Raw genomic sequence first — 48,836 nt, forward strand, 5'->3', positions numbered from 1 at the left:
ATGCTTCGGTGTCGGCGGAGTTCACGGGTGCGCCCGGGTTCACGAATGCGTCCGGTGCGCCGGTGACGGTGGCGGTGTCGGATCCGGTGGATGGATCGTCGTCGGTAGTGATCACGTCGTCGTCGGCGGCGACGGCGGGCGTGCCGTTGACGTTGACCGCGCAGGTCTCGCCGGCGGATGCGGTTGGCACCGTCCAGTTCTTCGACGGTGACGCGGAGATCGGGGATCCGGTCGAGGTGGTCGACGGCATCGCGGAGTTGGTGTACACCTTCGATTCCGTTGGACAGCACGAGATCCGCGCCGAATACTCCGGTGGTCCCGGGGTGGAGGGTTCGACTTCGCAGGTGCAGGTGCTCGAGGTCACCGAGTCCGGTGGCACGGACGGCGGTTCGCTGGGCAGCCTGGATATCGAGGATATCGCAGGCATCGCGGGCATCCTGGGCATCCTGGGCAGCTTGGGCGACTAGTGATCCGGTCCTGACGGCTGACGCGTGAAACGGGCTGTGGGCCCCTGTCCAGGCAGGGGCCCACAGCCTTCATGACCACATGAGCATCCGGGCTCGTAGGCCTCCCTGATCTCGGTTGTCCACGAAAGAAAGCGACTATCCGTGTTATCCGAGGAATTGACACACGTTTCAGTTTTGACAGTTATCGTGCTCGGGCACGGGTGTTGAGCCCGCAGAGCAGTTTTCGATTGTTCATTTAGGAGTCCGGTGAATTCCTCTCTAGCGACGCGCTGCGCCGCAGCGCTCACAGGTGCCACCCTGACGATGGGCGTGATGCTGGTTGCCGCCCCAGCAGGTGCGGCAACTTCCACTCTCGAGTTCAAGAACACGTGCAGGGCTACTCCCTCCAGCGCCGTCGCCGGTCCGGTTGACCAGACGCGAGACACCGAGATCACCGTCGACGCCCCGACGACCGTGGAGCCGGGTGAGACGTTCGCCTTCCGGTTGCAGAGCGCCGGCCAGTCGTATCCCGACAAGGAATCCATCGCGACGACGAAGAGTCTGTCCCGGCTCAAGAATGACTTCGAGATCCCGGCGAACGCCACATTCGTCAGTGCGGAGATCGTGGCGAACTCGGGGATCAATCTGGATCTCGTACCGCCGAGTGTGATCCGGGTCAACGACAGCGGAACCGAGGACCCGAACGGCAACATCCTGCGGATCTCCGGCAACAACGAGGTGATCGGCAACGGTGCCTCCAACAGCACCAGCAAAGAGGGTGGCATCCGTGCTCCGAAATTGAAGCTGAACCTCGACGGCACCCCGAACTCGAAGGGTGACTCCTGGTTCCGGATGCCGGCGATCGAGGTGACGATGGTGGCCGGTCAGTCCGGTGTCATCGAGCCGAAGCTCCGTACGAGCGGCGACGCGGGCAAGTTCAACGACAACAAGAACTTCAGCACGCAGTTGGCTCTCGCGTCGGCCTTCGGTGACCAGTGGGCACCGACCCGCTGCAGCCCCCGTGATTCGAAGTCGAGCGGCCTCAACGCCGGAGCCGGGCCGCTGACGACCATCCGCATCGTCGCGCCCGACGTGATCACCTCCACTACGCTGACCGTTCCCGACACCGCCACGACCGGTACCCCAGTGGAGCTCACCGCCGCGGTGGAACCGGCCGAAGCGTCCGGCACCGTGCAGTTCAAGGACAACGGCACCGACATCGGCGCACCGGTTCCGGTGATCAGCGGGGCGGCGAGTCTGGCGTATACGTTCGGTGCGCTCGGCGACCGCAGCATCACCGCCGAGTTCTCGGGCGCAACAGGTTTCGCGTCGTCCGCGTCGGAGCCACGGACTGTGACGGTGACGCCGCCAGTCATGGGCACCACGACCTCGGTCACGGTGCCGCCGACCGCGACCACCGGTCTCGCGGTGGACCTCATCGCGGCCGTGAACCCGCCCGGTGTCGACGGCACGGTGCAGTTCAGGGACGGTGACACCGACATCGGGGATCCCGTTCCGGTCGCCGGCGGCATCGCGACGCTATCGCACTCTTTCACGACGACGGGCGACCACAGCATCACCGCGGCCTTCTTGGGCAGCGCGGCCCACGCGCCGTCGACCTCGGGTGCGCGCGTGGTGGCGGTCTCGGAGCCGCTGCCGGACGCGGTCGCAACCACCACTGAACTCACCGTCCCCGCCACCGCGGAGGTCGGGACGGTCGTGCCGTTCTCGGCGACCGTTTCCCCGACCCCGGTCGATGGCACCGTGCAGTTCCGTGACGGCGCAACGAACCTCGGATCGCCGGTCCTGGTCGTGGACGGTGTCGCGAGTCTCTCGCACACCTTCACTCGAGGCGGATCGCACTCCATCACCGCGGTCTACAGCGGGGGCGTGGGTTCGCTGGGTTCGACAGCGGCTCCGGTGACCGTGGACGTCACGGCGACCAACATCGGCACCGCCACGTTGCTCAACGCGCCCGGTGAGGCGAAGACCGACAAGCCAGTGGACCTTTGGGCGAGCACGTTCGACCTGTGGGACGGAGCCCCGGTGCCGGACGGGGGCACGGTGCAGTTCCGCGACGGCGAGGCACTCATCGGAAGTCCGGTTCCCGTGGTCGACGGTTTCGCCAAGCTGACGCACACGTTCGACTCGACTGGCGTACACGCGATTTCGGCAGAGTTCAGCGGGGTGGGTGCCTTCCAAGGCTCGACCACCGACCCTCAGGACATCAACGTGACAGTTGCGTCGGTCGCGGATCTTGCGACGGCAACCGAACTGGGGTTGCCGGCCGTCAACACTGCCGGTGATCCCGTGATCCTGGACGCGCGCGTCGTCGCCCCGCAGACTCCGAACGGCACCGTTCAGTTCTTCGCCGGTGACACACCGCTGGGCGAGGCAGTGCAACTCGTCGACGGATACGCAAGCCTCGCGCATACGTTCGCCGAGGCCGGATCCCACGCGATCACCGCAAAGTACAGTGGCGCAGCTGGATTCACAGAGTCGACGTCCATCCCCGGAACCCTCGTGATCAACCCGGTCGCGACCCCGGCCGGCAGCGTCGCATTCGGTTCGTGAGCGGAGATGGCGATGCGACAGCGAAACTCGAAGGCAGCGACAGTGCGAGAAGGACGGGCGATCGGGATGACTGGTAGGACGAGTCGGCGGCTGACCGCCGGTGCGGCCGTGGCCGCGCTGTCGGCAACCCTCCTCGGAGGATTCAGTCCGGGTCTGGCCAATGCGGCGTCGGAATCGGTGACGTGGTCGGACGGCAACAGCAAGTTCACCCGTACGGTGAGTGACACGACGGCGTCGGTGGGTCAGATCATCGAGGTGAAGACGAAGTTCGAACGCTCCGGCGTACTCGAAATCATCTACGAGGTCACGGATCATCACCCGTCGTGCTGGGAGTTCGTCAGCAGCAACAAGTCCAACCCACAGGTCGAGTCGGACTACACCCGGGTGTCGGGGTCGTGGAACGTGTGGCCGAACATCAACCCGAACTCACAGACCTTCACGTTCGAGTATCGGGTGACCGAGGATTGCGCTCGTGACACCCCGTTGTCGACGGGGATGAGTTACGACGGCAGTCTGGGCGCCGGCAGCTACACGGACAAGGGTCCGACGGTCACGGTGGCGAAGGACACCACCACGACGTCTTTGGCCGCGGTGCCCAGCCCGCTGGTGGTGGGCCAGTTGGTGACGTTGACCGCCACGGTGACCGGTGGCGCGCAGGGCGATCCGGTGGACTTCTACAACGGGGACACCAAGATCGGTTCGGGCGAACTAGATGCGTCGGGTGTCGCCACATACGACTGGGCTCCGGCGACGGGCACCTGGTCGGTGCAGGCGATGTTCCCCTCCACCGCGAAGGCGAAGTCGTCGGAGTCGGCTGCGCAGAACGTGCAGGTGAACGACCCGGTGTCGACGGATGTCGTCGTGTCGGTTCCCGGGACGGCCGTGGCCGGTGAAACGGTGGATCTGACGGCGCAGGTATCGCCGACGGACGCACAGGGCACCGTGCAGTTCGCAGACAACGGGGCCCCGATCGGGGACCAGATCGAGGTGGTCGACGGTGCGGCAACCCTGCCGTACACGTTCAGCGCCGGCCAGCACAGCATCACCGCGGAATTCTTCGGCGCGTTCGGATTCACGAACTCGACCGCGGCGCCGCAGACGGTGACGGTGACCGATGCGGCGACGACCGCGGCCGTCACCGTGCCGGAGGCCGCGCAGACCGGTGATCCGGTGACGCTCTCGGCGTCGATCAGCCCGACGCCGACGGGTGGAACGGTGCAGTTCAAGGACGGCCTCGCCGACATCGGCACGCCGGTCGAACTCACGGACGGAACAGCGATCCTCGAGCACACGTTCACGTCCGTCGGAAGCCACGCCATCTCCGCCTACTACTCGGGAACGGCCGGCTTCGCACCCGCGACTGCACCCGCCCAGTCGGTGTCCGTCACCGACCCGGTGGTGGCCCCCCGCGATACTGTGACCTTGCTCAGTGTTCCCGGAGAGGCCAAGACCGATGAGGTCGTCGACCTGTGGGTGACCGTCCGCGACGCAGCCGGGGATCCTGTCGACGGAGGAACCGTCCAGTTCCGTGCCGGAGGCCAGGACCTGGGTGACCCGGTGGCGGTGAGCGACGGTGTCGCACGGTTGCCGCACACATTCTCTGCAGTTGGCACACATGCCATCTCGGCGGTGTTCTCCGGTACGGCCGCGCTCGATGGTTCCACCACGGTTACTCGGAACGTGAACGTGACGGTGCCTACGCAGGTCGACGTCGACACCGCGACGGCGCTGACCGTGCCTGCGTCGGCGGCCCCCGGTGACACCGTGACGTTGTGGGCGTCGGTGGTGTCGTCCGTGCCGGTTGAAGGAACGATCCAGTTCTTCGACGGTGAGACCCCGATCGGAGAGACAGTCGATCTGGTCGATGGCACCGCGACGCTGGACTATGCGTTCACGATTACGGGTGCTCACTCGATCACCGCGGTCTATTCCGGCGCCGAGGGACTGAAGGGTTCGACCTCGGAGCCTCGGACGCTCGACGTCGCCTCGGTGGATCCGGCGCCCGGCGACACCAGCAGCCTGGGCGGACTTCCCTTCGGGTCCTGAGAGATCGGGGCGGCTGCACAGCAGCCTCCCCGTCCTTTCCTAGCGAAGAGTTCGAGGCCCCCGGCGCATGCCGGGGGCCTCGAGTCGTACGTTCGACCGTTCGACGGGTCGGGAAGTGTCTCGGCCACGAGCGGCCGACTAGGCTTCAATCTGTGGAACCCTTCTACCGAACGATCATCGGCCTAGCTCGCGTCGTGTTCGCAGGCCAAGGCCTGAAGTTCACTGTGACCGGCGAGGAGCACATTCCCAAAACGGGAGGTGCGGTGATCGCCATCAACCACACCGGGTACATGGACTTCACCTATGCGGGTCTGCCGGCACGCGCCGTCAAGCGCTACATCCGGTTCATGGCGAAGAACGAGGTATTCGTTCACAAGGTCTCCGGCCCGATGATGCGCGCAATGAAGCACATCCCCGTCGACCGATCGGCCGGTGGCGAGTCCTATCGGGCCGCGGTGGAGGCGCTGCGGGACGGTGAACTGGTGGGCGTGTTCCCGGAGGCGACGATCAGCCGGAGTTTCGAACTCAAGGGCTTCAAATCCGGTGCCGCCCGGATGGCGATCGAGTCGGGGACCCCGGTGCTCCCGATCGTCATCTGGGGATCGCAGCGGGTATGGACCAAGGGTTACCCGAAGCGTCTGGGCCGGACCAACACTCCGATCTCCATCGCCGTCGGGGAGCCGATCGCGCCCTTCGAGCCGGGGTCGGAGATGACGGCGCTTCTGCACACGCGGATGGAAGAACTGCTGCGCGGCGTGCAGGCGAGCTATGAGCACCCCGCGGGCGAATACTGGGTGCCGGCCCGACTCGGTGGTGGAGCACCGACCCTCGAGGAAGCCAACGCAATGGATGCGGCGGACGCCGAAGCGAAGGCTGCACGACGCAGCAAGGAGACCGAGGGGAAGTAGTCGTGGAGCCGGTCTATGCGGCAGTGGAGTGGGCCGCGCAAGGCATGAGCACCTTTCAGGGCCTTCGGTTCACGCGCGTCGGCGTCGAGAACCTGCCGCGTGACGGCGGGGCGGTGCTGGCCGTCAATCACACCGGTTACCTCGACTTCGTGCCGATCGGGCTCACCGCACGCAGTCGGGGTCGCCGAATCCGCTTCATGGCCAAGTCGGAACTCGCCGACAATCCGGTCTTGAGGTTTCTGATGCGTAATACCCGCACGATCGCGGTGGATCGCGCCGCCGGCACCGCGTCGTATCGTTCGGCGGTCGAGGCGCTGAAGGCCGGTGAACTGGTCGGTGTCTATCCGGAGGGCACGATCAGCCGGAGCTTCGAACTCAAGAAGTTCAAGTCCGGTGCAGCACGGATGGCGCTCGAGGCCGGAGTGCCGATCGTGCCATCCATCGTGTGGGGCGCACAGCGGATCGCAACCAAGGGGCAACCCCTGCACCTGGGTCGGCACCGCATCCCCGTCACGGTCGCGGTGGGGGAGCCGATCGCTCCCGAGGGCGGACCGGAGTCGCTCACGGCGACTCTGCATGAGCGTATGGCGGCCCTGCTCGCCGAAGCCCAGCGCGACTACCCTCATCCGGTCGGCGAGCCGTGGGTGCCCCGGCGTCTCGGGGGAACGGCGCCGACGCTCGCCGAGGCCACCAAGCTCGACGAGGACGAAGCCCGCAAGCGTCGCCCCCGTGCGTCGTGAGTTGCCTCGCATCCAGCCGTTCTCGCTCCTCGAATGTCATCGGACAGGGCAGAATGACCCGGTGGACCACGAATTCCCCAGCCTTGTCGCCAGCGATGTCGACGGCACCCTGATCGACAACGACGAACGTATAACCGCTCGGACCCGCAAGGCGGCAAGCGCCGTCGTCGAGTCCGGCACGCCGTTCGTCCTTGCTACCGGGCGCCCTCCGCGTTGGCTCGACCCGGTGGTCGACGGACTCGGATTCGCACCGCTCGCGGTGTGTGCAAACGGCGCGGTCCTCTACGACGCGGAAGCCGACCGGGTCCTCGAGGCCGCGATGCTGTCGGTGGAGACCCTCGCCTGGATCGCCGACTTGATCGAGTACGAGCTGCCCGGGGCGGGGCTGGCGGCCGAGCGCGTCGGCTCGACCGCGCACGACACCGCGACCCCGCAGTTCGTGAGCGCGCCGGGATACGAGCATGCCTGGCTCAACCCCGACCACGTCGAAATGGCGCCGGAGGACATCCTGTCCGCCCCGGCGATCAAGATGCTCATCCGCATCCCCGGCGCGAGCAGTGCCGCCATGGTCGCGACGCTGCGGCCGCTGGTGGGGGAACGGGCGGACCTGACCTACTCGACGAACAACGGCCTGATCGAGGTGTCCGCGCCCGGCGTGACCAAGGCGTCGGGGCTGAGGCTGATCGCCCGGCGGCTCGGCGTGAGCGAGTCGGGAGTTCTCGCCTTCGGGGACATGCCCAATGACATCGCCATGCTTGCGATGGCCGGGCACGGCGTTGCGATGGAGAACGCGCATCCGGACACGAAGGCCGCGGCCGACGAGGTCACGGCTACCAACAGCGACGACGGAGTCGCCCGCGTCCTCGAACGGTTCTGGGTGAACTGACCGACCGAGAACGCCTCTGGTTCTCCGCAATTCGTGGGACGGGAATCCTGGCCGGCGTGATTCCCGGGAGAGACGGAGGCGTTCGGTCGTATGCGGATCAGTTGGTTTGCACCGGGGTCTCCTCGGGAGGAGCCGTCGGTGCCGGAGTTGTCGGTGTTGAAGCGGCGGCAGCGCCCGGGGCCGGTTTGGTCACGATCGTCGTGATCTCCCGGTTCGCTTCGTCGTAGATCATCGAGCCGTTCTCGAAGTCGCTGCGGAAGCCCCCGTTCACCCTGTACTCGTCACTGATCGGCAGGCCGATGTCGCCCAGGATCCCGCCGGCGGCCTGCCAGGCATTGAAGATCTCGCCGAGCATCGTCACCACGTCGCCGTACGGCGACGTGACGAGCGCGCCGTTCTCGAAGAATGCGTACAGCTGTCCCGCCGCGGTGGTCAGCAAGCCGGAGAGGGCGTCGCCGAGCATGCCGCGATTCCCGCCGAGGGCGAGCCACTGGCGAGCGATCGGGTTGGAATCGGCGATCGACAGAATGTTGTTCACAGCCGCCGGGATCTGCGCCTCGAGGTCGAGGGAACCGACGTTCACCCCGATATCGGGATTGGTCCCTCCGCCCGGACTGGGGGTGGGCAGAGGCACGCTGCTACCACTGCTTCCGTTCCAGTTCGCCGCGGCGATGTCACGGACCTGGTCCATCTGGGTGTAGGCGGAGTCACCCGGGCACACGGTGTAGCCGACGTCACGGTGCGCGAAGATGATCGGCAGGTTCACCGCTTGTCCCTTCGCGAACTTCGTGTACGAGGTGCCCTCGGAGTACATCGTCGTCCAGCCCTTGGGATTCAGGTTCGCGAGCTTCAGTCGCCACCCGAGGAACTTCCCGAGGGACTCGATCGTCGCGGCCGGTGCCGGCACGTTCGAGAAGTTGCCCATCATCGCGATACCGACGGTGTTTTCGTTGAAGCCACCGGCGTGTGCGCCCCGAACCGGACGGTCGAGACCGCCGTAGCGACCCTCGAAGATCTGGCCGAACCGATCGACGAGCACGTTGTAGCCGATGTCGCACCAGCCGAGGGTCTGCGCGTGATACGCATAGATGCCGCGCACGATGCCGGCAGACTCCCGCCTGGTGTAGTTGTTGCTCTCGGCGGTGTGGTGCACGGTCGCGCCACCGAGGGAATCGTCATAGATCGGGTTCGAGCAGCGGATGCGCTCGTCGGCTCCCCATCCGCTGCGCGAGATGATGTTGATGCCGTTCACGGACGCCGGGGTGGCGATGTCGGCGAGGTTCGAATCCTGCGGGCCGGTGCCTGGGTTGATGAGCACTGCAGAGATGTCGTCGGCGGTGATGGTCGCTGCGTGCAGCGGGTTGGACGTCGCTGCGGGCAGGGGGTTGGACACGGCGGCCGGCGCGTAGCCCAACGGCTGTGCCTCCGGTGCTGGTGTGTCGGCAGGTGCGGGGGTCTGCGCCGCTGGGGTTCCTTGCTCGCCCGCCGCAGTCTGGCCGGTGGCACCGGAATCCTTGGGTGCCACGAGTATCTGCATGGCGTTGGTCTCGCCGACGTAGACAGGATCGCTGCCCTGCTTGCCGGACACCGTCGCCATGTCGGCGGTTTGGCTATCGATTCCCTCGGGAGCGAACCACTCGCCCCACGACCCGTCTGCCAGCTTCACGCGTAGCTTCGTGACCACCGACTCGAGGTCCGTGGCGGTCAGCGCAACCATGGAGAACGGCTTGTCACGCGTGATCTCCTTGACCGTGGCGCCGAATTGATCGGCCAGGTATGGGACCGCGGTTTCGGGCGTAGGCACGGTTTCGGGCGGCGGCGCCGGGGCCGCGATGTCTCCGGGGACGGCCGGCGGGGTCAGCGGCGACAGCGGGATCGAACCGCCTCCGGGCAGCGGGATCTCGGTCGGCAGCTGCAGATCGCGCAGGTCGATGTCCGGAATGTCGAGCCCGGTGATTTCCTCGAGCGGGACGACGACGTCGGGCACGGACGTGAGCACGATCTCGGCAATGTCTGTCGGGATCGAGGGCGAGGTCCCACCGATGAAGCGGACTGTCAAAGAGTCATTTCCGATGGCCTGGATGGCGAACGGCGCTGCAGCAGCCACCGCGGCGACTGTGGCCAAAACGATCGAGTTCTTGGGTCGACGGTGCGGCAAGGCGGGTTCTCCTCGAGTTCATGCACGGGCTGTGTTCGTGCGCTGCGAGCGACCTTCCGGCTGAACCGATCCCGGTTGGGTCGGGGTTCGGACTAAATCCTCGGTGCCGCCCCGGGAGGGAGTCCATAGATCATCCGAGGATGTCTGCAACTTGTGATGCCTATGTTACCAACGTGACTACAGGTGTTTGTGGTTTACATGTTGCTAACATCAGTCACAGTTGTCACACTAGTCTCACCAACAATAACTCTCAACCTGAGATTGAGGCTCGCGAAGCGTTCAGGCCTCGACCTGAAGCTCGAACGATGTCCGGCCTTCAGTGATGAGGAGTGCCGTAATGACGAAACTGCGCCTCCGCACGACCGTGAATCGTGGTGTCCGGACCTACCGGAAACGATTCAGCGCCGGCACGTCGAAGTCCTTCACCAAGGCCGTCGCGCTGGGTCTTACCCCGGCCCTCGCAGTGGGTGTGGCCATCGGTCTGCGTGCCGCGGACAGCGGCGCGGACCCGGGCATCGTGCCCGCGGTAGCCGCCGGCACCCCGATCACGATCAACGGCCACGGCTACGGGCACGGCCGCGGCATGGGACAGTACGGCGCCTACGGCTACGCGAAGAACTACGGCTGGTCTGCGGAAAAGATCGTCGGGCACTACTACGGCAACACCACTCTCGGGCCTATAGACGACCCCTGGGTCGAGGTGCGACTCGTAGGCCGCGACGACAGGCGACTCGACGTCTACTCGCAGGCCGGCTTGAATGTCGCCGGTCAGTTCTTCGGGCCGAACTCGGCCGCGCACCTGACTCCCACACCCGGTGGGGCCGAAGTGGTAGTCACCGATGGGTGCAACGGGCGCGAGCTCTTGCGAACCTGGACCAATGTCCCGTGGGTCGATCCGGTGAACCTCGACGGGAACCGTCCGGCGGGCGAGCACCTGCGACTGTGCGACGGCGGCGCCCCGTATCGCGGCGCGATGGGGGCTCTGCTGGACGGCAACGGAGCCTGGCGGACAGTCAACAGGGTGCTGATGGAGGACTACCTTTACGGTGTCGTACCGACCGAATCGATCCCGTCGTGGGCCGACACCGGCGGGCGGGAAGCACTGCGCGCCCAGGCGATAGCCGCACGTTCCTACGCCGCGGCCGAGCACCGATACTCCTACGCGCAGACCTGCGATACCCAGTCCTGTCAGGTCTACGGTGGCTCGTCCCGCGAGGATCACCGGACCACCGACGCGGTCAACCGGACCGCCGGCACGGTGATCAAGCGGGGCAACCAGATCATGGCCGCCGAGTTCTCGTCCTCGACCGGGGGCTACACCGCCGGCGGGACATTCCCGGCGGTCATCGACCTCGGTGACTCCGTTTCCCCGAACCAGAACTGGACCAAAACCGTCACGGCCGGCGCCATCGCGAACGCGTTCGGCGTCGGCGAGTTGATTTCCTTCGACGTGATCGGGCGCAACGGTCTGGGCGCCGACGGTGGCCGCGTGACCAAGGTCAGGGTCGTGGGATCGGAGCGCACCGTGGAGGCGTCCGGTCAGGACGCACGGTGGAAGCTCGGCCTCAAGTCGGACTGGTTCACCGTCGGTGGTGAGGGAGCGCCGGGATCGATCCCCGGCCTGCCGCTGCCTCAGGACTGGCTCGACTTGATCCCGCTGCCCCCACTGCCGGAAATCCCGCCGGGCTCGATCGAGTCGATCTTGCCGCCGCTACCGCCGCTGCCGTCGTTGGCCGACCTGCAGCCCCTGCTGGCGTCGAGCGGGCCGCTACCCGTCGCAGAGCCCACTGCCGATGCGAGTGCCGTCCCATCTTCCGCCGATCAGGAGTCGCTGATCGAAGCGAAGTACCGTGAGCTCGGCGGACCGGCCGGAAGCCTCGGTGAGCCGATCGGCCCGGAGTTGTTGTTGGCCGACGACTCGGGCACGTTCCGGACCTACCAGGGCGGCACGATCGTGTGGACACCGACATTGGGCGTCCAAGTCGTCGACTCGAGCGTGGTGCTCCAGCAGATGTCGCAGGAGTGAGGTCGGCCCCGCCACGTTGACCGGCCGAGATTCGAATCGGGCGGGCCCTGCTCGGGGTCCGCCCGATTCTGCTCCTCCGGGCATCGCCGCCACCCAGTTTTCGGCTTGACCTTGACGTTGCGTCAACCTGCAGGCTGGGGGTACCGACGAAGGATCGAGGAGGCGTGAACCGTGACCCGAACCGGGGAATGGTCGATTCAGCAGCTGGCGCGAATCGCCGGGACGACGAGCCGGACGTTGCGGCACTACGACAGCATCGGCCTGCTCGAGCCCAGCAGGATCGGGGCCAACGGCTACCGGTACTACGACCAGGAGGCGCTGGTGCGTCTCCAGCGGATCCTGTTGCTGCGCGAACTCGGGCTGGGACTGACCGCGATCGCGGCCGTCCTCGACGACGAGACCGACGCTGCGGTCGCGTTGGGGGCCCATCTGGAGTTGCTCGAGCAGGAACAGGCCCGCCTACTCCGAATGATCGCGTCGGTGCGCACAACCCTGGAGAAGACGAGGAAAGGTGAGCCACTGATGGCCGAGGAGATGTTCGACGGATTCGACCACACCCGCTACAAGGACGAAGTGATCGAGCGCTGGGGAGAAGCGGCCTACCGGGACAGCGACACCTGGTGGCGATCGCTCTCCGACCACGACAAGTCCGGCTACGGGCAACGGCAACTCGACATCGCGGCCGACTACGGGCGTGCGCACGCCGCGGGACTGGCGCCGGACAGCGCCGAGGTGCGCAAGATCACTGGTCGGCACTACGAATGGGTCACCGAGGGCTGGCAGGGCCGCAGGCCTACCGCCGACGCGTTCGCCGGGCTGGGCGAGATGTATGTGGCAGATCCCAGGTTTGCGGAGAAGTACGACCGCCACGGCTCTGGAACTGCCGCATTCGTTCGAGATGCCATGCTGGCCTTCGCGGCGGAACTGCAGTAGGGGCGGGGCGCGGGTGTCCGGTGGTTCGCGCCACCGGGCACGCGCCCAGCCGTCTCCTTCGCCTACCCTGTCTTCCGTGACCTCCCCGAGCCCTTCCTCTGCTATGCCCGAGCCGTCCCCAGATCGATTCGATCTCATCGTCGTCGGATCGGGATTCTTCGGTCTGACGATCGCCGAGAGGGCGGCGACACAGCTCGGCAAGCGGGTGCTCGTGGTCGAACGTCGTCACCACCTCGGCGGCAACGCGTACTCCGAGGCCGAGGCCGAGACCGGCATCGAGATCCACAAGTACGGTGCGCACCTCTTCCACACCTCGAACAAGCGGGTGTGGGAGTACGTCAACCAGTTCACCGACTTCACCGGCTACCAGCACCGCGTGTTCGCGATGCACAAGGGGCAGGCTTACCAGTTCCCGATGGGCCTCGGCCTGGTCTCGCAGTTCTTCGGCCGCTATTTCACGCCCGACGAGGCGCGTGCCCTGATCGCGGAGCAGGCCACCGAGATCGACACCAAGGACGCGAGCAATCTCGAGGAGAAGGCGATCTCCCTGATCGGTCGCCCCCTGTACGAGGCGTTCGTCCGCGACTACACCGCCAAGCAGTGGCAGACGGATCCCAAGGAACTGCCCGCCGGAAACATCACCCGCCTGCCGGTGCGGTACACGTTCGACAACCGCTACTTCAACGACACCTACGAGGGCCTGCCCGTCGACGGCTACACCGCGTGGCTCGAGAACATGGCGAAGGATTCGAACATAGAGGTCCGCCTGGACACGGACTGGTTCGACGTGCGTGAGGACCTGCGCCGGCAGTCCCCGTCGGCTCCGGTTGTCTACACCGGGCCGCTCGACCGCTACTTCGGCTACGCGGAGGGTGAACTCGGCTGGCGCACCCTCGACTTCGAGACCGAGGTGCTCGCGACAGGTGACTTCCAGGGCACGCCTGTCATGAACTACAACGACGCCGATGTCCCCTACACCCGCATCCACGAGTTCCGCCACTTCCACCCGGAGCGGGACTACCCCAAGGACAAGACCGTCATCATGCGCGAGTACTCACGCTTCGCCCAGAGTGGTGACGAGCCGTACTACCCGATCAACACCCCCGAGGACCGCGCCAAGCTCGAGGCGTACCGCGCCCTCGCCAAGCGTGAAACGGAGTGCTCAGCAGTGCTCTTCGGTGGCCGCCTGGGCACCTACCAGTACCTCGACATGCACATGGCGATCGCGAGTGCGTTGTCGATGTTCGACAACACGCTCCGGCCCCACCTCGAATCGGGTGAGCCCTTGGCTGGAGACCTCGCGTGAGCGCGCTGCTGCAGCGGGTCCTGCTGCCCCGCGCCGGTGAGCCCCTCGACGTGCGGAGCCTCTACACGGACGAGTCCGAGACCAACGCGCGTCGCGCGCACGCCACCTCGCGCACGTCGGTGTCGATCGGCGCCGAGTCCGAGGTGTCGTTCTGCAGCTACTTCAACGCGTTTCCGGCGAGCTACTGGCGTCGGTGGAGCATCCTCGAGTCCGTCCTGCTGCGACTCGATCTGACCGGACACGGCCGCGTCGACGTCTACCGTTCCAAGGCTGATGGCTCGCGAATTCACGTCGAGGGCAAGGAATTCCGCGAGGGCGCTCTCGAGTTCGAGGTCGATCTCGGCCCGTTCGAGGACGGCGGCTGGATCTGGTTCGACATCACCACCGACACCGACGTCGAGCTGCTGAGTGCCGGATGGTACGCGCCGATCGACGCCCCCGGTGAAGCGAACGTCGCGGTCGGCATCCCGACGTTCAACCGTCCCACCGACTGCGTCAAAGCGCTGAAGGCGCTTGCGTCGGATCCGCTGGTGATGGACGTCGTCAAACACGTCATCATCCCCGACCAGGGCACCCGCAAGGTACGTGACGAGCCCGGTTTCGACGAGGCTGCGGCCGCGCTCGGCGGCAAGCTCACGATGCACGACCAGGGCAACCTCGGTGGCTCGGGCGGCTACAGCCGGATCATGTACGAGGCGCTGAAGAACACCGACTGTGAGCAGATCCTGTTCATGGACGACGACATCGAGATCGAGCCCGACTCGATTCTCCGCGCGCTCGCGATGTCACGGTTCGCCAAGAGCCCCATGCTCGTCGGTGGGCAAATGCTCAATCTGCAGGACCGCAGCCACCTCCACGTGATGGGTGAAGTGATCAAGCGTGAGAACTTCATGTGGACCGCGGCACCCAACGTCGAGTACGACCACGACTTCTCCAAGAAGCCGCTGCGCAAGTCCAAGCTGCTGCACCGACGCATCGACGTCGACTACAACGGCTGGTGGATGTGCATGATCCCGCGACAGGTCGCCGAGGAGATCGGTCAGCCGCTGCCGCTGTTCATCAAATGGGACGATGCCGAATACGGACTGCGGGCAAAGGAAGCCGGCTATCCGACGGTGACCATGCCAGGCGCCGCGATCTGGCACATGGCGTGGAGCGACAAGGACGACGCCATCGACTGGCAGGCGTACTTCCACCTACGCAACCGGCTGGTCGTGGCCGCACTGCACATGCCCGGAAGCGCAACCGGTCTGATCGCGAACACCGTGAAGGCCACCGCCAAGCACCTGCTGTGCCTCGAGTACTCGACCGTCGCGATCCAGAACCTGGCGATCCAGGACTTCCTGGCCGGACCCGAGCACGTCGCCGACCTGCTGCCGACTGCCCTCGGCACCGTCCACGCGTTGCGCAAGGAGTACCCCGACGCCATCGTGCTGCCGTCGTCGACGAGCCTGCCGCTGCCGTCTCGCGAGGATGTCGGCAACGTGGGCCTGCCGACCAACAAGGTGGCCATCGCCACCCGCCTGGTCAAGGGTTTGGTCCACAGCGTCAAGAAGGCCAAGCCCCAGCACCTCGAGACGCCGCAGCTGAACGTGCCGACGCTCGACGCGCGCTGGTTCCTGCTGTCGCAAGTCGACGGGGTGACCGTGACCACCGCGGACGGGCGCGGCGTCGTCTACCGTAAGCGGGACCCGAGGATCGCCGCCCGGCTGTTGAGCGAATCGCTGCGCCTGCGCCGCGAACTCGCGGAGCGCTTCCCGGAACTCAAACACGCGTACCGTGCCGCCGCACCGGAGCTGACCAGCAAGGAGAGGTGGGAACGTGTCTTCGGCATCTGAGGTCCGGATCCTGCAGACCGTCCAGGGAACCGTCGGATCCAGGCCGGCCGTCGTTCGCGCGGCCCGCGGCTTGTCGCACTTCGGTGAGCACGCGCTCGGCTGGGTCGCGGTCGCCGGAGTCGGCGCGGTACTCGACAAGCCTCGCCGCCGTCGCTGGGCCAGTGTCGCCGGCGGTGCCGTCGGCGCCCACGCTGCGTCGATCATCATCAAGCGTGTCGTGAGACGACCCCGACCCAACGACCCGTCGGTACAGGTGAACGTGTCGACGCCGAGCCGCCTGAGCTTCCCCTCGTCGCATGCCACCTCCACGACGGCGGCGGCTGTGCTCCTCGGTCGGCTCACCGGACTACCCTTGCCTGCGGTACTGGTCCCGCCGATGCTGCTCTCGCGGCTCGTTCTCGGAGTGCACTACCCCTCCGACGTGCTCGCGGGGTCGGCGCTCGGCGCCGTGTCCGCGGCTGCCGTGCTGCGGGCCGAGCAGAAGTTTGGAGTGAAATGAGCGAGGAGCCGGCGGTCGTCACCGGACCCCCGAAAACCCTGGCCGGCGGCATCGTCAAGGCCGTCCGCCCACGGCAGTGGGTCAAGAACGTGCTCGTGCTGGCGGCACCGCTCGCGGCCGGGTCCGTCACCGAAGGCGATGTGCTGCTGCCGGTCGCGCTCGCGTTCGTAGTGTTCTGCATGGCGGCGTCGGGCATCTACCTCGTCAACGACGCGATGGATGTCGAGGCCGACCGGGCACACCCGACCAAGCGGTTCCGGCCGATCGCGGCCGGGGTGCTGCCGGTCAACATCGCTTACGGCTTGGCGACCGTCTTGCTGGTTGCTTCGATCCTGCTGTCGTTCGTTGCGAACTGGCAGCTCGCCGTCGTCATGGCGGTGTACGTCGCGATCCAGCTGGCCTACTGCTTCGGTCTCAAGCACCAGGCCGTTCTCGACATTTGCATCGTCTCTTCGGGTTTCCTGATCCGGGCGATCGCCGGTGGCGTCGCCGCCGAGATCCCCCTGTCGCAGTGGTTCCTGCTGATCATGGCGTTCGGGTCGCTGTTCATGGCGGCCGGGAAGCGGTACGCCGAGCTGCAGCTGGCCGAGCGCACCGGGGCGAAGATCCGCAAGTCACTGCAGTACTACACAGGTACGTACCTGCGGTTCGTGTGGACACTGTCGGCTACGGCCGTCGTCATCTGCTACGGACTGTGGGCGTTCGAGCAGGATCGCGCCAATGACACCACCATGTTCGCGATCTCAATGGTGCCCTTCACGATCGCGATCCTGCGCTACGCGGTCGACGTCGACGGGGGCGAGGCGGGGGAGCCGGAAGAGATTGCCCTGGGCGACCGGGTGCTCCAGTTCCTCGCTATTGCCTGGATCGGAGTAGTAGGTGTCGCTGTCTACCTGGTCTGAGCCGACACGCACAATCGACGAACGCATCGTGGAGCCGCGCCCGCGCGGCGCCCGGATCTCCGGTGCGGTGTTCGTCGGCGGCGTCGTGCTCACGGCCCTGCTGTTCGCGTGGGGTGCGTGGCAGCGACGGTGGATCGCCGACGACGGACTCATCGTGCTCCGCACGGTACGGAACCTGCTTGCCGGCAACGGTCCGGTGTTCAACGCGGGCGAACGGGTGGAGACGAACACCAGCACGCTGTGGACGTACCTCGTCTACGTGTTCAGTTGGCTCACGCAGGCCCGGCTCGAGTACGTCGTGCTGGGGCTGGCGCTCGTGCTGTCCGTTTCCGCCGTCGTCCTGGCCATGATCGGTACCGCCCGTCTCTATCGGGCCCGGTTCGGAAGCGGTGCCGTACTGCTGCTTCCGGCCGGTGCGATCGTCTACATCGCGGTACCGCCCGCCCGGGACTTCGCGACCTCTGGACTGGAGACGTGCCTGGTCATCTTCTGGATCGCGCTGTTGTGGCTGCTGCTGGTCCGGTGGGCGCAGAACCCTGCGCCGTCGTGGCGCTCTGTCCTGCTGCTCGCGTTCGTGGCCGGTCTCGGGCCGCTCGTCCGGCCCGAGTTGGCGATCGTCGGTGGGCTCGCACTACTGCTGATCTTCTTCGCTCCCATCGGATGGAAGTTGCGGGTGGGGATCGTCGCGGCGGCGGGTGTCGTTCCGGTCGCCTACCAGATCTGGCGCATGGGCTACTACGGTCTGCCCTACCCGAACACCGCGGTCTCGAAGGACGCCGGCGGCGCCAAGTGGTCTCAGGGGCTGGCCTACCTCTGGAACCTGGTGGGCCCCTACCTGCTGTGGCTGCCGCTGCTCACGGTGGCTGTCGTCGTCGCGATGGCATGGTGGCGCCGGCCCGCACGACCCACCCCCACCTCGACAAGTGATGTGGATCACAGTCGCGTAGGTGCTTGGGGGCGCTTCTCCCGTCGATTGCATACCCCGGCGGGGATCGTCGTCTTCATCCTCGTGTGCGGGTTGATTCTCGCAATCTATTCGATACGTGTCGGCGGCGACTTCATGCACGGCCGCGTTCTCCTCCCGTCCCTCTTCTGCCTCCTTGTGCCGATTTCGGTCGTGCCGGTGCGTATTCTCCGGCGCTCGGAATGGGGGCGGAACAATGCAACGCTCGTATTCGGAGTCTCCACGGTGGCGTGGACGGCGACGATGGGGTGGGCGGTCATCGCGGCGAATACCGTCGGGATGCCCGACGGGGCGGCCGTCGGAAAGTCCGGGATCGTGGACGAGCGCGCTTTCTACTCGCTCAACACCGGGCATCAGCACCCGATTCGCGCCGAGGACTACCTCGACTACCCGCGGATGCGCGCGATGGTCGAGACCATCGCGGACACCCCGGACGGTGGTTTGCTGCTCCCGACGCCGGCATTCACCAACTGGGACATCGTGCCCCCGCCGTTGCCGATCCCCGAGGGAGGCGTCGGGCACACCGTCTACTTCCTGAATCTCGGCATGACGAGCATGAACGTAGGCCTCGACGTGAAGGTCCTGGACCAGATGGGGCTCGCCTACCCGATCGCGGCCCACACCGAGCGGCTGGACGGCGGCCGTATCGGCCACGACAAGGTGCTCTACCCGGACTGGGTGGTTGCGGACACCGGAATGGTGCCGGTCCATCCTTGGCTGCCGTGGTACCTCGACGAGAAATGGGTGAGGCAGGCCCAGGTGGCGCTCACGTGCCCCGAGACCGTCGAACTGAAGGAGTCGTACAGCGCTCCCCTGACGTGGCCGCTGTTCGAGCGGAATCTGCTGAACGCATTCGAATACGCCGGTTACCGATTCGACCGCGTGCCCAAGTACGAGATCCAGCGCTGCGATCTCGAGATGCCCGAGCCACGGGCCGGCCGGTAGGGCTCGTCCCTGCATCGCGAACGAATGCGAGCAACCATCCGTGAAACCCGTCCCGGGAAGGCTGAGCCTTCCGCCTATCTCCAGCGCGTCGCATGCCCATTACCGTTCATGGATCGTTCATCTCGGATCTGTAACGACGACGAGGTGTGTATCGATGTTGGGGTAGGCGGAAGGGCACCCGGAAGCGGAATCGGACTGTTTGTCACAGTCCGGTCCGTCGCATACAGTCCACGACGCGCAGTGTGACTGGAGCAGTCTGTTCGCCGCCCTGGACGGGGCGGTGAACAGGGTGATCTGCCCGCCGACGGAGTCCACCGGGCCGCACGACGGACGCCGGAGATGAAGAAAGAGAGCAGTGTTCATGCGTTTAGCTCGATCAAGGCTGCCGCAGCGCCTCAAGCAACGCTTACTCGGCATTTCCGCCGCTGCGCTGGCCGTTCCGCTGGCTGCCGGGGTCGCCGGCGTGACCACCGCGTCGGCCGCGCCCCTCGCAACGCAGGCGCCGACAGGCGGCTACGAGGAGGTCTCTGTCGACTCGAGCATGGGTCCGATCAAGGTCCAGATCCAGTGGGCCGCCCAGGGCGGCAACGCTGCTCTCTACCTGCTCGACGGACTGCGCGCCCGTGACGACCGCAACGCCTGGAGCTTCGAGACCAACGCTCTCGAGCAGTTCCGCGACGACAACGTCACCCTCGTGATGCCGGTGGGCGGTGAGTCGAGCTTCTACAGCGACTGGTACAGGCCCAGCAACACGAACGGCCAGCGGATCACCTACAAGTGGGAGACGTTCCTCACTCGGGACCTCCCCGCCTACCTGGAGACCCGTGGCGTCTCGCGGACAAACAATGCTGTGCTCGGCCCGTCGATGGGTGGCTCGGCGGCTCTCACTCTCGCCGCCTACCACCGCGACCAGTTCAAGTTCGCCGGTTCACTGTCCGGGTACCTGGACATCAATTCGCCCGGCATGCGTCAGGCGATCCGCGTCGCGATGCTCGATGCCGGTGGCTACAACGTCGACGCGATGTGGGGTCCGGCGGGGAGCGCGGCGTGGCAGCGCAACGACCCGATGGCCTTCGCTCCCAGGCTCGCGGGCTTGTCGATGTACATCTCGGCGGGTAGCGGCCAGCCGGGCGACTACGACAACCCCGAGCGGGCGATCGAGTACTTCAACACCCAGAATGCGTCGGGCCTCGAGACGATCGCGTACTCCAACACCCGCGCATTCCAGGAGCGTTTGCAGGGACTCGGCATTCCGGCGACTTACAGCTTCCCCACCACCGGGACCCACTCGTGGCCCTACTGGTCGGTAGAGCTGGGGAAGGCCCGAGGGCAGATTCTGGATGTCCTCGATGCGTGGTGACCTGACCACGCCCGGGACGGATCCCTCCGTCCCGAACTGATTTCACGAATTCACCATCCAACCAGCGTGGCAACCCCACCTGGGCGCCCGTTCCGTGTAACAAGGAACGGATGCCCTGGTGCAGCAGGGTATGTACGCCATCACGAAGGAGAGTTGTCCGGATGCGATTAGGTCTCGAGCGGCCCGGGCGCCGCGGCGGCGCCAGCGGTGGGCGGCGCAAACGTGCGCTGAGTGTCGCCGCGGCCGCACTCGTGCTCCCGATAGCTGCAGGTCTCACATCGGCCGGCGCCGCCGGGGCGCAGTCGCTCGGTACGCCAGGGTCGACAGACACGGTTGAGTCGCAGTCGGGGCCCGGCATGATCGAGCGGGTTGACTGGCTCACCGATCGCCGAGTGGCGCTCTGGATCAACTCTCCGTCCATGGGCGTCCCGATCCAGGTCCAGATGCTGTTGGCCCGTGACTGGAATGCCCAGCCAGACGCCACGTTCCCGGTCGTCTACATGCTCGACGGCATGCGTGCACGAGACGACGAGAACGGTTGGACCCTCGAGACCGACGCCGAGTCTTTCTTTGCCGACAAGAACGTCAATGTCGTACTGCCGATCGGTGGTCAGTCCAGCTTCTACTCGGACTGGATCGACCAGAACAACGGCCAGAACTACATGTGGGAGACCTTCCTCACCAAGGAACTCCCGCCGATTCTCGAGAACGACTTCCGCAGCACGCAGACCCGCGGCGTCGTGGGCCTGTCGATGGGTGGCACCTCGGCGATGATGCTCGCCGCGCGCAACCCGGGCTTCTTCCAGTTCGCCGGCTCGCTGTCGGGCATCCTCACGACCACGACGCTCGGCATGCCGCAGGCCATCGCGCTCGCTATGGCAGATGCGGGTGGATTCGACGCCGACGCGATGTGGGGTAGCCCCCGCAACGACGCGTGGGAGGCACACGATCCCTACTTGCTCGCCGACGAACTCGAGGGTGTCAGCCTCTACATCTCCAGTGGTAGTGGCACGACCGGTCAGTACGATCAGCCGTCCGGTATCCCCGGCATCAGCACCAACTACGCCGGGATGGGCCTCGAGATCCTGTCGCGCCTGACGTCGCAGACGTTCATCACCAAGTTGCGCAAGCTGGACATCCCGGCAACGGTGAACTTCCGCCCGTCGGGCACGCACTCGTGGCCGTACTGGGAGTTCGAGCTGCACCAGCTGTGGCCGCAGCTCGCGGGCGCGATCGGCGTCGAGGCCGACAAGCCGGGCTGCGGCCCGGGCGGCGCCATCGCACCGGTCGCAGACGGCAACAGCTGGATCGGCGACTGTGTCACCGGCGAGTACCAGGTGGCCGGCGGTGTCGCGCAGGACTACCGCTTCGGTCGCATCTTCTACGGGGGCGACTCCGGTGCGCACGCGGTGGCTGGTGGCATCGGCGGCGAGTACCAGAACGCGGGCGGCCCGAGTGTTCTCGGCCTCCCCACCACGGGCGAGATCGCACTCGCCGACGGCCGCGGTCGCTTGAACCACTTCCAGAAGGGTTCGATCTACTGGACCCCGCAGACCGGCGCCAACGCGGTCAGCGGCCCGATCCGCGACGAGTGGGCCGCGCAGGGCTGGGAGAACGGCCCGCTGGGCTACCCGGCAGCCGAGCAGGTCAAGACTGCGAAGATGGACGGGCTGGTCCAGGGCTTCGACATCGGTGCTATGTACTGGACCCGGGACACGGGGGCCAACGCGGTACTGGGTCTGATCATGGGGAAGTACGCCGAGATGGGCTTCGAGAACGGCTGGCTCGGCTTCCCGCAGACCAGTGAGGTCCCGATCAAGGACAACGGCCGCTTCAACCGGTTCCAGAACGGCAACATCTACTGGAGTCCCGCGTCCGGCGCCTGGGCCGTCCAGAACGGGCCCATCTTCGACGCCTGGGCGTCGGAGGGCTACGAGAACGGTCGCCTCGGCTACCCGATCTCCGACCAGTTCGACATCCCGGGTGGGGTTCAGCAGAACTTCCAGTTCGGTGTGATCACTATCAGGGACGGCGTGCCGTCGATCGATTGACGGTGAGTTGACGTTGTGCGGGCGGTGAGCGGATTCACGATCCGGTCGCCGCCCGCCCGTCATCTGTAGCCTGTTTCAAGAGTCCGAAATCAGTACTTGTTCCGATACGACACGACACAGCAATCCCGAGGACCGATATGTCGCACTTCCCCCGCCCCAAATCCGCGCGTTCCGCGCTGGCCCGCAACTTGGCCGTCGGCGCGCTGAGCCTCGTGGCCGGTGGCCTGCTCGTCGCCTGTGGCAACGACTCGTCAGCTACGGGGTCCCCGACGACCACGGCAGCGGCGCAGAGCCCCTCGACGGCGCCGGAGACGGACGGTATGACGGACGAGGCTCAGGAGCCCATGGACGAGCAGTCCATGAACGACGCGTTGGACGAGCAGCCGCAGGCTTTGCCGAGCGACTTCCCCGGTCCCACCGAGATCGCGGTCTCTTCGAGTGGTCAGGCGTTTCTGGACGCTCTGAAGCGAGAGGGCATCACGCCCGCGGGGGACGGCGTGATCGCTCTGTCCACGGCCGACTACATCTGCGCGGCCCAGCAGCAGGGCGGCTCGGACGCCGCTGTCACGACGTTCGTCACCGCTGCAGTCGGCAGCGAGGCGAGCGCGGCGGGACAGGAACTGACGCCGGAGCAGGCCGGCAAGAACGCTGAGATCTACATCCGCTTGGCGAAGGCCGAGTACTGCAACCAGTAAAGCGACCTATGTCTGTCAGCGGCCGCGGAACGCGGAAGTCCGGGAGCCGGGGGCGTAGGCGCTCAGGAATCGTCGTCGTGGCGATCCTGATACTCGTCCTGCTGCTCCTGGCGATCTGGTACCTATTGGCGGGGCGGGTTCCGCCACCGACGCCCCCGACACCGCCGGGACCACTGCCGCCGAGCGCGCAGCCGGCGCACTGCCCGGACGTGCAGGTGATCTCGGTGCCCGGCACCTGGGAATCGAGCGCCACCGACGACCCGCACGACCCTTCGTCGAACCCGGCGTCGCTCATGCTCAATGTCTCGCGGCCGCTGCAGGAGATGTTCTCGCCTCAACGCGCTGACGTCTACACGGTTCCGTATGTGGCGCAGTTCTCGAACCCGGTCGCGTTTCCGCCGGACGGCCAGGAGTCGTACAACAACTCCCGCGCGGCCGGGACGGCGGCGACGATGGACGTCATCGAGCGCCGGCACGCCGAGTGCCCGCTGACGACCTATCTGCTCACGGGGTTCTCGCAGGGCGCGGTGATCGCAGGCGATGTCGCGGCCCGAATCGGCGCCGGAGACGGCCCGGTGTCGTCGGAACTAGTACTCGGCGTGGGCCTGATCGCCGACGGACGTCGCGACCCGGCCGCTGCACCGACCATTGGGCCCCCAGTCGTCGGTGTCGGAGCCGAACTCTCGCTGGACGGGCTCAAGCTCCCGGGCATCACGATGACCGGTGCCCGGCCAGGAGGCTTCGGTTCTCTGACGGACAGGGTCGTGCAGATCTGCGCGCCCAGTGACGGCATCTGTGACGCACCCGTTGAGGCCCTCAAGCCCGGGAACTGGCTCAGCAGTGCTGCCCGGCTCGGCGAGTACTACAACAACCCGGCCCATGCGCAGTACAACTCGTTCGTCGTCGACGGCAATGGGACGACCGCGACACAGTGGGTCACGAACTGGGCGGCTGGGAAGATCGACGAGGCCCCGACGCCTGCGCACGAATAGTGCGACTTCCCTTCTCCACTCAGCTGGGAGTCTGCTCGGAGTCTGCCCGGAGTGTGCTCGGAGTCTGCTGAAAGCCGCTACCAGAGCGATACGAGGGCGGTAATGTCCGACCTCGTTGCTCGACGACGGGCGCAAGAGCAGGCCCCTATGCTTGGTGGGTTGGCGCCCGAAAGGCGTCATCCACGTCGGCATGCGTGAAATGAGGAAGAAGGCTAGATGAGTTCCACTGGCGGCCAAGTACGCCGGGTGGCGCCCCCGACCATCGCCGACGGCCGCACGGTGTTGTCCGGCGCCACCATCCGTCAGGCGTCACTATGGAGAGAACGAGTAAGCGCGCCGAACGGATCTGCGATGCCGTCGGCGATCAATTCGAGGACATCGAGCTCAATTGGACCATCACGATGATCATGGCTACCGACGACCACGAGCAGGCGGCAGGGATGGCGCTAGCGGCACTCGAGCAGCGTTTCCGGTCGTACAGCGCGGTGGACGTCAAGTTGCCGGTCGAGCAGAACCTCGACTCGTCTTATCGGGCGATCGGTACATATGACCAAATCGCGGACGAGATCCGTAACGAGCGGGAGAAGACGTCGATGTCATATGTGGGCGTGTTCCCGACCCAGTTACAGGCGTCCGCGTCGACGCATTCGCGCCAGCAGTTCCGCTGCTCCGGGGCGAATGGGCCGATGCGCATCTGTAACATGTTGCTGGTTTCGAGCCGATGGACTGACTCGTAGGTGCGTTGTCTGCGTCCGGGCGGCTGAGTGTCGCTGCAACGGGGCACACGCAGGGACGAACAGCAAAGAACAAGCAGGCAGTACCGAATAGCAGGCAGTACCGACGGAGAAGTGACAATGCAAATTAATCCTCGTGGCGAAGGAAGTCTGGAGCGCAATCATGTTGGCTGATGGTTGTGTGATCGCTTCTACAGGAGAAGGAATGATCGCGATGTTCGACGACTATCTCGACGAACAGGGCCAGATCCGGCTCATCCCGGGTCATACGCTGGTCGACTATGTCGACGAACACACGCGTAACAATGCAGGCGATCTGGTGTACCGCTACATCGATTACTCGCGAGAGCGAGACGGTGAGGTGCACGAGCTCACGTGGGGTCAGTTCGGGCTGCGCCTTCGCGCGGTAGCGGCGCGGCTGCAGCAGGTCACTCAGTACGGCGATCGGGTCGCAATCCTCGCGCCGCAGGGTCTCGACTACGTCACCTCCTTCTTCGCCGCCATCCACGCCGGCCGCATCGCGGTGCCGCTGTTCGATCCGGACGAGCCTGGACATACGGACCGTCTGCGCGCTGTCCTCGGTGACTGTGAGCCGGCCGCGATCCTCACCGCCACATCGTCCGCGGCCGGTGTGCGTCAGTTCTTCCGTTCGCTGCCCGCCTCCAAGCGGCCCCGAATCATCGCTGTCGACGCAATCCCGGACAGCGTCGGCGACACGTGGATGCGCCCGGAGGTCGGCCTCGACGACATCGCATACCTGCAGTACACCTCCGGTTCCACGCGTACACCGGCTGGTGTCGAGATCACCCATCGCGGTGTCGCCACGAATGTTCTCCAGATGGTCGACTCGCTCGGGCTCACCGTCGATTCGCGCGGCGTCACCTGGCTGCCGCTTTACCACGACATGGGCCTGTTGACGGTGATCCTGCCCGCGCTGGGCGGCCAGTACATCACGATCATGAGCCCCCGCGCGTTCGTGCAGCGGCCGCACCGATGGATCCGTGAGCTTGCCGCAATCTCGGACGGCGCCGGCACCTACGCTGCGGCACCCAACTTCGCGTTCGAACACGCTGCGGTTCGTGGTCTGCCGAAGAATGGCGAGCACCTCGACCTGAGCAATGTCATCGGTCTGATCAACGGCAGCGAGCCGGTAACGGTCTCGTCCATGCGCAAGTTCAACGACGCGTTCGCGCCCTACGGTCTGCCCAAGACGGCGATCAAGCCGTCGTACGGCATGGCGGAGGCGACCCTGTTCGTCTCCACCACGCATCCTGACGAAGAGGCCAAGGTCGTCTACGTCGATCGCGACCAACTCAATGCCGGCCGCATGGTGCGGGTCGATCAGGACGCGCCGGGCGCCGTCGCGCAGGTCGCCTGTGGTTCCGTCGCTCGCAGCCAGTGGGCTGCGATCGTCGATCCGGACTCTGCATCCGAGCGACCCGATGGCTACGTCGGCGAGATCTGGCTGCACGGCGACAACGTCGGACAGGGCTACTGGGGTCGTGAGCAGGAAACGGCCGAGACGTTCCACAACAAGCTGCTCGAGCGGCTCCCGGGGACCACGCATGCCGATGGCGCACCTCACGACGCCAACTGGCTGCGCACCGGTGACTACGGCGTCTACTTCGAGGGCGACCTGTACATCACTGGCCGCGTCAAGGACCTGGTGATCGTCGACGGCCGCAACCACTACCCGCAGGATCTCGAGTACTCCGCGCAAGAGGCCAGCTCCGCGCTGCGCCCCGGCTTCGTCGCCGCGTTCGCGGTGCCTGCGAACCAGCTGCCCGCCCAGGTGTTCGAGAATTCGCACTCGGGGCTGCAGTTCGATCCGGACGACGCGTCCGAGCAGCTCGTCATCGTCGCGGAGCGAGCGCCGGGTGCCGGCAAGGCCGATCCGCAACCGATTGCGGACACCGTCCGCGCGGCCATCTCGTCGCGCCACGGCGTCACCGCCCGCGACGTGCTGTTGGTTCCGGCCGGGTCGATTCCTCGCACGTCCAGTGGCAAGCTGGCTCGTCGAGCATGCAAATCGGCCTACGTCGAGGGGACGCTGCGTGGTGGTCACGCCCAGACCGCTTTCCCGGATAGCGTTTCCGACTGAGTCCATTTCCTAAACGGAGATCTTGGTGAGTTGATGGCTGAACACGAGATGACGGTCGCGCAGCTGCGCGAATGGCTGCGCAACTGGATCGCAGAGGCCACCGGGCAACCGGCCTCAGCGATATCCGACGATCGACCTATGGAGGAGTTCGGAATCTCCTCACGCGACGCTGTCGCACTGTCAGGTGAGATCGAGGATCTCGTGGGTGTCACACTCTCCGCCACGGTCGCGTACCAGCACCCGACCATCGCCTCGCTGGCCACCCGCATCATCGAGGGGGAACCGGACGCACCCGAGGACGTCGATGATGGCGCGTACTACCGAGGCGTCCCGGCCGGGCAGTCGCACGACATCGCGATCGTAGGTCTGTCGACCCGTTTTCCGGGTGCCGGCCACACTCCTCGGGAAATGTGGAACCTGCTGATCGAGGAGCGCGACGGGGTCTCCGACCTACCCGAGGGTCGTTGGACCGAGTTCGCCGCTGATCCGTACGTGGCCAACGCGATCGAGAAGGCCGCGACCAAGGGTGGCTACCTGGACGACGTGCAGGGTTTCGACGCGGAGTTCTTCGCGATGTCGCCGCTCGAGGTCCAGAACGTTGACCCTCAACAGCGGCTCGCGCTCGAACTGAGCTGGGAGGCGCTCGAGCACGCCCACATACCGGCGAACGAGCTCAAGGGCCGTGACGTCGGCGTGTTCCTCGGCTCGTCGGCCAACGACTACCAGTTGCTCGCGGTGAGCGATCCGGCGACGGCGCATCCATACGCGCTGACCGGTACGTCGACCTCGATCGTCGCGAACCGCGTATCGTACTTCTTCGACTTCCGAGGTCCGTCGGTGGCGCTCGACACCGCTTGCTCGTCGTCGCTGGTCGCGGTGCATCAGGCGGTGAGCAGTCTCCGCTCGGGTGAGTCCGAACTGGCCCTCGCCGGCGGCGTCAACATGTTGATCGCCCCGCCCGCCACTCTCGGCTTCGATCAGGGCGGTGTCCTCACGGAGGACGGCAAGATCAAGGCGTTCTCGTCCGACGCGGACGGCATCGTCCGCGCCGAGGGCGGCGGCGTGGTCGTGCTCAAGCGGCTCGAGGACGCCGAGCGGGACGGTGACACGATCCTCGCTGTCATCGCCGGTTCCGCCGTCAATCAGGACGGCCGGTCCAACGGATTGCTGGCACCGAACCCGGACGCACAGGCCGACTGCCTTCGACACGCTTACCGGGACGCGCGCATCGTGCCGTCCGGTGTCGACTACATCGAGGCCCACGGCACCGGCACGATCCTCGGCGATCCGATCGAGGCGGACGCGCTCGGTCGTGTCGTCGGACGCGGCCGCGACGCCGAAATGCCGGCCCTGCTGGGCTCGGCCAAGACCAACTTCGGCCACCTCGAGGCGGCGGCGGGTGCCGCTGGCCTGATCAAGGTCGTGCTCGCGATGCAGGAGGACGTCATCCCGGCGTCGCTCAACTACGCGGGCCCCAATCCCTACATCCAGTTCGACAAGGCGCATCTGCAGGTCATCCCCGAGGCGACGCCGTGGCCGCGCTACACAGGCAAAGCCGTCGCGGGCGTGTCGGGCTTCGGCTTCGGCGGCACCAACGCGCACGTCGTGGTCCGCGAGTACCGCAAGGACCCGGATCCAGCGCCCGCCGCCGACAGCCCGGAGGTCGCGGGGATCGACCTCGACTACGAGAGCACCACGATCGAGTCCGAGGCCGCGCGGATGCTCGCGAACGCCGCCGAGTCGGTCGGGCTCGCCGAGGCGCAGGCGGAGGCGGCCCCGACCGCCGTCTTGCTGCCGGTATCGGCGGCGATGCCGTCGCGCCGCCGCCGAGCCGCAGAGGATCTGGCGAATTGGTTCGAGAGCGAGGAGGGCAGCCGCACGCCGCTCGCCGACGTCGCTCGTACCCTCGCCAAGCGCAGCCACGGCCGGTCTCGGGCAGTCGTCGTCGCCAAGACCCACGCTGAGGCCGTCACCGGACTCCGCGCAGTCGCCGCCGGCAAGCCCGCGCCGGGAGTGCTGACCGCAGACGCGCCCGCCACGAAGGGGCCGGTTTGGGTGTTCTCCGGCTTCGGCTCGCAGCACCGCAAGATGGCAAAGCAGCTGTACCTGGAGAACGCGGTGTTCGCGGCCGCCGTCGACGAGGTCGACGCGCTGATCGAGGACGAGTCCGGCTACTCCATGAAGGAGAAGTTCCTCGACGACTCGGTCGAATACGACGTCGAGACCGCTCAGGTCGGCATCTTCGTCATCCAGGTCGGGTTGGCAAAGACGCTGCGTCACTACGGCGCGGACGCGTCTGCGCTGGTCGGGCACTCGATGGGCGAGGCCGCTGCCGCATATGTCTCGGGTGGTCTGTCGCTCGAGGATGCCGTCCGCGTCATCACCGCGCGTTCGCGGATCATGGGCGAGGCCGAGGGCCTGCTCTCGGGCGACGACATCCGCCTGATGGCGCTGGTCGAGTACAGCGCCACCGAGATCGAGCAGGTGCTGCCGGACTTCCCGAACCTCGAGGTCTGCGTCTACGCGGCGCCTACCCACACAGTGATCGGCGGCCCCGAGGCCGAGGTGAACGCGATCGTCACGCGTGCCGAAGCCGAGGAGAAGATGGCTCGGGTGCTGCAGACGAAGGGCGCGAGCCACACGTCTCAGGTCGACCCGCTGCTCGGGGAACTCGCGGCCGAGCTGGCCGGTATCGAGCCGCACAAACTGAAGGTCGGTGTCTACTCGTCGGTCGACCAGGACGCGTTCTACCCGGCGGGGCACGACTCGATCCATCCGGTCGAGTACTGGACCAAGGGGCTGCGTCACAGCGTTTACTTCACGAACGCGGTCAAGAATGCCGTCGACGCCGGGCATACGACCTTCGTCGAACTCGCGCCGAACCCGGTCACGCTGATGTCCGTCGCCGCCACCGCGTGGGCAGCCGGCGTCGCTGACACGCAGCTGATCCAGACGCTCAAGCGCAAGGAGGACGAGCCGCTCGGGGTGCTCACCGCGCTCGCGCAGCTGTATGTCCACGGCCACGCGGTCGACCTGCCGTCGCTGCTGCCGGCCGGCGCCTTCGCGGAGCTGCCGCGGACCGCGTTCCTGCGCAAGCGGCACTGGATCGACGTGCGCGTGTCGTCCTCGGGCAACACCCGCGTCCCCGGTGCGCACGTCGCACTTCCGGACGGCCGGCACGCCTGGGAGGTGCAGGCGTCCGCCGTGTCCGACCTGGGCGCTCTGGTGACTGAGGCGGCGTCGCAGTTGTTCGCCGATGTCGCGCTGACCGGTGCCGTCGCGCACGGTGAGGTGCCGTCGACGGGAACCCTGACCACGACGCTGGTACCGCACCTCGGGGGTGCCTCCGTGCAGGTCCACGCCAAGGGCCGGGCGAGCGGAGCGACGGGGAATTCGCACGGAGATGCGTTCACGTTGCTCTACGACGCGGTCGTGTCGTCCGGTGAGGCACTACCCGAGCCTGTGGTCGCCGCTGTCCCCGCGAAGCCGACCGTGTCGGACGAGGTCGCGGACGAGCCCGCCGAGGTCCACGGCGACCGGTGGGACCCGGAGGGTTCGCAGAGCCTCGAGGATCGACTGACTCTGATCGTGGCGGAGTCCATGGGCTACGCGCCCGAGGATCTGCCGGGAGAGATTCCACTGATCGAGCTGGGTCTGGACTCGCTGATGGCGGTACGGATCAAGAACCGCGTCGAGTACGAGTTCGACATCCCGCAACTGCAGTTGGCGGCGGTGAAGGACGCGAGCCTGCACGATGTCGCGAAGTACCTGCGCTACGCGGTGGAGAACCGCGAGGAGGTGCAGGCGCTGGCCGAGCAGCAGCAGGCCGGTGAGTCTGGAGACCTCTCAGCTCCCGTACCCGCCGAGACCATCGACGCCCCAGCCGAATCCGGTGACGCCGAATCCGGTGGCATCGACGTGCCGCCCCGGGATGCGGCCGAGCGACTGACGTTCGCGACCTGGGCCGTCGTCACCGGCAAGTCCGCCAAGAGCATCTTCGCGACCTTGCCGACCCTCGATGACGAGACCGCCGAGAAGATGGCCACGCGTCTCACCGAGCGCGCCGGTGGCGAGATCACTCTCGACGACGTCCGGGGCGCCGGAACCATCGAGCAGCTGGCCGAGACGGTGCGCCAGCACCTCGAGGACGGCGAGAGGATCGACGGGCTCGTCCGCACGCTGCGGGCGCGCGCCGAAGGTTCGGACGCCGTGCCGGTGTTCGTGTTCCACCCGGCCGGCGGCTCGACGGTGGCTTACGAACCACTGCTGAAGCGCCTGCCCGCGCACACCCCGATGTACGGACTCGAGCGGGTCGAGGGCCCGATCGAAGAGCGCGCCAAGGCGTATGTGCCGCTGCTGCGCGAGATCCAGGGGGACGGGCCGTACGTGCTCGCCGGCTGGTCACTCGGCGGCGTGCTCGCCTACGCGGTTGCACGCCAGTTGCGCGAGGAGGGCGCCGATGTCCGTGTCGTCGGCCTGATCGACACCGTGATGGCGGGAGAGAAAGTCGAGGACACCCCGGAGGAGATCCGGGCACGCTGGCAGCGGTACGCGAAGTTCGCGAAGAAGACGTACGGCGTCGACGCCCCCCTGCCGTTCGATCAGCTGGCGGCGGCCGGCAGCGACGAGGAGCAGATCCAGCTCCTCATGGACCTGCTGAAGCTGAGCGGAGCCAAGATCCCCGGCGGCATCATCGAGCACCAGCGCACGTCCTGGCTCGACAACCGGGCCATCCAGACGGCCGAAGTGAACCCGTACGACGGTGACGTCGTGCTGTACATGGCGGACAGCTACCACGACGACGCCATCGCTCTCGAGCCTGCGTTCGGCACCCGACAGCCCGACGGTGGCTGGGGTGACGCGGCAAAGAACTTGGAGGTCGTCTACATCGGGGGCGACCATATTCAGATCGTCGACGAGCCGTACATCACCAAGGTCGGCGCGGACCTGTCCAACAAGTTGGCCGACATCGAGAAGCGGAGCACCGAGTGAGCACCACCACCGCGCAGAAGCTCGCGGAACTGCACGACAAGCTCGAGAAGTCGAAGGCCCCCGGCAACCCGAAGGCGATCCAGCGGCGCCAGGAGAAGGGCTTGCCCACGCCGCGCGAGCGGATTGCGATGCTGCTCGATCCGGGCACTTTCGTCGAGACCGGGCAGCTCGCCCGTCAGCCCGGCGACGAGTCCAATCCGTACGGCGACGGTGTCGTCACCGGTCACGGCCTGGTCGACGGACGTCCGGTTGCCGTGTTCGCGCACGACCAGACCGTCTTCGGCGGCGCGGCCGGTGAGATCTTCGGCCGAAAGGTCGCGGCCATCATGGACTTCGCGATCAAGATCGGCTGCCCCGTCGTCGGCATCAACGAGTCCGCGGGTGCGCGCATCCAGGACGCGGTGACTTCGCTCGCGTGGTACGCGGAGATGGGCCGGCGCCAGGAACCGCTGTCGGGCATGTGCCCGCAGATCTCGATCATCCTCGGCAAGTGCGCCGGCGGAGCGGTGTACGCGCCGATCAACACCGACATCGTGATCGCGACCGAAGAGTCGTACATGTTCGTCACCGGGCCGGACGTCATCAAGTCCGTTACCGGTGAGGACGTCAGCCTCGACGAGCTGGGCGGCGCCCGCCACCAGGCCGAATACGGAAACGTGCACCACGTCGCGCCCGACGAGAAGTCCGCGTTCGAGTACGCGCGTCAGTACCTGAGCTACATGCCGTCGAGCTGCACCGAGAAGCCCCCGGTCATCAACCCGGGCCTCGAGTCGGAGGTCACTCAGGACGATCTCTCGCTCGACTCGTTCATGCCCGACGCCGACAACGCCGGCTACGACATGCACGACATCCTGATCAAGATCTTCGACGACGGCGAGTTCCTCGAGGTCCGCGGTCAGACCGCGCTGAACATCATCACCGGGTTCGCTCGCGTCGACGGCCGCCCGGTCGGTGTCGTCGCCAACCAGCCGCTGCACCTGTCCGGTGCGCTGGACGCTGCGGCGTCGGACAAGGCCGCGCACTTCGTGCGGGTCTGCAACGCATACGACATTCCGCTGGTGTTCGTCGTCGACACGCCCGGCTTCCTCGTCGGTGTGGAGCAGGAGAAGGTCGGCGTCATCAAGCGCGGTGGCCGGTTCCTGTTCTCCTATGTCGAGGCGAGTGTCGCGAAGGTGACGGTCGTGGTGCGCAAGTCGTACGGCGGCGGCTACGCGGTGATGGGTTCCAAGCAGCTCGGCGCCGACGTCAACCTCGCGTGGCCCACCGCCCGCATCGCGGTCATGGGTGCCGAGGGCGCCGTAAACATCATCGGGCGCAAGCAGATCGAGGCCGCCGGCGACAATGCCCCGGCCGTCCGCGCGCAGCTCATCAACTTCTACAACGAGCACGTCGCAACGCCGTACATCGCAGCCGAGCGGGGTTACATCGACGCCGTCATCGAGCCGTCGGCCACCCGCCTCGAGATCCGCAAGGCGCTGACCCTGCTCCGCGACAAGAAGGTCTTCCAGAACCCGCGCAAGCACCACTTGCTCCCGTTCTGACCCGGCTCCGGCGACGGAACCTGCGGGTTTCGTCACCAGCAGGGGGCCCTGTTGCGTCAGACTGGTCCGATGGGCACTCCGTCGGGTCGTCGGTGGGTGCTGCACGTCGATCTCGATCAGTTCATCGCTGCTGTCGAGGTGCTGCGCAACCCTGACCTGCGCGGACGCCCCGTCATCGTGGGTGGTCGGGGCGATCCCAGCGAGCGGGGTGTGGTGTCGACCGCGTCTTACGAGGCGCGTGAATTCGGCGTCGGGTCGGGGATGCCGTTGCGGACGGCTGCACGAAAGATCCCCGACGCGGTGTTCCTGCCCGTCGACGCTGAGGCCTACAGGAAGTCCTCCGAGGACGTGATGAGCACGCTCCGCGCGATGGACGCCGTCGTCGAGGTGACGGGCTGGGACGAGGCGTTCCTGGGAGTCGACACCGCGGACCCCGAAGCCTTCGCCCACCAGATCCAGAGGGCGGTCTTGGACGCGACCGGTCTGCACTGCTCGGTCGGCATCGGCGACAACAAGTTGCGCGCCAAGATCGCCACCGGCTTCGGTAAGCCGCGGGGCATTTTCCGGCTGACGGCCGAGAACTGGTTCGAGGTGATGGGGGAGCGAGCCACTCGTGAGCTTTGGGGTGTTGGCAGCAAGACCGCGAATAAGCTTGCCGCGCTGGGCTTGAACACCGTGAGTGAGTTGGCGTCGGCGGCCGATGAGGACCTCGCGGCCAGGTTCGGTCCGACGATGGGTCCGTGGTTCGGCCGCCTCGGCCGGGGGATCGACCACTCGCCGGTGACCGCCGAACCGTGGGTCGCGCGATCCCACAGTCGGGAGACGACCTTCCAGGAGAACCTCGATGATTGGACCGCTGTCACGGTCGAGATCAAACGGCTCGCGGCCCGGGTACGCGAAGACATCGTCGCCGAGCAGCGTCCAGCGGTGCGGGTCGCGGTGAAGGTGCGCTACGCGCCCTTCGTCACCCGGAGCACCAGCAAAGCCCTCCCGACACCGACGTTCGACGCGGATGTGATTGCCGACGCGGCGACCGCGCTCGTAGCGCGGTTCGACCACACCCGCGAAGTGCGCCTCCTCGGTGTGCGGTTGGAGATGACGCCCCCGAAGGACGAATGAGTCCCGGCCGCTTCGGCTTCGGCTCCTGCGTTCAGCCCGGCAGAAAGCTGAAGCGAACCCGCCGAACCGGATTATCGACATTGGTGTCGACCAGGCAGACGGATTGCCAGGTCCCCGTCGCGAGGGTCCCGTCGACGACCGGTACCGACGCGTGCGGCGGCACGAACGCAGGCAAGACGTGGTCGCGGCCGTGCCCGTGGCTGCCGTGCTGGTGCCGCCAGCGGTCATCGCGGGGCAGGAGCTCGTCGATGGCCGCGATCAGGTCGGCATCGCTTCCGGCGCCGGTCTCGATGACGGCCAACCCGGCCGTAGCGTGCGGCACCCACACGTGCAACAGGCCCTGCAACAGCCCAGGCGACAGACCGCTGTTCTCGCCCGCCGCCGCGAGGAACCTCTCGATGTCGTGCGTCAAATCGTGTACGACCGGTGAGGAGCCGGTGCGGATCTCGATCTCGGTGGTGAACATGGTCACGACGCTAGAGGCATCCGGCATCCTCCCGCCGGTGTTGCCCGAAGACGGTGCCGCCTGGAACTACGGCTCGTACACGCGCATCGTTCCCGGCGACCACAGTCCCGAGCGGTTGACCTGCTCGGTTTCGATGGCGACGGGTTCGGCGTCCGGGTAGTGCCGGTTGTACCGCTCCAGGGAGCCCCAGTCGCGCGCCCAGTCGTTCTTCAGGTACGTCGGGACGGTGGTGGCACCGGCGAGCATTTCCGTCCAGCCGAGGGGCCCGCCGGCCTCGAGGGCCTGCCAGGTGTCGGTGGAGCTGACGGCAAGCGGACGGTCCGGCAGGATCCGGTAGTTCGGCATCTCGCCGACCCCGTTGAGGTGATCGAACGGGCGCTGGCACGGGAACTGCAATCCGACGGCCCAGTCCAGCAGGACGGGCTGTTCGGTGCCGACGACGTTGCCCAGCGTCTCGAGCTTCGGCACGCGTGGCGGCGTGAAGGCCAACCACTGGTCGCCCGTGAGGTTGGGGTCGGAAGCGTTGATCCGCACCACGTCGGCGTCGGCGGGTAGTTCGTCGAGCGGGATGCGCAGGTTGCGCCACGACGGGGCGGGGCCGATGTCGCGGGGCAGGTAGCTGCCCTGCATCTCGACGCTGCCGTCGGGCTGCTGCTTGCCGTATTCGAGCTCGAGTGGCTGTCCGTAGGTGGCCTTGCCGGTGTCGTCGACGGACCAGATGCGTCCGGCCGCCGAGATCACGATGAGGGGTGCATCGTCGCTGCGTTCGGGCAGCTTGTACCAACTGGAGACAACGGACGCCTGCTGCTGGACGCCTTCCTGGTAGCTGCCGAGGACCGGCGTGCGGGCAGGGTCGAGGCCGAACGGCAGTTTGACGGTGCTGCCGTTGACGCCGCGGGCGCCCTGTCCGCCGGTGGTCCCGGCGCCCGCGCCGGTCGCGAAGGCGGGGCCGACGCTCTGGTTGTCGGTGTTGCCCATTCCGGCCTGGACCTCGATGTAGTCGGCGGTGAGGTCGCCGGGGACGCCGTTGGGGGTGAAGCCGACGGGCTTGGCGCCCGCGAGCGGATCGTTCGGATCTGCGAGCGGGTTCTGTGGATCGAAGACCGGAGTGAGTGAGCCCACGTTGGGGTCTTGTTCCACCAGTACGTCCTCAGCGAGGCCGCAGGTGTTGCCGGCGAGCGCTTCTACGTTGGAGCGACCGATCGAGTATGCGGGGTACTGCGACACCGCACCCTTGAGCATCGACAGCACCTCGAACAGCACCATCACGCCGGCCACGACGGTCAACGGGGCGGCGGCGAACTTGCGGATTCGTCGGCCCTTGGCGGTGCCCGCCTTGGCTGGCGGAGGCGCATAACCCTCGCGCAGGTACTGCCATGCCACCACGGCTAGTGACAGCCCGAACAACGCCAGGAACAGGGTGTTGGATTCTCGGCCGTTGAGGGAGACGGTCTTGTCGAACCACGGCACGCCGTAGCTCGAGACGTACCAGTAGCCGTTGATGCCGGAGAACGACAGCGCGAGCACCATCAGCAACCCGGCCGCGAAGACCGTGCGGTTGCGGCGTGACCGCAGCGCGCTTGCCGACACGACGACGGCCGTCAGCGCTGCCAGCGAGCCGGCGATGCCCGCGTACGCCCCGAAGTGGTGGGTCCACTTCGTGGGGTTGAACATCATGAAGAAGATCGTTCCGAAGACGATGCCCATCAGTCGCCACGAAGGTCCGGTGGCGACGCCGGGGACCCGCCTGCGGCGCAGGAACACGAACAGCACGGTGAACAGGCACAGCAGCATCGTCAGGAACGCGAAGCGGCGGGTCAGCGAGCCGTCGGTGGTGGGGACGAACAGGTAGTAGTAGCGCAGGAAGTCCTGGTACCACTCGAGGTTCGGGCCGATGATCGTGCGGACGCGGGTGGCCTCCATGACTGCGGCGAACGTCTGGTCGGCGAACACGACGACCAGGACGAGGGTGCCGGCTGCCGCGAGCGGCAGCAACTGTGACACCGTGCCGATCTGGTGCCTGCGGCGCACCATGATCCGTATGAGCGGGCGCAGTCCGGCGAGCAGCGCCGCGACGCACATCAGGCCGGTCGGCGCCGCCGCGAGAGTGAACGCCCCGATGAGGGCCGCGATCGCGGCGGGTAGCAGGCGGCCGGTGGCGATGGCGCGCTCGATCGAGCACCAGGTCAGCAGAGCCCCGACCGCGACGATCGGCTCGGGGCGCAGACCGTTGTTGAAGGGCAACCAGAACGCGAGGAACACGAGGCCGCCGGTCCACAGCGCGACGGCGTTGGTACGGACCGCGCGGCCGAGACGAGGCACCACCTCGCGGCTGATCACCATCCAGCACACGACTGCGGCGATCAGTGCGGGCAGGCGCATCCACGGGCTCGCGGTGGAGATTTTCGCCATCGCGGCGAGGACCTCGTAGTACCAGCCGAACGGGGCCTCGGGAACGCCGAACCAACGGAAGTAGTTGGCCATGTACCCCGCGTTCTCGGAGGCGCGGGCCATGTTGAGCAGATAGCCGTCGTCGGAGGTGTTGGCGCCGAAGAAGTGCCAGCCGACCAGGGTGCCGACGACCACGGCGTCGACGCCGGTGAGCTTCCACCAGCGAGTCGGCAGGAACCGGCGGGCGCGCCGGCCGTCGACCCCGTCGAGGCGATGCAGTGCAACCAGCGACACGGCCGTTGCCAGGACGGCGCCGAGCATCGCGACGAGCTTGATCAGGGTCGGGCTCGACGAGAACCGCGAGTCGACGTCCATCGTGAAGTTCAGCCCCGGCACGGACTTGCCGGCGAGATCGGAGAAGACGCCGACCACTTGCGGGCGGTAGTCGTGGACGAGCCCACCGCCGACGGTCTCACCGTCGTCGTTGGTCAGGCCCGTGAACTCCGCGTTGGTCTTCCCGACGTCGGAGGTGATGACTATCTCCGAGCACTGCCCGGACGCGACGTCCGAGCGCGGCGCCGACCCGATGACGACGTTGCGGTCGAGGACGTCGACGGACTCCTGCGAGGCGCGCACGAACATCGCATTCAGCGCGGCTCCTTCGCCCTGTGCGGGCGCGGTGGCGAGCAGCATGCCGCCCTCGGGGGGCAGTTCGTTGACGGCCCTACACGGGATCGTCGCCGACAGTGAGACCGGGACCTGCGAGACCAGCGGCGCCTCGACATTCGCGGCGATCCCGTTCTCGGGCCACGACACCGTCGCCGCGGTCTGAGTGACCGGCAGGAACGGGGTCGCCACTGCCAGCAGCAGACCGAGGAGGCCAGTCACGGTGGCGATCAGACGAGCCCTGCGGAAGTCCGCGTCGGAGACCGTCGAAGCCAGGGGTAGAGCGCGGGCTTCGGGGCCGGGCGCCGGGGCTGTTACTACATCTGCCACGGCTGTGATAGTAGCGAGACCCTTTCGTCATCTGAAAAAAAGCGGTCGCTCCCAGCTAGTTCACAGAACGGTCAGGCGGGAGGTGCGTTCCGGATGTGGCCGGGCGACCATAAACCGGAGCGAGTGGTCTGCTCGATATCGACGGTCGCCGGCCGGGCTGAAGAGTCGATCGGGGTGAACCGTTCGAGTGAGCCCCAGTCGCGGCGCCAGTCGCCGGCCAGGTACGCCGGGACCGTCTGCGCCGTGAGTAGCAGCGAGGTCCAGCCGAGCGGTCCGCCACCGATGGCATCCTGCACCGCGGTGGTGCCGACGGCGCCGGGTCGGTCCGGCATGATCCGGTACTCGGGCGGCTCGGCGATACCGTCGCGGTGATCGAACGGACGCTGGCACGGGAATGCCAGGCCCACCGCCCAGTCCAACAGCACGGGTGCGTCGCTGCCGACGACGGACTGCAGGGTCTGCATGCGTGGCACGCGTGGCGGGGTGACGGCCAGCCATTGGTCGGGCGCGAGGCCGGTGTCGGACGCCACCAGGCGGACGGCATCCGCGTCCGCGGGCAATTGATCGAGCGGCACCCGCAGGTTCCGCCACGACGGTGCCGGGCCGATGTCGATCGGGGTGATTCGGCCGCGTGCATCGACGCCGCCGTCGGCGGTGCGGGTGCCGTACTCGACCTCCAGTGACTGTCCGTCGGTGACGATGCCGTCAGCGTCGACGGAGTGGATGCGCCCAGCGCCCGCGATCGTCAGGATCGGGGTGTCGTCGCTGCGTTCGGGGAGTCCGTACCAGCCGGTGACGAGATCGGCGGTTTCTTGCGCGCCGTCCTGATAACTGCCGAGGATCGGTGTGGTCGCCGGGTCCAGGCCGAACGGCAACGACACGGTGCTGCCGTTGACTCCGGCGCTGGCGGCGGTGCCGCCGCTGGTGCCGGCGCGGCCACCGGTAGAGGTCGTCTGCGAGTCGGTGTCGGAGTCGGTGCCGGTGGCGAAGCCGGTCGTGGCGCTTTCCTCGTCGGCGGTGAGGTCGCCGGCCACGCCGTTCGCGGTGAACCCGGTCGATTCGGTGGCGCCGAAGGCGGCGGCGCCGGACAGGTTGGTGGGTCGGTTCAACAGCGTCAGCATCGATGCGTTCGGATCGTTCTCGACCAGCACGTAGTCCGCGAGTGCGCACGTGTTGCCGGTGGCCGAGCGCACGTTCGACAGCGCGATCGAGTAGGACGGGTACTGCGCCACCGCACCCTTGATGAGCGAGAGCACCTCGAACAGCACGATGCCGGCGGCAGCCAGCGTGAGCGGCGCCGGTGACCAGCGTCGGATCCGCGCGCGACGACCGCCGTTGCCGTTCCCGTTTCCGTTGCCGGCAGGCCGGTTCTTCTCGTAGGGCTCACGCACGTGGAACCAGGCAGCCAGAAGCAACGCGAGCACGGTGAGTCCCAGCAGGGCCGTCGAAAAGCCCTTGCCTCCGATGGACGGCGGCTTGTCCCACCACGGGACGCCGAGGCTCGAGACGTACCACCAGCCGTTGGATCCCGCGAACGACAGCGCAAGGACGAACAGCACGCCGGCGGCGAACAGTGTCCGGTTGCGCTTGGAACGCAGGCTGGCACCGGCCACGGCGACGGCGGCCAGTGCGGCGAGAGAGCCGGCGAGGCCCGCGTACACGCCGAAGTGGTGGGTCCACTTCGTCGGCGTGAAGCTCATCAGCAGCAGCGATGCGAAGACGATGCCGAGGATGCGGCGGGACGGCCCGGGAGAAGTGCCGGGTATGCGGCCACCGCGGCGCAGCATCATCATCACGCACACCACCAGGCACATCAGCATGACGAAGACGCCGAAGCGGCGGGCCAGCGAGCCGTCGGGGGAGATGCTGAGCAGCGCGTCCCAGCGCACCCGCTCGTCGAACCACGGCACGTTGGGGCCGACCGCGGTGCGGACGCGGGTGGCCTCGCGGACCGAAGCGAGCGTCTGGTCGGCGAACACCGCCACGAGGACGACGGTTCCCGCCGCGAGGATCGGCGCAATCTGGCCGAGGACGCCGACCTCGCGGCTGCGTCGGACGATTGCTTGCACGATCGACCTCGCGCCGGCGACGAGCGCGGCGACAGCGATCAGGCCGGAGGGCCCGGCGGCCAAGGAGAACGCGGCGATCAGGACGGCGATCGCGGCCGGCAACACACGTCCGGTGGCGATGGCCCGTTCGATCGAGCACCACGTCAGCAGCGCGCCGAGTGCGATGATCGGTTCGGGGCGCAGACCGTTGTTGTACGGCAGCCAGAACGCCAGGAACACCAAGCCGGCGGTCCAGAGCGCGACAGGGTTGCGCCGCACCATCGTCCCCAGCCGCGGGATCACCTCGCGACTGATGATCATCCAGCACAGGATGCCGGCGATCAACGCAGGTAGACGCATCCACATGCTCGCGGTGCTCACCTCGGCGAACAGCACGAGCACGTAGTAGTACCAGCCGAACGGGGCCTCGGGAACGCCGAACCAACGGAAGTAGTTGGCCATGTACCCGGCGTGCTCGGAGACACGGGCCATGCTGAGCAGGTAGCCGTCGTCGGAGGTGTTGGCGCCGATCACGTGCCACAGCAGCAGGACGCCGATGACCACCCCGTCGACGGCGGTGAACTTCCACCAGTGGGCGGGCAGGAAGCGCCGGGCGCGGCGGCCATCGACGCCGTCGAGGCGGTGCAGCGCGACCAACGACACGATCGTCAACAGCGCCGCGACGATCATCGTGACGATCTTGATCGAGGTGGCGGACGAGGTGAACCGGGAGTCCAGGTCGGCACGCACGTCCAGGCCCGCCGGTGGGGTGCCCTCTAGGTCGGAGAAGATGCCGACCATCTGGGGACGGACGTCGCCGCTGATGGTCGTGGTCTGCTCGTCAGGAAGTCCGGCAACGGTGGCCGCGGTGCTCTGTGCGTCCGAGGTCACGGAAATGTCAGTGCAGCCCTGCAGCTCGCTGAGTGGCACCGACAGCAGTGCGGTGTCGCGCAGGATCGCCCGCAGCGTCGCCGGATCGCTTCCGGTGGCGGCGTCGACCTTGATTACCAGGCCGTCGGCCTCGGCGCGGCCCGCCTGGGGCGGGGCCGTGGCGACCAGCGCTCCGCCCGTATCGGCGAGCTGTCCGACGGCGGTACACGGAATCGTCACGTGCAACTGCTGCGGCGTGTACGAAATGAGCGGCGCCTCGACACTCGTGAGGTCACCGTTCTGCGGCCAGCTCAGGGTGGCGACATCCTGCTTGACGGGAAGGAACGGCGTGGCGAGTGCGAGGATCGCGCCGAGCAGCCCGCTGACGATGGCGACGAGGCGCGCGACCCGCACGTCCTTCTTGGAGGCGCGTTCGGCAGCCGGGGCTGGAGCGGTGAGGACGTCGGGCACGTTCATCGACTTTAGGTGAGCAAAACGGATCAGGTCAGTTTCCGCACGTCCCAGACCCAGACGCCGTCGACGAGGGTGCCGTCGATGCCCAGGAGCTGGTTGACGGTGGTGCGGAGAATTTGGTCGTTCTTACCGGGTGGCAGCACCAGGACGTCGGCGTCCCAGAACTCGACGTCCGCGCGCGCGTCGGCGCGGGCAGCGCTGTCGACGGGTGGGACGACCCCGCTCTGCTGCGTCCTGCCCAGCAGGAGTGAGGTCGGCCGGTCGTCGGGTCCGTACTTGCCCTTTGCCTCGGGCCCGGCGGGACCGACGAAGTAGCCGCCGGCGAGGGGGAAGCCGAAGTCCTGCTGTACCTGCCATTGCAGCGCCCTGGCATCCTCGGGCCGGGTCGGCGGGACCATCAGAACCGAACCGTCGGACACGTACGAGCGCCAGGTGCCGTCGGCGAAGAAGGCAGGGGCAGGGGTGCGGTCCGCGAGCGCGGCCGGCGCCGGGGCGAGCGGCAACAGTGCCACGACAAGCCAGCCCACCCACAGCAGGGTCATGGGCCGCTGTCCGGTGCGACCGGCGGCGATTGCGCGATCGGTGCCGAGCGCGAGCAGGATCGCGATGGCCGGGATGCAGCCCATCGCGAACCGGGATTCGAGGACCGATTCGAGCAGCGGCAGCTTCCCGAGCCACGTCCACGGGAGTGTGATCCCTGTGTCGTTGTGGGCGACCCTCAGTTCGACGCCCATCGAGAGCACGGCCATGGCGGCGACGGTGGCGGCCGCGGCACGTGCCATCGGTAGCCGCCACAGCCACACCGCGGTCATCGAGACGAGCAGCAGCAGCGGCCAGCCGAAGAACGCATTCTCCTCGGTGGCGTTCATCGACAGTCCGGCAGCGGATCCGGGGTCACCGGCGAGCGACTGGGTGGGGAAGCGGGTGAACGCGAGTGCGTCGTTGCCGACCGGTCCGTGTTCGATCACGCGGTAGCTCTGTGGTCCGAAGAATTGCCACCACAGCGGGACCGCGACAATCGCGAGCGCGACAGCGGCGGCCACGCACAGTCCCTTCGCGCCGCGGCGAACCGCGCTGATCGCCTCGCCGGGATGTGATGCACCGTAGGCGATTCCGAAGACGATGAACGCGATCGAGTAGATCAGCAACGGCTCTTCGCCGAGGAGGATCTGGTACGCGACAACCAGTCCGAGCAAGACGCCGTTGCGGACGGGACGGTCGCCGCTGCCGAGTCGGATAACCAGCAGTGCGATGAACGGCAGCAGGAACAGCGCCACGAAGTTGGGGTGGCCGTTGCTGTGGGAAATCATCGCCGGCGCGAAACCGCAGATCACGCCGCCGACGGCGGCGGCGAACTTCGAGGTGACGACGTGCCGGGACAGTACCCAGTACCAGGCGGTCGCGGTGCCGGACAGTCCGAGTGTGAGCGCGAAGGTGAATGTGACGGTAGGCCCGAACAGCAGGGTGATCGGCGCGAGGGGGATGCTCACCCCGAACATCGCGGTGTTGGCCATCATGTTCACGCCGAGCGGGTAGTTCTGAAGCGTGCTCGACAGCGGATTCTCGAGGTGCGTCACCGAGTGTGCGGTGACCGCGAAGAACCACTCCCACATCGTCTGGTCCTGGCCGCTGGTGACCAGGTAGCCGTCGCCGAGGTGCCACCACTGACGCCAGAGCACGAACACCGCGAGCGCGACGAAGAACGCCGTGGCGGCGATATCGGCCCAGGTGAGACCGAGTCGGCGCGCGCGAGGCGGCGCCGATGGGGCCGTAGGCGGCGAGGCTGCGGGCTTCCCGTCGGCCAGATTCAGGGTCTCGCTCACACATCGCCCCCTTCCGCTTCGCAGGACGGTGTGGCAGGACGCCACGCAGCCGCCGGTGGCCAGACGCGAGAATACCGCAGCTAGCGGGGGGTAATCGCGGACAGAGACCGTCCTGGAACGGGCAGCGGTCAAAGCGGACAGTGCAATTCGGACGAGCAGGACATCCCGGTCGCTGAGTGCGCCCTCCGGGGCGGCTCAGGATGCGCGCCGAGTCGCCCGATCCGGACTGTCCGTGCCGGTGTCGAGTGCCGCGGTGATGCGGTCGAGGGAGATGTCGAGGACACGCGCGACGGCGGCGATCGTGAAGAACGCCGGTGTCGCGATGCGCCCGGTCTCGATCTTCCGAAGGGTTTCCACGGAGATCCCGGCGTCGAGAGCGATCTGGACCATGCTCGCCTCGCCCCTCGCGGACCGCAGCAACTCGCCGAGTCGCTGACCCCGCTCCAGTTCCTCCGCCGTCAGCGGCACACGCACCATGACCCATATAGTAATACCGGTATAGTTATTCGAACCAGAGGAGTAGTGGGTAGTGGTCGAACTCAAGACCGAGGCGGAGATCCATGCGATGCGGGTTGCGGGCAAGGTCGTCGCCGACGCCCTCGCCGCGGTGCGTGTGCACGCGAAAGAGGGTGTGAGTCTCCTCGAACTCGACGCTGTCGCCGCGGGAACCATCGCCGACGCTGGTGCGCGCCCGGTGTTCCTGAACTATCACCCGGAGTGGGCACCGAGTCCCTTCCCGGGGGTCATCTGTGCGTCCGTGAACGACGCCGTCGTGCACGGCATTCCGTCGAGCTACCGGCTACGTGACGCCGACTTGGTAAGCATCGACTGCGGTGCGACTTTGGATGGTTGGTGTGGCGACGCGGCGATCAGTTTCGTCGTCGGCGCCGTGGATCCCGTCGACCGGGCGCTCGTCGCGGCGACCGATGAGGCGCTCCGACGCGGGATCGCAGCTGCGCGACCCGGGAACCGTCTCGGCGATATCGGTGCCGCGATTGGTGAGTACGCCCGGAGCCTCGGGTACGGGCTGCTCGCCGACCACGGCGGCCACGGTATCGGCCGCGTCATGCACGAGGATCCGCACGTTCCGAACGAGGCCCGGGCCGGGCGGGGCATGCGGTTGCAGCCCGGTCTCGTCCTCGCGATCGAACCGATGTTCATCGCCGACGGCACCGGCGACTACCACCACGACGCGGATGGCTGGACGCTGCGGACGCGTACCGGCGCCCGCGCAGCGCACAGCGAGCACACCGTGGCAATCACCGACGACGGCCCGGTGGTGCTCACGGCGCCGCACTAGGCTGCACGTATGCCGGATCGGACGCCGATCTCCGCCGCGCTGCGCCGCGCGGGAATCCGCGACGTCCGCGACGACCGAACCACCCGCGCGATGTATTCCTCCGACGCCTCGCTGTACCGGGTGCCGCCCGAAGTGGTGGTGTGCCCCCGCTCGCCGGACGAGGTCGCGACGGTGCTCGACGTCTGCCGCGCCGAGGGAATCCCGATCACGGCACGCGGCGCAGGGACGTCGGTCGCCGGCAACGCGGTCGGCCCGGGCGTGGTTCTCGACTTCAGTCGTTACCTCGACCGGGTGCTCGAGGTCGACCCCGCCGAGCGCACGGCCGTCGTCGAACCGGGCGTCGTGCAGGCGACCCTGCAGCTCGCCGCTTCACCGCACGGGCTGCGATTCGGCCCCGACCCGTCCACGCACAACCGATGCACCATCGGCGGCATGATCGGCAACAACGCCTGCGGTGCAAGGGCTCTCGGATACGGACGCACATCCGACAACGTCGTCGGAGTGGACCTGCTGACCGGGGCAGGGGAAGCGCTGTCGCTACCCACTCCGACAAGCGTGCCTGTTCTCGACGGCCTCCGCGACCTCACCAACACCGGGTTGGCCACCATCCGAACCGAGTTCGGACGCTTCGGCCGCCAGGCATCCGGGTATGCGCTCGAGCACCTGTTGCCGGAGAACGGCTTCGACGCCCTCCGGTTCCTCGTCGGCAGCGAGGGCACGCTCGGCATCATCACCCGGGCCAGAGTGCGTCTCGTACCGGATACGGCACACCGCGTGCTGGTCGTGCTCGGCTACCCAGACATCGCGTCAGCCGGCGACGACTCGATGGCGGTCCTCGGATTCGGGCCCACGGCCTGCGAGGGCATCGACTCGAGACTGGTCGACGTCGTCCGTGATCGTCGCGGACCGCAGGCCGCGCCACCGTTGCCGCGGGGCGCGGCATGGCTGTTCGTCGAGATCGCCGGTGACTCGCACGACGAGGTCGCCGAGCGAGCGGCCGCCCTCGCACAGGGATGCGGCGCGATCGATGCGCTCGTCGTCGAGGACCCGGCGAGGATCGCCGCACTGTGGCGAATCCGGGAGGACGGCGCCGGTCTGGCCGGACGTAGCCCCGCCGGCAAGCCCGCCTACGCCGGATGGGAGGACGCTGCCGTACCGCCCGACCAGATGGGCCCCTACCTGCGTGACTTCGACGCCCTGCTCACCGACTTCGGCATCACCGGCCTGCCCTACGGGCACTTCGCTGACGGCTGTCTGCACATTCGACTCGACCTGCCGATGGACAGGCCGAACGGCGTCGACGTTTTCCGGCGGTTCCTCGTCGCGGCCGCCGAACTCGTCGCACGGTACGGGGGGTCGCTGTCCGGCGAGCACGGCGACGGCCGGGCCCGCAGCGAACTGCTGCCGATCATGTACTCGTCCGACGCGCTGCGGCTGTTCGGTGCCGTCAAGCACGTCTTCGACCCCGACAACATCCTCAACCCTGGCGTGCTCGTTGATCCGCGTCCGGTGGACGCCGACCTACGGGTTCCGCAGACCTCGCCGCTGCGCCGGGACCTGGCTCTCGCCTACGTCGACGACGCCGGCGACTTCGCGCAGGCCGTGCACCGCTGTACAGGCGTCGGGAAGTGCCGAGCCGACACGACCGGCTCGGGGGGCGTCATGTGCCCTTCCTATCTGGCGACGCGTGAGGAAAAGGACTCGACGCGCGGACGCGCCCGCGCCCTGCAGGAGATGGTGAACGGCAGCCTCGTGCGTGAGGGCTGGCGATCTGCGGAGGTGCACGACGCGCTCGAGTTGTGCCTGTCGTGCAAGGGCTGTGCCTCGGACTGTCCCACGGGTGTCGACATGGCCTCCTACAAGTCCGAGGTGCTGCATCAGAGCTACCGCCGGCGCCTGCGTCCAGCGTCGCACTACTCGCTGGGGTGGCTGCCCCGTTGGGCAGCGCTCGCGGCACGGGCGCCCCGCCTGGTCAACGCCGTGACCCGGCTTCCCGGCCTGGCCCCGGTCGCGTTGACGCTCGGCGGTGCCGATCGACGACGTCACGTCCCGAAATTCGCGCCGACGTCGTTCCGTCGCTGGTACGCATCGACCGCCGCCGAGCGCCGTACCACCGGCGATCCCGTGGTGCTGTTCGTCGACACCTTCACCGACCACTTCGCACCCGAGATCGGAATCGCGACGGTTCGGGTGCTCGAGGATGCGGGCTTCCGGCCGCGACTCACCCCGAAGCGGCAGTGCTGCGGACTGACGTGGATCACCACCGGTCAGCTCGACGCCGCCCGCCGTATCCTCGGCCGCACCGTATCCACACTGGCGGCCGAGGGATCGCCGATCGTGGGCATGGAACCGTCGTGCACGGCCGTCCTTCGCGCCGACGGTCTCGAACTCGTCGGCACGGAGGCTGCGCGGGCGGTCGCCGACTCCACTCGGACCCTGGCCGAACTGCTAGGCGACCGTCGTGACTGGAGTCCGCCGGACCTGTCCGGCACAACGGTTGTCGCCCAGCCTCACTGTCATCACCATGCCGTGATGGGGTGGGGTGCGGACGCCGAGCTGCTGCGAACGGCGGGTGCCGGTGTGCAGCGGCTCGGTGGGTGCTGTGGGCTGGCCGGAAACTTCGGTGTCGAGCGGGGACACTACGAAGTGTCGGTAGCGGTCGCTGAGCACCAGCTCCTGCCGGCGATAGCCCAGGCGGGCCCGGACACGGTGGTGCTCGCGGACGGCTACTCGTGCCGGACGCAGATCGCGGATCTCACCCGGAGAAGGGGCGTTCACCTGGCCGAACTCCTCGCCGAGGGAGAACGCGCCTAGGGCACAATCCCAGGCATGGTCTCGACACCGCGCAGCGGGAGCAGCTGGCCCGCCGACTGGCCGATGCCCGCTCGTCAGATCGCCGTTGCCACAGACGACGCGATCACGGCTGCCCGCGCGGCCTCGCGTGAGCACCTGAGCGAGGCTGTGGAGGAACTGATCGCCCTGCCCTTCGAACAGGTCACGATCGTCCACGCCGGTGTCGTCCGGGTGCTGCTCGAAGAACTCCACCCCGACGGTCTCTCCGGCGAAGACATCCAGCGTGCACTCACGCGCGTCGCCGGCTCGGCGATCGCATGGCTGCCCGACCTCGACGTCGAGGCGCTCGCCGCCGTCCTCACCGGTTCGCTCGGGCTCACGGAGATGAGCGACGATGCCGAGGAGATCGGGCAGGCGGACTACCTCCGCAGCGCCGTTCTGGTGATGGCCGATCTCCTCGCGGCTGCCGAGGCAGCTTCCGAGGGATATCTCCGTGCGGCAATAGGCGAAATCGCGAGGGCCGAGACCATGGAGATGCCCTGACGGACGGTTGGGCGAAATACCTCGTTCCTCCGCTGTGACCTGGCGATTTGGTGTTCTGTGGGCGGTTCGCGTAACTTATTCCGGGTCAGAGCGACACGGACACCGACCCGGACGCGATCGTTTGTTTGATCGGCGTGGGTAAACGAGGTTGGACGGGGAGCGCCTGATTTTCCTGGCTGGTTGGATCGCCCCTTCTTTTGTGGGGGTGGTTGTGCTGTGCCGGGGTGCCCCGGGGTGAGGGACTTGTGGGTTCCTGGTTTCGGTGTGTGCGTGTTCTTTGAGAACTCAACAGTGTGTCGATGAATGTCAGTGCCAAATTTTTTTGTTTGGTGGCCTGCACCCTTGTTTTGTGGGTGTGGGTGTTGCTGGTCGTCTC

The 48,836-nt window shown here is 67.2% G+C and carries 30 protein-coding genes and 1 pseudogene; 25 read left to right on the top strand and 6 right to left on the bottom strand.

From position 1 onward, the window contains the following. The 6 genes from EGT50_RS12020 to EGT50_RS12045 form a co-directional block, all read left to right on the top strand. A partial coding sequence (locus EGT50_RS12020; protein ID WP_164873398.1) for an Ig-like domain-containing protein occupies window positions 1-467 on the top strand: 467 nt, incomplete at its 5' end. Between the two features lie 246 nt (window positions 468-713). Then, window positions 714-3,020, top strand: a complete 2,307-nt coding sequence (locus EGT50_RS12025) for an Ig-like domain-containing protein (RefSeq protein WP_127954811.1) — start codon at window positions 714-716, stop codon at window positions 3,018-3,020. Window positions 3,021-3,086: 66 nt separating this feature from the next. Beyond that, window positions 3,087-5,066 (top strand): Ig-like domain-containing protein, encoded by a 1,980-nt coding sequence (locus tag EGT50_RS12030; protein ID WP_235870717.1) that lies wholly within the window; start codon window positions 3,087-3,089, stop codon window positions 5,064-5,066. A gap of 152 nt (window positions 5,067-5,218) precedes the next feature. After that, window positions 5,219-5,974, top strand: coding sequence for a lysophospholipid acyltransferase family protein (locus tag EGT50_RS12035; protein WP_127954815.1), 756 nt, complete (start codon window positions 5,219-5,221; stop codon window positions 5,972-5,974). A gap of 2 nt (window positions 5,975-5,976) precedes the next feature. Beyond that, window positions 5,977-6,714, top strand: a complete 738-nt coding sequence (locus tag EGT50_RS12040; RefSeq protein WP_164873399.1) for a lysophospholipid acyltransferase family protein — start codon at window positions 5,977-5,979, stop codon at window positions 6,712-6,714. A gap of 61 nt (window positions 6,715-6,775) precedes the next feature. Then, complete coding sequence (locus EGT50_RS12045; RefSeq protein ID WP_127954817.1) at window positions 6,776-7,600, top strand: HAD family hydrolase; 825 nt, start codon at window positions 6,776-6,778, stop codon at window positions 7,598-7,600. Window positions 7,601-7,697: 97 nt separating this feature from the next. On the opposite strand, the gene EGT50_RS12050 is transcribed toward EGT50_RS12045, so the two are convergent. Then, a complete protein-coding gene (locus EGT50_RS12050) occupies window positions 7,698-9,707 on the bottom strand; it encodes an N-acetylmuramoyl-L-alanine amidase (RefSeq protein ID WP_235870718.1) in 2,010 nt (669 codons plus the stop codon). Window positions 9,708-10,095: 388 nt separating this feature from the next. Between EGT50_RS12050 and EGT50_RS12055 the strand changes: the two genes are divergently transcribed. From EGT50_RS12055 to EGT50_RS12130, 16 genes and pseudogenes are all read left to right on the top strand, one after another. Then, window positions 10,096-11,784: a SpoIID/LytB domain-containing protein gene (locus EGT50_RS12055; protein WP_127954821.1), complete on the top strand. Its 1,689-nt coding sequence runs from the start codon at window positions 10,096-10,098 to the stop codon at window positions 11,782-11,784. Window positions 11,785-11,955: 171 nt separating this feature from the next. Further along, complete coding sequence (locus EGT50_RS12060; protein WP_127954823.1) at window positions 11,956-12,717, top strand: MerR family transcriptional regulator; 762 nt, start codon at window positions 11,956-11,958, stop codon at window positions 12,715-12,717. A 103-nt stretch (window positions 12,718-12,820) separates the two neighbouring features. After that, entirely contained in the window at window positions 12,821-14,023 is a 1,203-nt protein-coding gene (gene glf / locus EGT50_RS12065) for a UDP-galactopyranose mutase (RefSeq protein ID WP_127954938.1), read from the top strand. After that, window positions 14,020-15,861: a glycosyltransferase gene (locus EGT50_RS12070; protein WP_127954826.1), complete on the top strand. Its 1,842-nt coding sequence runs from the start codon at window positions 14,020-14,022 to the stop codon at window positions 15,859-15,861. Before glf ends, EGT50_RS12070 begins: the two co-directional genes overlap by 4 nt. Then, window positions 15,845-16,360, top strand: coding sequence for a phosphatase PAP2 family protein (locus EGT50_RS12075; protein ID WP_127954828.1), 516 nt, complete (start codon window positions 15,845-15,847; stop codon window positions 16,358-16,360). Before EGT50_RS12070 ends, EGT50_RS12075 begins: the two co-directional genes overlap by 17 nt. Further along, on the top strand, window positions 16,357-17,262 hold the full coding sequence (locus tag EGT50_RS12080; RefSeq protein ID WP_127954830.1) for a decaprenyl-phosphate phosphoribosyltransferase: 906 nt from the start codon (window positions 16,357-16,359) through the stop codon (window positions 17,260-17,262). Before EGT50_RS12075 ends, EGT50_RS12080 begins: the two co-directional genes overlap by 4 nt. After that, the gene (gene zomB / locus EGT50_RS12085; RefSeq protein WP_408014635.1) at window positions 17,240-19,171 is read left to right on the top strand and encodes a flagellar motor control protein ZomB; all 1,932 of its coding nucleotides are present in this window, start codon (window positions 17,240-17,242) and stop codon (window positions 19,169-19,171) included. Before EGT50_RS12080 ends, zomB begins: the two co-directional genes overlap by 23 nt. Before the next feature lie 361 nt (window positions 19,172-19,532). Then, window positions 19,533-20,531, top strand: a complete 999-nt coding sequence (locus tag EGT50_RS12090) for an alpha/beta hydrolase (RefSeq protein WP_127954832.1) — start codon at window positions 19,533-19,535, stop codon at window positions 20,529-20,531. Window positions 20,532-20,692: 161 nt separating this feature from the next. Further along, window positions 20,693-22,582: an alpha/beta hydrolase-fold protein gene (locus EGT50_RS12095; protein ID WP_127954834.1), complete on the top strand. Its 1,890-nt coding sequence runs from the start codon at window positions 20,693-20,695 to the stop codon at window positions 22,580-22,582. Between the two features lie 137 nt (window positions 22,583-22,719). Continuing rightward, on the top strand, window positions 22,720-23,277 hold the full coding sequence (locus EGT50_RS12100; protein WP_127954836.1) for a DUF732 domain-containing protein: 558 nt from the start codon (window positions 22,720-22,722) through the stop codon (window positions 23,275-23,277). 8 nt (window positions 23,278-23,285) lie between these two features. Further along, on the top strand, window positions 23,286-24,269 hold the full coding sequence (locus EGT50_RS12105) for a cutinase family protein (RefSeq protein ID WP_127954838.1): 984 nt from the start codon (window positions 23,286-23,288) through the stop codon (window positions 24,267-24,269). Window positions 24,270-24,571: 302 nt separating this feature from the next. Continuing rightward, a pseudogene (locus EGT50_RS12110) lies at window positions 24,572-24,969 on the top strand (LLM class F420-dependent oxidoreductase); the annotation flags it as partial. A 239-nt stretch (window positions 24,970-25,208) separates the two neighbouring features. After that, the gene (gene fadD32 / locus EGT50_RS12115; protein ID WP_127954842.1) at window positions 25,209-27,104 is read left to right on the top strand and encodes a long-chain-fatty-acid--AMP ligase FadD32; all 1,896 of its coding nucleotides are present in this window, start codon (window positions 25,209-25,211) and stop codon (window positions 27,102-27,104) included. A 48-nt stretch (window positions 27,105-27,152) separates the two neighbouring features. Next, window positions 27,153-32,096 carry a polyketide synthase Pks13 gene (gene pks13, locus EGT50_RS12120; protein ID WP_127954940.1) on the top strand — a complete coding sequence of 1,648 codons (4,944 nt, stop codon included), beginning with the start codon at window positions 27,153-27,155 and terminating at the stop codon, window positions 32,094-32,096. Beyond that, a complete protein-coding gene (locus EGT50_RS12125) occupies window positions 32,093-33,637 on the top strand; it encodes an acyl-CoA carboxylase subunit beta (RefSeq protein ID WP_127954845.1) in 1,545 nt (514 codons plus the stop codon). The genes pks13 and EGT50_RS12125 overlap by 4 nt, the downstream gene beginning before the upstream one ends. Before the next feature lie 69 nt (window positions 33,638-33,706). Beyond that, a complete protein-coding gene (locus EGT50_RS12130; protein ID WP_127954847.1) occupies window positions 33,707-34,756 on the top strand; it encodes a DNA polymerase IV in 1,050 nt (349 codons plus the stop codon). Window positions 34,757-34,787: 31 nt separating this feature from the next. Here EGT50_RS12130 and EGT50_RS12135 read toward each other — a convergent pair whose 3' ends face one another. The 5 genes from EGT50_RS12135 to EGT50_RS12155 form a co-directional block, all read right to left on the bottom strand. After that, window positions 34,788-35,222, bottom strand: coding sequence for a YjbQ family protein (locus EGT50_RS12135; RefSeq protein WP_127954849.1), 435 nt, complete (start codon window positions 35,220-35,222; stop codon window positions 34,788-34,790). Between the two features lie 66 nt (window positions 35,223-35,288). After that, window positions 35,289-38,555 (bottom strand): arabinosyltransferase domain-containing protein, encoded by a 3,267-nt coding sequence (locus tag EGT50_RS12140; protein WP_235870731.1) that lies wholly within the window; start codon window positions 38,553-38,555, stop codon window positions 35,289-35,291. 125 nt (window positions 38,556-38,680) lie between these two features. After that, on the bottom strand, window positions 38,681-42,004 hold the full coding sequence (locus EGT50_RS12145) for an arabinosyltransferase domain-containing protein (RefSeq protein WP_127954853.1): 3,324 nt from the start codon (window positions 42,002-42,004) through the stop codon (window positions 38,681-38,683). Window positions 42,005-42,027: 23 nt separating this feature from the next. Continuing rightward, window positions 42,028-43,824, bottom strand: a complete 1,797-nt coding sequence (locus tag EGT50_RS12150) for a glycosyl transferase (RefSeq protein ID WP_127954855.1) — start codon at window positions 43,822-43,824, stop codon at window positions 42,028-42,030. 195 nt (window positions 43,825-44,019) lie between these two features. Beyond that, on the bottom strand, window positions 44,020-44,301 hold the full coding sequence (locus tag EGT50_RS12155; RefSeq protein WP_127954856.1) for a helix-turn-helix domain-containing protein: 282 nt from the start codon (window positions 44,299-44,301) through the stop codon (window positions 44,020-44,022). 52 nt (window positions 44,302-44,353) lie between these two features. Between EGT50_RS12155 and map the strand changes: the two genes are divergently transcribed. Genes map through EGT50_RS12170 form a run of 3 tightly spaced genes read left to right on the top strand, consistent with a single transcriptional unit; the run spans window position 44,354 to window position 48,460 of the window. Then, on the top strand, window positions 44,354-45,124 hold the full coding sequence (gene map, locus EGT50_RS12160) for a type I methionyl aminopeptidase (RefSeq protein WP_127954857.1): 771 nt from the start codon (window positions 44,354-44,356) through the stop codon (window positions 45,122-45,124). A 9-nt stretch (window positions 45,125-45,133) separates the two neighbouring features. Beyond that, on the top strand, window positions 45,134-47,938 hold the full coding sequence (locus EGT50_RS12165) for an FAD-binding and (Fe-S)-binding domain-containing protein (RefSeq protein ID WP_127954859.1): 2,805 nt from the start codon (window positions 45,134-45,136) through the stop codon (window positions 47,936-47,938). A 15-nt stretch (window positions 47,939-47,953) separates the two neighbouring features. Then, window positions 47,954-48,460 (top strand): hypothetical protein, encoded by a 507-nt coding sequence (locus tag EGT50_RS12170; protein WP_127954861.1) that lies wholly within the window; start codon window positions 47,954-47,956, stop codon window positions 48,458-48,460. Window positions 48,461-48,836: the final 376 nt, after the last annotated feature.

This window comes from Rhodococcus xishaensis, assembly GCF_004011825.1.
Lineage (GTDB): Bacteria > Actinomycetota > Actinomycetes > Mycobacteriales > Mycobacteriaceae > Prescottella > Prescottella xishaensis.

Excerpts from the sequence above, each read along its gene's own strand:
- EGT50_RS12030 (WP_235870717.1), top strand. The coding sequence starts at position 3,087 with ATGACTGGTAGGACGAGTCGGCGGCTGACCGCCGGTGCGGCCGTGGCC.
- EGT50_RS12055 (WP_127954821.1), top strand. The coding sequence starts at position 10,096 with ATGACGAAACTGCGCCTCCGCACGACCGTGAATCGTGGTGTCCGGACC.
- glf (WP_127954938.1), top strand. The coding sequence starts at position 12,821 with ATGCCCGAGCCGTCCCCAGATCGATTCGATCTCATCGTCGTCGGATCG.
- EGT50_RS12080 (WP_127954830.1), top strand. The coding sequence starts at position 16,357 with ATGAGCGAGGAGCCGGCGGTCGTCACCGGACCCCCGAAAACCCTGGCC.
- EGT50_RS12090 (WP_127954832.1), top strand. The coding sequence starts at position 19,533 with ATGCGTTTAGCTCGATCAAGGCTGCCGCAGCGCCTCAAGCAACGCTTA.
- EGT50_RS12095 (WP_127954834.1), top strand. The coding sequence starts at position 20,693 with ATGCGATTAGGTCTCGAGCGGCCCGGGCGCCGCGGCGGCGCCAGCGGT.
- EGT50_RS12100 (WP_127954836.1), top strand. The coding sequence starts at position 22,720 with ATGTCGCACTTCCCCCGCCCCAAATCCGCGCGTTCCGCGCTGGCCCGC.
- EGT50_RS12105 (WP_127954838.1), top strand. The coding sequence starts at position 23,286 with ATGTCTGTCAGCGGCCGCGGAACGCGGAAGTCCGGGAGCCGGGGGCGT.
- fadD32 (WP_127954842.1), top strand. The coding sequence starts at position 25,209 with ATGATCGCGATGTTCGACGACTATCTCGACGAACAGGGCCAGATCCGG.
- pks13 (WP_127954940.1), top strand. The coding sequence starts at position 27,153 with ATGACGGTCGCGCAGCTGCGCGAATGGCTGCGCAACTGGATCGCAGAG.
- EGT50_RS12130 (WP_127954847.1), top strand. The coding sequence starts at position 33,707 with ATGGGCACTCCGTCGGGTCGTCGGTGGGTGCTGCACGTCGATCTCGAT.
- EGT50_RS12135 (WP_127954849.1), bottom strand. The coding sequence starts at position 35,222 with ATGTTCACCACCGAGATCGAGATCCGCACCGGCTCCTCACCGGTCGTA.
- EGT50_RS12145 (WP_127954853.1), bottom strand. The coding sequence starts at position 42,004 with ATGAACGTGCCCGACGTCCTCACCGCTCCAGCCCCGGCTGCCGAACGC.
- EGT50_RS12155 (WP_127954856.1), bottom strand. The coding sequence starts at position 44,301 with ATGGTGCGTGTGCCGCTGACGGCGGAGGAACTGGAGCGGGGTCAGCGA.
- EGT50_RS12165 (WP_127954859.1), top strand. The coding sequence starts at position 45,134 with ATGCCGGATCGGACGCCGATCTCCGCCGCGCTGCGCCGCGCGGGAATC.
- EGT50_RS12170 (WP_127954861.1), top strand. The coding sequence starts at position 47,954 with ATGGTCTCGACACCGCGCAGCGGGAGCAGCTGGCCCGCCGACTGGCCG.